The 54319-nt window shown below is 62.7% G+C and carries 45 protein-coding genes; 13 read left to right on the top strand and 32 right to left on the bottom strand.

From position 1 onward, the window contains the following. Positions 1-114: 114 nt before the first annotated feature. From ACIPOO_RS07300 to cbiE, 15 genes are all read right to left on the bottom strand, one after another. A complete protein-coding gene (locus tag ACIPOO_RS07300; protein WP_400605495.1) occupies positions 115-960 on the bottom strand; it encodes an urease accessory protein UreD in 846 nt (281 codons plus the stop codon). Between the two features lie 49 nt (positions 961-1009). After that, entirely contained in the window at positions 1010-1708 is a 699-nt protein-coding gene (gene urtE, locus ACIPOO_RS07295) for an urea ABC transporter ATP-binding subunit UrtE (RefSeq protein WP_400605492.1), read from the bottom strand. A 205-nt stretch (positions 1709-1913) separates the two neighbouring features. Beyond that, complete coding sequence (gene urtD / locus ACIPOO_RS07290; RefSeq protein WP_400605489.1) at positions 1914-2768, bottom strand: urea ABC transporter ATP-binding protein UrtD; 855 nt, start codon at positions 2766-2768, stop codon at positions 1914-1916. Further along, positions 2765-3844, bottom strand: a complete 1080-nt coding sequence (gene urtC, locus ACIPOO_RS07285) for an urea ABC transporter permease subunit UrtC (protein WP_400605487.1) — start codon at positions 3842-3844, stop codon at positions 2765-2767. The genes urtD and urtC overlap by 4 nt, the downstream gene beginning before the upstream one ends. Beyond that, a complete protein-coding gene (gene urtB / locus ACIPOO_RS07280) occupies positions 3844-5436 on the bottom strand; it encodes an urea ABC transporter permease subunit UrtB (RefSeq protein WP_400605484.1) in 1593 nt (530 codons plus the stop codon). The genes urtC and urtB overlap by 1 nt, the downstream gene beginning before the upstream one ends. Positions 5437-5599: 163 nt before the next feature. Further along, positions 5600-6865: an urea ABC transporter substrate-binding protein gene (gene urtA, locus ACIPOO_RS07275; protein ID WP_274136251.1), complete on the bottom strand. Its 1266-nt coding sequence runs from the start codon at positions 6863-6865 to the stop codon at positions 5600-5602. Between the two features lie 482 nt (positions 6866-7347). Next, positions 7348-8721, bottom strand: a complete 1374-nt coding sequence (locus ACIPOO_RS07270) for a PepSY-associated TM helix domain-containing protein (protein WP_400605481.1) — start codon at positions 8719-8721, stop codon at positions 7348-7350. Between the two features lie 86 nt (positions 8722-8807). Beyond that, positions 8808-9242, bottom strand: coding sequence for a DUF2946 domain-containing protein (locus tag ACIPOO_RS07265; protein WP_400606325.1), 435 nt, complete (start codon positions 9240-9242; stop codon positions 8808-8810). Positions 9243-9280: 38 nt separating this feature from the next. Beyond that, positions 9281-9754: a copper chaperone PCu(A)C gene (locus ACIPOO_RS07260; protein ID WP_274136253.1), complete on the bottom strand. Its 474-nt coding sequence runs from the start codon at positions 9752-9754 to the stop codon at positions 9281-9283. A 53-nt stretch (positions 9755-9807) separates the two neighbouring features. After that, positions 9808-10233, bottom strand: a complete 426-nt coding sequence (locus tag ACIPOO_RS07255; protein WP_400605479.1) for a DUF2946 domain-containing protein — start codon at positions 10231-10233, stop codon at positions 9808-9810. 57 nt (positions 10234-10290) lie between these two features. Then, positions 10291-10614, bottom strand: a complete 324-nt coding sequence (locus tag ACIPOO_RS07250) for a DNA-binding protein (RefSeq protein ID WP_400605477.1) — start codon at positions 10612-10614, stop codon at positions 10291-10293. After that, positions 10614-10949, bottom strand: a complete 336-nt coding sequence (locus ACIPOO_RS07245; protein WP_274136255.1) for a type II toxin-antitoxin system RelE/ParE family toxin — start codon at positions 10947-10949, stop codon at positions 10614-10616. The genes ACIPOO_RS07250 and ACIPOO_RS07245 overlap by 1 nt, the downstream gene beginning before the upstream one ends. Positions 10950-11042: 93 nt before the next feature. Beyond that, positions 11043-11774, bottom strand: a complete 732-nt coding sequence (locus tag ACIPOO_RS07240; protein WP_400605476.1) for a cobalt-precorrin-6A reductase — start codon at positions 11772-11774, stop codon at positions 11043-11045. After that, positions 11771-12868, bottom strand: coding sequence for a cobalt-precorrin-5B (C(1))-methyltransferase (locus ACIPOO_RS07235; protein WP_400605475.1), 1098 nt, complete (start codon positions 12866-12868; stop codon positions 11771-11773). Before ACIPOO_RS07235 ends, ACIPOO_RS07240 begins: the two co-directional genes overlap by 4 nt. Continuing rightward, on the bottom strand, positions 12868-14070 hold the full coding sequence (gene cbiE / locus ACIPOO_RS07230; protein ID WP_400605474.1) for a precorrin-6y C5,15-methyltransferase (decarboxylating) subunit CbiE: 1203 nt from the start codon (positions 14068-14070) through the stop codon (positions 12868-12870). Before cbiE ends, ACIPOO_RS07235 begins: the two co-directional genes overlap by 1 nt. 228 nt (positions 14071-14298) lie before the next feature. Between cbiE and ACIPOO_RS07225 the strand changes: the two genes are divergently transcribed. The 6 genes from ACIPOO_RS07225 to cobJ all read left to right on the top strand — a co-directional run bounded on the left by ACIPOO_RS07225 (position 14299) and on the right by cobJ (position 20150). After that, a complete protein-coding gene (locus ACIPOO_RS07225; protein WP_400605472.1) occupies positions 14299-15273 on the top strand; it encodes a hypothetical protein in 975 nt (324 codons plus the stop codon). Further along, positions 15266-15634 (top strand): hypothetical protein, encoded by a 369-nt coding sequence (locus ACIPOO_RS07220; protein WP_400605470.1) that lies wholly within the window; start codon positions 15266-15268, stop codon positions 15632-15634. The genes ACIPOO_RS07225 and ACIPOO_RS07220 overlap by 8 nt, the downstream gene beginning before the upstream one ends. Positions 15635-15735: 101 nt before the next feature. Then, the gene (cobG, locus tag ACIPOO_RS07215; protein ID WP_400605468.1) at positions 15736-17088 is read left to right on the top strand and encodes a precorrin-3B synthase; all 1353 of its coding nucleotides are present in this window, start codon (positions 15736-15738) and stop codon (positions 17086-17088) included. Next, the gene (locus ACIPOO_RS07210) at positions 17081-17707 is read left to right on the top strand and encodes a precorrin-8X methylmutase (protein WP_400605466.1); all 627 of its coding nucleotides are present in this window, start codon (positions 17081-17083) and stop codon (positions 17705-17707) included. The genes cobG and ACIPOO_RS07210 overlap by 8 nt, the downstream gene beginning before the upstream one ends. Further along, complete coding sequence (locus tag ACIPOO_RS07205; protein ID WP_400605464.1) at positions 17704-18438, top strand: precorrin-2 C(20)-methyltransferase; 735 nt, start codon at positions 17704-17706, stop codon at positions 18436-18438. The genes ACIPOO_RS07210 and ACIPOO_RS07205 overlap by 4 nt, the downstream gene beginning before the upstream one ends. Before the next feature lie 14 nt (positions 18439-18452). Continuing rightward, complete coding sequence (gene cobJ, locus ACIPOO_RS07200) at positions 18453-20150, top strand: precorrin-3B C(17)-methyltransferase (protein WP_400605462.1); 1698 nt, start codon at positions 18453-18455, stop codon at positions 20148-20150. Positions 20151-20152: 2 nt separating this feature from the next. Here the strand turns inward: cobJ and ACIPOO_RS07195 are convergent, their stop codons facing one another. The 13 genes from ACIPOO_RS07195 to ACIPOO_RS07135 form a co-directional block, all read right to left on the bottom strand. Next, positions 20153-20752, bottom strand: coding sequence for a MarC family protein (locus tag ACIPOO_RS07195; RefSeq protein WP_274134073.1), 600 nt, complete (start codon positions 20750-20752; stop codon positions 20153-20155). Positions 20753-20819: 67 nt separating this feature from the next. After that, the gene (locus ACIPOO_RS07190) at positions 20820-23615 is read right to left on the bottom strand and encodes a hybrid sensor histidine kinase/response regulator (protein ID WP_274134074.1); all 2796 of its coding nucleotides are present in this window, start codon (positions 23613-23615) and stop codon (positions 20820-20822) included. 91 nt (positions 23616-23706) lie between these two features. Continuing rightward, on the bottom strand, positions 23707-25002 hold the full coding sequence (purD, locus tag ACIPOO_RS07185; RefSeq protein ID WP_400605459.1) for a phosphoribosylamine--glycine ligase: 1296 nt from the start codon (positions 25000-25002) through the stop codon (positions 23707-23709). Between the two features lie 194 nt (positions 25003-25196). Further along, complete coding sequence (gene purH / locus ACIPOO_RS07180; RefSeq protein ID WP_400605457.1) at positions 25197-26804, bottom strand: bifunctional phosphoribosylaminoimidazolecarboxamide formyltransferase/IMP cyclohydrolase; 1608 nt, start codon at positions 26802-26804, stop codon at positions 25197-25199. Positions 26805-26876: 72 nt separating this feature from the next. After that, positions 26877-27197, bottom strand: a complete 321-nt coding sequence (gene fis / locus ACIPOO_RS07175; protein ID WP_007907419.1) for a DNA-binding transcriptional regulator Fis — start codon at positions 27195-27197, stop codon at positions 26877-26879. Further along, positions 27194-28207: a tRNA dihydrouridine synthase DusB gene (dusB, locus tag ACIPOO_RS07170; protein WP_400605454.1), complete on the bottom strand. Its 1014-nt coding sequence runs from the start codon at positions 28205-28207 to the stop codon at positions 27194-27196. The genes fis and dusB overlap by 4 nt, the downstream gene beginning before the upstream one ends. A 303-nt stretch (positions 28208-28510) precedes the next feature. Further along, positions 28511-29926, bottom strand: coding sequence for a DUF3426 domain-containing protein (locus tag ACIPOO_RS07165; protein ID WP_400605452.1), 1416 nt, complete (start codon positions 29924-29926; stop codon positions 28511-28513). A 42-nt stretch (positions 29927-29968) separates the two neighbouring features. Continuing rightward, a complete protein-coding gene (prmA, locus tag ACIPOO_RS07160; protein ID WP_400605450.1) occupies positions 29969-30847 on the bottom strand; it encodes a 50S ribosomal protein L11 methyltransferase in 879 nt (292 codons plus the stop codon). A 294-nt stretch (positions 30848-31141) separates the two neighbouring features. Continuing rightward, positions 31142-32506 (bottom strand): acetyl-CoA carboxylase biotin carboxylase subunit, encoded by a 1365-nt coding sequence (gene accC / locus ACIPOO_RS07155; protein WP_274134080.1) that lies wholly within the window; start codon positions 32504-32506, stop codon positions 31142-31144. Positions 32507-32523: 17 nt separating this feature from the next. Beyond that, a complete protein-coding gene (gene accB / locus ACIPOO_RS07150) occupies positions 32524-32985 on the bottom strand; it encodes an acetyl-CoA carboxylase biotin carboxyl carrier protein (RefSeq protein WP_274134081.1) in 462 nt (153 codons plus the stop codon). An 80-nt stretch (positions 32986-33065) separates the two neighbouring features. Next, complete coding sequence (gene aroQ / locus ACIPOO_RS07145) at positions 33066-33518, bottom strand: type II 3-dehydroquinate dehydratase (protein ID WP_274134136.1); 453 nt, start codon at positions 33516-33518, stop codon at positions 33066-33068. Between the two features lie 153 nt (positions 33519-33671). Further along, complete coding sequence (locus ACIPOO_RS07140; protein WP_400605446.1) at positions 33672-35456, bottom strand: protein-disulfide reductase DsbD; 1785 nt, start codon at positions 35454-35456, stop codon at positions 33672-33674. A gap of 114 nt (positions 35457-35570) precedes the next feature. Continuing rightward, positions 35571-37229, bottom strand: a complete 1659-nt coding sequence (locus ACIPOO_RS07135; protein ID WP_400605444.1) for a diguanylate cyclase — start codon at positions 37227-37229, stop codon at positions 35571-35573. 353 nt (positions 37230-37582) lie between these two features. Here ACIPOO_RS07135 and ACIPOO_RS07130 point away from each other — a divergent pair, with 353 nt between their 5' ends. The 5 genes from ACIPOO_RS07130 to ACIPOO_RS07110 all read left to right on the top strand — a co-directional run bounded on the left by ACIPOO_RS07130 (position 37583) and on the right by ACIPOO_RS07110 (position 43365). Next, a complete protein-coding gene (locus ACIPOO_RS07130; RefSeq protein WP_274134084.1) occupies positions 37583-38686 on the top strand; it encodes a DUF2333 family protein in 1104 nt (367 codons plus the stop codon). A gap of 3 nt (positions 38687-38689) precedes the next feature. Beyond that, positions 38690-39235 carry an NUDIX hydrolase gene (locus ACIPOO_RS07125; RefSeq protein ID WP_400605441.1) on the top strand — a complete coding sequence of 182 codons (546 nt, stop codon included), beginning with the start codon at positions 38690-38692 and terminating at the stop codon, positions 39233-39235. A gap of 163 nt (positions 39236-39398) precedes the next feature. Then, on the top strand, positions 39399-39770 hold the full coding sequence (locus ACIPOO_RS07120; RefSeq protein WP_274134086.1) for a translation initiation factor Sui1: 372 nt from the start codon (positions 39399-39401) through the stop codon (positions 39768-39770). A 194-nt stretch (positions 39771-39964) separates the two neighbouring features. After that, positions 39965-41878, top strand: coding sequence for an arginine decarboxylase (speA, locus tag ACIPOO_RS07115; RefSeq protein ID WP_274134087.1), 1914 nt, complete (start codon positions 39965-39967; stop codon positions 41876-41878). 290 nt (positions 41879-42168) lie between these two features. Then, the gene (locus ACIPOO_RS07110) at positions 42169-43365 is read left to right on the top strand and encodes a contractile injection system protein, VgrG/Pvc8 family (RefSeq protein WP_400605437.1); all 1197 of its coding nucleotides are present in this window, start codon (positions 42169-42171) and stop codon (positions 43363-43365) included. Here ACIPOO_RS07110 and ACIPOO_RS07105 read toward each other — a convergent pair. Then, a complete protein-coding gene (locus ACIPOO_RS07105; protein WP_400605434.1) occupies positions 43356-44699 on the bottom strand; it encodes an MATE family efflux transporter in 1344 nt (447 codons plus the stop codon). The genes ACIPOO_RS07110 and ACIPOO_RS07105 overlap by 10 nt on opposite strands. Before the next feature lie 284 nt (positions 44700-44983). Between ACIPOO_RS07105 and ACIPOO_RS07100 the strand changes: the two genes are divergently transcribed. Continuing rightward, positions 44984-49906 (top strand): alpha-2-macroglobulin family protein, encoded by a 4923-nt coding sequence (locus ACIPOO_RS07100; RefSeq protein WP_400605432.1) that lies wholly within the window; start codon positions 44984-44986, stop codon positions 49904-49906. A 208-nt stretch (positions 49907-50114) separates the two neighbouring features. On the opposite strand, the gene ACIPOO_RS07095 is transcribed toward ACIPOO_RS07100, so the two are convergent. Continuing rightward, on the bottom strand, positions 50115-50408 hold the full coding sequence (locus ACIPOO_RS07095) for a hypothetical protein (RefSeq protein ID WP_274134091.1): 294 nt from the start codon (positions 50406-50408) through the stop codon (positions 50115-50117). A gap of 98 nt (positions 50409-50506) precedes the next feature. On the opposite strand from ACIPOO_RS07095, the gene pbpC reads away from it, so the two are divergent. Next, a complete protein-coding gene (pbpC, locus tag ACIPOO_RS07090) occupies positions 50507-52831 on the top strand; it encodes a peptidoglycan glycosyltransferase PbpC (protein WP_400605430.1) in 2325 nt (774 codons plus the stop codon). A gap of 590 nt (positions 52832-53421) precedes the next feature. Here pbpC and ACIPOO_RS07085 read toward each other — a convergent pair. Both ACIPOO_RS07085 and ACIPOO_RS07080 read right to left on the bottom strand, forming a co-directional pair. Continuing rightward, positions 53422-53829: a response regulator gene (locus ACIPOO_RS07085; protein WP_274134093.1), complete on the bottom strand. Its 408-nt coding sequence runs from the start codon at positions 53827-53829 to the stop codon at positions 53422-53424. 49 nt (positions 53830-53878) lie between these two features. After that, positions 53879-54073 carry a Flp family type IVb pilin gene (locus tag ACIPOO_RS07080; RefSeq protein WP_274134094.1) on the bottom strand — a complete coding sequence of 65 codons (195 nt, stop codon included), beginning with the start codon at positions 54071-54073 and terminating at the stop codon, positions 53879-53881. Between the last annotated feature and the right edge of the window lie 246 nt (positions 54074-54319).

Here is a 54319-nt window from a genome sequence, read left to right as displayed (position 1 = left end):
CCCACCGCGGGTGGCGGGGGGCGCCCGCCGCTGCGCGCCCATGCCTGGTACTGAACCCCCCCCCCCCCCCCCCCCCCCCCCCCCCCCCCCGCTCCTACAACGGTTTGGCGGTGTTCATGTACTCCAGATTCTTGGAGCGACTGCCTCGCGGCCAAGCAGGGCCGGGCGCAGCAGCTTCCACAATTCAATCAACCAGGCCCGCGCATGCAGCGCTTCGTCGGCCAGGCAGCGGGCGACGATCAGCCCCGGCAACTGGCTCAGGTCGCCACGTACCGGAGAATGCTCAGCCCGTTCACGGCACCGCTCCAGCAGTTCTGCGTCAATTTCTCCGGTCACGATCAGCGTCGCGAACACCGGTTTGCCGTCCAGCCCGACTGGCGAATCCAGCAGCCCATCGCCCCCGGTAATGCGCTGGCGCTCATGCCACAACAGCCTGCCGTCGCGGCGAATGTCCAGGTGCGCCTGAAAGTGGCCCTGATCGAAACGCTCGCCACTGGCGGGCCGGCCGAGGGCCACCACGTCCCAGTAGACCAGCCGGGCATCGCCTTCAAGCTCGATGCGCGTGGTCAGTTCGGCCTTGGCCTGGCTGAAGACAATCGTCTCCTGCGGCAACCATTCCAGGGTTGCGCCTGCCGCGACCTTCAGCTCAAGTTGCTGATACGCAGGCCCCGCCGCGCGATACCACTTGGCCGCACCGGGGCTGGTCAGTTGCGCCCAGGCACCGGGGCCGACGCTGGCGCTGATGTCCAGACGGTCGCCCCCGGCAATACCGCCGGGCGGGTGCACGATGACGTGCTGGCACACCTCAGGCCCTTCGGCATACAGGTGTTTTTGCACCCGCAGCGGCCCCTTGTGGCGGCGCTCGACCGGCCGCGTGCTGTCGCCGAAACGGCCATAGCCCAGCGCCAGCTCGGCGTGCCAGCTGGGGGTGAACAGGGCGGTGTGGGCAGGAAGATTCATAGTCTCGATTATCGTTTTTCCAAGGCGTGTACCTTAGCCGATCGGCGCGTCAAATGGTCACCAGACCACGCACGCCTTCGGCTTCCATGTGCTCGCCACGGCCCTGCTGAATGATCTCGCCACGGGACATGACGATGTACTGGTCGGCCAGCTCGGCGGCAAAATCGTAGAACTGCTCGACCAGCAGAATCGCCATGTCGCCACGCTCGGCGAGCTTCTTGATGACGGCGCCGATTTCCTTGATGACCGACGGCTGAATACCTTCTGTAGGTTCATCGAGAATCAGCAGGCGAGGACGGCTGGCCAGTGCTCGGCCAATCGCCAGCTGTTGCTGCTGACCGCCGGAGAGGTCGCCGCCACGGCGGTGCTTCATCTGCAGCAGCACCGGGAACAGCTCGTAGATGAACGCGGGCACCTCCTTGGCTTCGGAGCCAGGGAAGCGGGACAGGCCCATTAGCAGGTTTTCCTCCACGGTCAGCCGCCCGAAAATCTCCCGTCCCTGTGGCACGTAGGCGATCCCCGATTGCACGCGCTGGTGAGGCTTGAAACCGGTGATCGGCTTGCCTTCCCACTGCACCGCACCTTCCTTGGCGGGCAGCAGGCCCATCAGGACCTTGAGCAAGGTGGTCTTGCCCACGCCGTTGCGACCCAGCAGGCAGGTGACTTCGCCGATTTTCACATCGAAAGACAGGCCGCGCAGGATGTGGCTGCCGCCGTAGAATTGATGAAGCTTTTCAACCTGGAGCATGGCTAATTACCCAGAAACTTGATTGGACCTGTAGGAGCGGGGGGGGGGGGGGGGGGGGGGGGGGGGGGGGGGGGGGATGGGGTGGGGGGCACACCACAACCGCGGGCGCCGCCCGCACCCCCCCCCGAACCCCCCCCCCTCCGCCCCCCCCCCCCCCCCCCCCCCCCCCCCCCCCCCCCCCCCCCCCCCCCACCAACAGCGACTGTCATCTGCCGAGATACACCTCGATCACCCGCTCATCGGCCTGCACTTCTTCCAGCGACCCTTCGGCCAGCACGCTGCCCTGGTGCAGCACGGTCACGTGGTCGGCGATGGTGCCGACGAAGCCCATGTCGTGCTCGACCACCATCAGCGAGTGCTTGCCCGCCAGGCTCTTGAACAGTTCGGCGGTGAATTCGGTTTCGGCGTCGGTCATGCCTGCCACCGGCTCGTCGAGGAGCAGCAATTGCGGGTCCTGGACCAGCAACATGCCGATCTCCAGAAACTGCTTCTGGCCGTGGGACAACAATCCCGCCGGACGCGAGCGCGAGATGCCCAGGCGGATCGTTTCCAGCACTTCGTCGATGCGGTCGCGCTGTTCGCCATTGAGCCGGGCCCGCAGGCTGGCCCACACCGATTTGTCGGTCTTCTGCGCCAGCTCCAGGTTCTCGAACACGCTCAAGGCTTCGAACACCGTGGGTTTCTGAAACTTGCGGCCGATGCCGGACTGGGCGATCTGCACCTCGCTCATGCGGGTCAGATCCAGCGTCTCGCCGAACCAGGCCTTGCCGTGGGAGGGGCGGGTCTTGCCGGTGATGACGTCCATCAGCGTGGTCTTGCCCGCGCCGTTGGGCCCGATGATGCAGCGCAGCTCGCCCACGCCGATGTACAGGTTCAGGTCGTTGAGCGCCTTGAAGCCGTCGAAGCTGACGCTGATGTCTTCCAGGGTCAGGATGGTGCCGTGCAGCGTGTTCAGGCCACGGCCTGCCGTCTGGCCAAGGCCGATGGCGTCGCGGCTGGTGCCGGCGTCGCTGTTGGGATCAAGCACCGGGTCGAAAGCCGGCGTTGGTGAACTCTTCATTGTTCTCCCCTTTTCTTGAGCAGGCCGATCACGCCCTTGGGCAGGTACAGCGTCACCACAATGAACAGCGCGCCGAGGAAGAACAGCCAGTATTCCGGGAAGGCCACGGTGAACCAGCTCTTCATGCCGTTGACCAGGCCTGCGCCCAGCAGCGGGCCAATCAGCGTGCCGCGCCCGCCCAAGGCGACCCACACGGCGGCTTCAATGGAGTTGGTCGGCGACATTTCGCTGGGGTTGATGATGCCCACTTGCGGCACGTACAGCGCACCCGCCAGGCCGCACAAGACAGCGCTCAGCACCCACACGAACAGCTTGAAGCCTCGCGGATCGTACCCGCAGAACATCAGGCGGTTCTCTGCATCACGCACGGCGGTCAGCACCCGGCCGAACTTGCTGCGCGCCAGGCGCCAGCCGACGAACAGGCTGCCGACCAGCAGGGCCACCGTGAGCAGAAACAGCACCGCCCGCGTGCCTTGGGAAGTGATGCTGAAGCCCAGGATGCTGCGGAAGTTGGTAAAGCCGTTGTTACCGCCAAAGCCGGTTTCGTTGCGGAAAAACAGCAACATACCGGCGAAGGTCAGGGCCTGGGTCATGATCGAGAAATACACGCCCTTGATCCGCGAGCGAAAGGCGAAGAAGCCGAACACCAGCGCCAGCAATCCCGGCGCCAGCACCACCAGGCACAGGGCCCAGAGGAAGTGCTGGGTGCCGACCCAGTACCAAGGCAGCTCGGTCCACGACAGGAAGGTCATGAAGGCCGGCAGGCTGTCGCCTGAGGCTTCGCGCATCAGGTACATGCCCATCGCGTAACCGCCCAGGGCGAAGAACAGGCCGTGGCCCAGCGACAGCAGGCCTGCGTAACCCCACACCAGGTCCAGCGCCAGGGCGACGATGGCGTAGCAGAGAATCTTGCCTACCAGCGTCAGGGTGTAGGCCGACACTTGCAGGCTATTGCCTTCGGGCAGCAGCGACAGCAGCGGCAGGGCGATCAGCAGGGCGAGGATGACCACGCCCACCGAGATCGTGACTTTGGTGCCAGCGCGTTGCGCGGCGGTAACCATCAATGGCTGGTTCATCAGTCGATCACCCGTCCTTTGAGCGCGAACAGCCCTTGCGGACGTTTCTGGATAAACAGAATGATCAGCGCCAGGATCAGGATCTTGCCCAGCACTGCGCCGATTTGCGGTTCGAGAATCTTGTTGGCGATGCCAAGGCCGAAGGCCGCCATCACGCTGCCGGCCAGTTGCCCGACACCGCCGAGCACCACCACCAGGAACGAGTCGATGATGTAGCTCTGGCCCAGGTCAGGGCCGACGTTGCCGATCTGGCTCAGGGCCACGCCACCCAGCCCGGCGATACCGGAGCCGAGCCCGAAGGCCATCATGTCGATACGCCCGGTGGGCACGCCGCAGCAGGCGGCCATGTTGCGGTTCTGGGTCACGGCGCGCACGTTCAGGCCCAGACGGGTCTTGTTCAGCAGCAGCCAGGTCAGCACCACCACGAACAGCGCGAAGCCAATGATGATGATCCGGTTGTACGGCAGCACCAGGTTCGGCAGCACCTGAATGCCACCGGACAGCCATTCGGGGTTGGCCACTTCGACGTTCTGCGCGCCGAACACCACGCGGATCAACTGGATCAGCATCAGGCTGATGCCCCAGGTGGCGAGCAGGGTTTCCAGCGGGCGGCCGTACAGGTGACGAATCACCGTGCGCTCCAGCGCCATGCCGATGCAGGCCGTTACGAAGAACGCCACCGGCAGCGCCACCAGCGGATACAGCTCCAGCGCACCCGGCGCGTAACGTTGAAACATCAGTTGCACGACATAGGTGGCGTAGGCGCCGAGCATCAGCATCTCGCCGTGGGCCATGTTGATGACGCCCAGCAGGCCAAAGGTGATCGCCAGCCCCAATGCTGCCAGCAGCAGGATCGAGCCCAGCGAAACGCCGCTGAACACCTGGCCCATCACCTCGCCGATCATCAGCTTGCGTTTGACCTGCGCCAGGCTGGTCTCGGCCGCGAGGCGCACGGTGGAGTCGGTTTCGACGTTGGGTTCGAGCAGGTTTTCAAGACGCGTGCGGGCCAGCGGGTCGCCGGTTTCACCCAGCAGACGCACGGCGGCCAGGCGCACGGTCGGACTGGTGTCGACCAGTTGCAGGTTGGCCAGCGCAAGGCTCAGAGCCGAGTGCACAGCATCGTCTTTTTCAGCGGCGACCTGCTGCATCAGTAGTTGCAGTTGGGCAGGGCGAGCGCTTTTTTGCAGGGTTTGGGCGGCGGCCAGACGCAGTCTGGCGTCGGCGGCGAGCAGTTGGTGACTGGCCAGCGCGGTTTCCACCAGACCGCGCAGGCGGTTGTTCAGGCTGATCGCTTGCGGCTCGTCAGGATTGGGCGCGTCGGCCAGTGCCGGGGCGGCTGGATCGACGGCGGTGAAGCTGTCGTCGCTGTTCTGGATGAAGGCGCGGTTGCTGCTGTCGGCGGCCACGCGGCCTTCCTGCAGGGCAACCAGCAGTTCAACGCGCGCCGGGTCGGGCTTGGCGGCCCAGGCTTCCAGCAGTTCAGCACGTTGAGAGGATTCGGCGGCGACAAAGTCACCGGCATCGCTGGCATGGGCTGCGAAAGGCAGCAGCAGGCACAGGGTAAGGATGAGGTGGTGGAGAGATCTGGGCATATCGTTTGGCCTTGGTGTCGGCGTCCTGTAGGAGCGCGCTTGCCCGCGACGGGGTGTGTCAGGCGACATCGATGACACAGACCCACCGCCGTCGCGGGCAAGCGCGCTCCTACAAGGGAATTGCGTCGAGTCGAGGGCGTGCCCCGACCCGACAGCGCGTTGCTTAGTTACTCTTCACCGCATAATCCGGCTTCTTGTCGTTACCCGGAATGAACGGGCTCCAAGGCTGGGCGCGCAGTGGCTCCTTGGTTTTCCAGACCACGTTGAACTGACCGTCGGCCTTGATCTCGCCGATCATCACCGGCTTGTGCAGGTGATGGTTGGTCTTGTCCATTTCCAGGGTGAAGCCCGACGGCGCGGCGAAAGTCTGGCCGGCCATGGCTTCGCGGACTTTATCCACATCGGTGGACTTGGCTTTCTCGACCGCCTGGGCCCACATGTGGATGCCCACGTAGGTGGCTTCCATCGGATCGTTGGTCACCGCCTTGTCGGCGTTCGGCAGGTTGTGCGCCTTGGCGTAGGCTTTCCAATCGGCGACGAACTTGGTGTTCACCGGATTCTTGACCGACTCGAAGTAGTTCCAGGCCGCCAGGTTGCCCACCAGCGGCTTGGTGTCGACGCCGCGCAGTTCTTCCTCGCCCACCGAGAAGGCCACCACCGGTACGTCGGTGGCTTTCAGGCCCTGGTTGCCCAGTTCCTTGTAGAAAGGCACGTTGGAATCGCCGTTGACGGTGGAGATCACAGCGGTCTTGCCGCCTGCCGAGAACTTCTTGATGTTGGCCACGATGGTCTGGTAATCGCTGTGGCCGAACGGGGTGTAGACCTCTTCGATGTCGCTGTCCTTCACGCCTTTGGAGTGCAGGAACGAGCGCAGAATCTTGTTGGTGGTGCGCGGGTAGACGTAGTCGGTGCCCAGCAGGAAGAAGCGCTTGGCCGCGCCGCCGTCTTCGCTCATCAGGTACTCGACCGCGGGAATCGCCTGCTGGTTAGGCGCAGCGCCGGTGTAGAACACGTTTGGCGACATTTCTTCGCCTTCGTATTGCACCGGGTAGAACAGCAGGCCGTTCAGCTCTTCGAAGACCGGCAATACCGATTTGCGCGACACCGAGGTCCAGCAACCGAACACCACCGAGACCTTGTCCTGGGTCAGCAACTGACGGGCCTTCTCGGCGAACAGCGGCCAGTTGGACGCAGGGTCTACCACCACCGCTTCCAGCTTCTTGCCATTGACGCCGCCCTTGGCGTTGATTTCGTCGATGGTCATCAGCGCCATGTCCTTGAGCGACGTCTCGGAGATGGCCATGGTGCCGGACAAAGAATGCAGAATGCCGACCTTGATGGTCTCGGCGGCCTGAACGGTCCAGGTCATGCCCATGGCGGCGATCGATGCGGACAAGGTGAACGCTTTAAGCAAACTGCGACGCTTCATTGGCTAGCTCCATTCTTCGATTTTTTGAAATGACGGCGGTTGGCGGTGCCGGGAGTTGAGGCTGAAGAGCTCATAGCAAAGGCTGGGCCAAGGCAGAAAATGCCGAAAAATCAAAGGGATTCGAAACCTTCAGGAGGCGGTTTGCACCAATGTGGGATCAGCAGGGGGCCGTGGTGCGCAGGTTGCGCCGATGTGGTGCGGGGAAGTTGACGAGGTCGACAGGATTTCGGCTGCACCACGGACCTGTAGGAGCGTGGCTTGTCCCGCGAACGGCGACGAAGTCGTCGCAATTCGGTTGATGCGGTGCGTCGGACGGAGTGCGGCGTCAGGTTTTACTGCCGGTACCCGGCAGGTCGCGGGCAAGCGCGCTCCTACAGGTCGTACACGCGGAGGTAAAAACAAGGGCGGGGCCTGAAACCGGAAATGAGGAGGAATTCATCACTAAACCACTCAAAAAGGTTCCAGGCCCCGCAGGACGCAATCTAAGCTGTTGCCGCCGTTTTGGCAAAGCGCGAAAGGGCTATCCGATCGAGCAGCCACACAGCCAGCATGGAAATCCCGACGAGCGGGAAGGCAACGCCCAAGACAATCATCACGATAGTCGCAATTTTCCAGCGTGGCAGATCATGACGCAGCGGCGGGACGCCAAAGCCGTTTTGCGGGCGGCGTTTCCACCAGATCACGATCCCGCTCACCGAGCTGAGCAGCACCATCAGGCAGATGAACAGGATGACCAACTGGTTGAACCAGCCAAACATCTTGCCCTCGTGCAGCATCACACCCAGCTCGGTGGCCCTGGATACCGTGCTGTAATCCTGATAGCGCACGTCGGCCAGCACCTTGCCGCTGTATTGGTCGATGTGCAGGGTGGCGTCGTTGCGCGGATCGTCGGCGAACACCGACACCGTGAATACACCGTCGGCGGTTTTCGGCGCGCTGATGCTGTAGCCGGGCTCGATCTTGCGTTCACTGGCGATGTCCACCACCCGTTGCAGGGTGACGACAGGGGCCGCCGGTGCGCTGGACATGCCGCCATGGTTCATGTGCTCGGCGTGATCACCCGAAGACACCGGCATCGGCGTGTTTTCCATGGCCCAGGGTACGGTCTGCACGGCGGCAGTGTTCAGATCGCCCGCCTGCCTGTCGGACTTGGGCACATCGTTCCACATCGCCGCCGGAAAGGTGTTCCAGACATCGGCGTAGACCTTGCCCCACATGCCGGTCCAGGTCATGCCACTGAGCAGCATGAACAGCAACGCCACCGAGCCCCAGAAACCGGTCACCGCATGCAGGTCACGCCACAGCACCCGTCCGCGCGCTGTAATGCGAGGCCACAATACGCCAGCCGGCGAGCGCCCCCGCGGCCACCACAGGTACAGGCCCGACACCACCAGCACGATGCCCCAGCCGGCTGCCAGCTCGACCAGCCGATCGCCAACCGTGCCGATCATCAGCTCGCCATGAATTTCACGGGCCATGGCCTGCAGGTTGTTCTTGGCATCCTGGGTGCCGAGGATCTTGCCGCTGTAGGGGTCGATGAACAGGTTGGTTTCGCGACCGTCCTGCTTGATCACGAACTGCGCGCTGCTTTCGGCGTTAATGGGCGGCAGGTATTTGCTGATCGGTGCCTGTGGATAAGCCGCGAGCACACGCTGTTGTTGCTCGTCGGCGCTGAGCATGTGATGCGCCGGCTTGACGGTGAGAAGATCGCTGTACATCAGCGAATCGAGCTGGGGCTTGAACAGGTACACCATGCCGGTCAGCGACAGCATGATCATGAAAGGGGCGACGAACAGGCCGGCATAGAAATGCCAGCGCCACGCCAGGTTATAGAACGACACGTTTGGTTTGGACATGATGCAACGCTCCCGTCAGGGAAGAACACGGCGCAGCGCGCGGGCACACGCAAGTGGCCAGCGGATACGGAATCTTTTTTCAGGGTTCAGGCGACGGATGCGAGTGGCGGGGCGCGGGTACGGGCGTTGGGAAAAATGTTGCGCTGGGCGTGGCCCTGTTGTGGGGCCGCGTTATAGAAATCGGCGGGTTTGGGCGGGATGGGGGCCGCCACTGCCAGGGTCTGGGTCAGCGCCGGGCAACTGAACAACAGGGTGCAATAACCGCACTTGGCCCAGATCACGTGGTCTGGGGCTGCAACATCAGGGGTGGTGGCGTGGTGCCCGCCGTGGTCTGCCGAGGCGACCTTCATTGGCGCAGCCATGTCCATGCCCGCCGACATCGACATCCCCGTGTGATGCTCCATCGGCATCGACTGGGAAATCAGCGGGCCGATGAAGATCATCAGCATGGCGAACAGGCTCAGCCAGGCCGCCGGCGTGTTGCGGGATGCTGGGGCGGACTGGGCGCGGATCGCGGGCACGGGTTTCATGGCGCTTCAGCTTCGACGGTCAAAAGCCATCAATGAACGTGGGCCGGAGCTGCGTCTGGTGCCTGTTTCTGCACCATGACATCGACGGTCACGTCGCCGGTTTTCTCGAAGTGCAGGGTCAGCGGGAATTTCTGCCCATCAACGAGCTTCGAGCGGTCCTTCAGATCCAGCAGCATGACGTGGTAAGCCATGGGCGCGAATGTCACCGCGCCGCCGGCCGGGATGTCCACCGTCTCGACTTGCTGCATCTTCATCAGGCCGTCTCTGTTCACGTGCTCGTGCAATTGAGCGGTGCCGGCAATGGGGCTGTCGACACCGGTCAGGCGATCGGCGTCGGGACCTGCATTGCTGATCACGAAATACGCCGCAACCGTGGGCGCATTCGGCGGCAGCTCCATCGACCAAGGGTGGGCGATAGCTAGATGGCCTTTTGCATACTCATGAGCATCAACATAGCAGGCCGGCATCAGCAGCGCTGCCAGCAACAGGAATTTTTTCAGCATGGGTGACCTCTCTCAATCCATTCAGATACGCGAAGTACGGCGTGAACGAACGATCAGACGCGAGGAGAGGCTCTGGGACTGAGGCTGGGCCACAGAATGCGGGGAGGCGCGTGGAAAACCACCAGCACATCCGGCAGACGAACGGGCTGCACGAAGGTCAGGAAACCGAGCTGGTTACCGGCCGGAACCGCCACCATCGTCAAGGCCCCGGAACAACACGGGCAATGCTGCATCACCCCGTGATCGGAACGGTCCGGCGCCTGCTGGTCGGCCGGCGCAATGTTCGTTGCCACCAGGCGCGGGCCATTGCTCGTACAGAAACTGCCCCACAACACCTGCTCACCCTGCGTACGCGGCATGGTCGGCGTCATGGGCATCGCCAACATCCCGAACAGGAGCGCAAAGCACGCAATCCAGGCAAAGGCCCGGCGCCGCTTGAAGCTCTGTAGGGATTGTTGTTGTGTGTTCATGTCGGCCATTTAGCCTGAATGATGGGGAGATGTAAAAAGACTGAGTGCGGCGTTATGTCGCGGGGGTTAGTGGGCTGGAACAGCATGCACCTGTATTTCGACCTTCAGCCATGATCCCATTGCTGCAAAAATGGCGGCGAGATTGTCCATGTTCGGGTTTCCACTGGAGGACAGCATGCGATGAAGACTCTTGCTCGGTTTGTCAGTCTCCCGGGCCAGCGCTTCAAAGCCCAGTGTTGCATTGACCAGATCACGGAGAATGATTCGGGCGACTTCCGGTTCGCCGTTGAGGAAAAGGGTGGCCGCCTCATCCAGAAGCCCCTGAGCAAATATGGGGTCCTGTTTGATTCTTTCGTTGATTGTCTCTTTGTAACTGCGGGTTAGGGCCATTAGACGCCTCGCTCCTGTCTTCGCTTTTCGGCTTTGTAGTCAGCTATCAGCAATCTGGCGCGCTTGATGTCGGTGGTCTGTCCCGACTTCGTGCCCCCGCCAAACAGGATGATCAGCCGCTTGCCTTCCTGAATCAGATAGATCCGGTACCCGGGTCCCCAATTGATTCGAAACTCCCCCAACCCATCGAACCATTTGATGTTTGAGGTATTGCCCGATTCGATCCGCGTCAACGCCGTGGCTATCTTGAGCGCTGCAGCCGGTGGCAGAGTAGAGAACCAATCCCGGAAAGGGCTTTTTTGATCTTTGGATAAGTATTCTTGAACAATGATCATTGGTGTAATGGTAACTCTTGCGTTACCTTTTCCGCCATCAGCTTTTTGGAAACAGATTGTCTCGCCGATCAGATCACGTCGTGCACTACATAGTTATCGCATTGCATATACAGCGTTGATCGCTTGCAATACCTCCCCAACACTCCTAAATTTCCGATCCACCCCCACCAACACCGGTCGCTTCAGCACCAGCACCGGCACTCCACGCTCCCGCGCGACGTCCAGTTTGGGTTCGGTGGCGCTGCTGCCGCTGTTCTTGCTGATCAGCACGTCTATATCGCGACGTTCGAACAACTCGCGCTCGTCCTCGATCCGGAAGGGTCCTCGCGCGCCGATGACTTCGCACCGCTCGTTGCCGGGGTAGGCGTCGAGGGCGCGCAGGGTCCAGAACTGGTGTTCGGGGATTTCGTGCAGGTGTTCCAGCGGCTCGCGGCCCAGGGTGAACAGGGGGCGTTTGAAGGGGGCGAGGGCGGAGATGAGTTCGGCCCAGTTGGCCACTTCACGCCAGTCGTCATCCGGGCCTGCCTGCCACGCGGGGCGACGCAAGGCCCAGCAGGGAATACCCGTGAGTTTTGCGGCAGTCGCTGCGTTGAAGCTGATCTGCGCGGCGTAGGGATGAGTCGCGTCGAGGATCAGACTGATCCCTTCGTCATGTACGAATTGCGCCAAGCCTTCGGCGCCGCCATACCCGCCGACCCGCACCTGGCATTGCAGATCAGACGGCACCCGGCCTACACCTGCCAGGCTGTAGACGTGTTCAGGCCCCAGGGTTCGGGCGATGGCGAGCGCTTCGGTCACGCCGCCCAGCAACAAGATGCGTTTCATGTGAAGGCTCCTGCGTGGCCGACGATGCCGCCCTGACGGTCGATGGCGAAGACTTCCACCTGCACTTGGGCGGGCACCACGCTGCGGGCGAAATCCAGCGCATGCCGGCACACCGCATCCCCTAGCGGCACGCCGGCCTTCGAGGCCATGGCCAGCGCCTGTTGGCTCGTGTTGGCTTCTCGAATGTCTTGTTGCAGCCCGGCATCCGCGCCTACATCTGCCGCCCATTGCGCCAATTGTTCAAGGTCGATGCTGGAGTGGCGGCTGTGCAGGTCCATGTGGCCGGCGGCCAGTTTGCTGATCTTGCCGAAGCCGCCGCACAGGCTGAGTTTATCCACAGGCACTTTGCGCAGGTGCTTTAGCACGGCGCCGACAAAGTCGCCCATCTCGATCAGGGCGATGTCGGGGAACTGGTAGACCCGGCGCATGGTGTCTTCGCTGGCGTTGCCGGTGCAGGCGGCGATGTGCTGGTAGCCGTTGGTCCTGGCCACATCGATGCCCTGGTGAATCGAGGCGATGTAGGCCGCGCAGGAGAAGGGCCGCACGATGCCGCTGGTGCCGAGAATCGACAGCCCGCCAAGAATGCCAAGGCGCGGGTTCATGGTCTTGAGCGCCAGCTCGCCGCCGTTGTCCACGCAGACCGTCACTTCGAAGCCACCTGCATAGCCTCGTTCGGTGGCAAGTGCCGTCAGGTGTTCGGTCATCATTCGCCGAGGCACCGGGTTGATCGCCGGTTCCCCCACGCCCAGCACCAGGCCTGGCCGGGTTACGGTGCCCACGCCCGGGCCTGCGACAAAACGCACGCCGGGTTCGGATATCAAGCGCACCTGGGAATACAGCAGCGCGCCGTGGGTGACGTCCGGGTCATCGCCGGCATCCTTGATCGTGCCGGCCTCGGCGCCGCTCGGCAGTGGGCGGCAGAACTCCAGGCGCATCGTCACCTGCTTGCCCTTGGGCAGGGTGATCTCGATGGCATCGTTGGTCTCGTCCGCCAGCAACAGGCGCGCCGCAGCCAGCGAGGTCGCCGTGGCGCAACTGCCTGTGGTCAGCCCGCTGCGCAGGGGCGCGGGTTGTTCGGCGGTTTCTTCGCGCATCAAGGTTTGATCGCTTCGAGCAGGGTGATGGGCAGCGCCTGACGCCAGGTGTCGAACTTGCCCAGTGGCTTGGAATGCGCAAGGTGCACGCGGGTCAGTTCACCGCCATGGGCTTCGCGCCAGTTGACCAGCATCGCTTCGCTTTGCAGGGTGACGGCGTTGGCCACCAGCCGCCCGCCCGGGCGCAACTGTTGCCAGCAAGTGTCCAGCACGCCAGCGCGGGTCACGCCGCCGCCGATGAAAATCGCATCCGGGTGCTCCAGCCCTTCAAGGGCATCTGGCGCCCGACCGCGCACCAGTTGCAGGCCGGGCACGCCCAGCGCGTCGCGGTTGAATTCGATCAGTTGCTGACGCTCTTCATTGGCCTCGATGGCCACGGCGCGGCAGGTCGGGTGAGCGCGCATCCACTCGATGCCGATGGAACCGCAACCCGCACCGACATCCCACAGCAACTGTCCGGGAACCGGAGCGAGGCGGGCCAGCGTAATTGCGCGTACATCGCGTTTGGTCAACTGGCCGTCATGGCGAAAGGCGTCATCCGGCAGGCCGCCCAGGGGCGACAGGCGCAGGGTGTCGGGCGCGGCGCGGCAGTCGATGGCGACCAGGTTCAGCGCCGCAATCTCCGGGTTCGACCATTCCTTGGCGATGCCCTCGATACGCCGCTCGGACGGGCCTCCGAGGTGCTCCAGCACCGTCATATGACTGGGGCCGAATCCGCGATTACGCAGCAGGGCGGCAATCGCAGCGGGGCTCGTGCCGTCATTGCTCAACACCAGAAGGCGCAAGCCGTGATGCAGTTGCGCATTCAGCGCCGCCAACGGGCGAGCCACCACAGACAACGTCACCACATCCTGCAACGCCCAGCCCAACCGCGCGGCGGCCAGGGAATAGGAAGAGGGCGCAGGAATCACCCGCATCTGCTCCACCGGGACCTGGCGCGACAGACTCACGCCTACGCCGTAGAGCATTGGGTCGCCGCTGGCGATCACACAGACCGGCTGCCCCCGCAGCTCCAGCACGGAGTGCAGGGAAAACGGACTCGGCCACTGGTGCCGCTCGGCCTGAATACAAGGCGGCAGCAGCTCCAGCTGGCGCGAACTGCCAAACACCTGCCGGGCCTGCAACAACGCATGCCGGGCATTCCTGCCCAACCCCTTGAAGCCGTCCTCACCGATTCCCACGACTGTCAGCCACGGCGACATGTATTGCCCTCAACCTGAATCTGCCACAGGCCGGTCTGGGTGGCCTGTGGATAAGGTCGGCATGATACCGCGCCAAAGGCCCCGTTTTGTAAGGCTTTATGAAGCAGCTTGTGGGGCGTTTCCGAAAGTTGCGTAAGCGCGCCGTTTTAAGCCCTCTGTGTAATGACAGGCTCTAAACCATGAATCTATCGTCCGGTCATTCGTGCCGACGATCAGGTTGATCCTTCCATGTTTGGACCTTATGCCTTCATCAATGACCGCTCGCAAAACCTGTCCGGCTACAGGGACAGCGTGCTGCTCAGAGGTCACGCCCGGACCAAGTTCGATCAGCTCAACGCCCATCTGGGCCTAGGGCTCAATGTTCTGCCGGGGGAGCTGATTATCTTGGGGGACGAATCGACCAGCATGTGCACGCCCCACGAGCAACAGTTGATGTCCTACGCCCGGGATGTGCGCCAGACGTTAATGCCGAGCAATGCCGCCAGTTCCCGTGTCGCGGTCCAGAACTATGACTTTTTGCAGAACATCATGACCTACGGCTCTATAGGCGTTGGCAGCGTGACCTCGGGATGGGCGACGCACCTGAACGCTGTTCAGGACACGTTGAAAGAGATCAACGGGACCTACCAGAAGTGGCGCTCCGGCGTTTTCACCAAGGATCAGTTCGTGGCCCATCGGCAGAAGCTGTTCACGGTACTCGATGGGCAACTGCGGGGCATCGGACGCTGGGGTACTGGACTGAGAAACAACTCGACGATCAAGAAGATGCTCGGGATTTCCAGCAAGCGCTACTGGGCGAACGGAGAACTTCGCGATTACGCCGAGAATCTTAAGCGCATTAATAACGTTGCGCGCAACTTGAGCGCAGGAACGTTGGTCGGGGTCACGCTGGATCTGGGCGCAGGTGCAATGGAAATCTCCGAGGCGTGTTCCTCCGGGCGTGAGCAGGAATGCACGAGGGCCAAGTTTGTGGAGGTGGGGAAGATGATGGTGGGCATACCAGCGTCGATGGCCGGTGGCAGGATTGGTGAAAGAGCCTTTGCACAACTGTGTCTACGGCTAGCGGGGCCCAGTCGTGGGGCAAGTATCGCTGTATGCGGGATCGCTGGCGCGGCAGTTGGTGGGTGGGGCAGCGGAAGCGCAGGCTCTTCAAGCGGAGGCATGATGGGGACAATGCTCTATGAGCTGTTGGGAGATGAATAAAGACTTCCTGCGCTGGATACTTTTTGGAGACACGCTGTTGTTACTGTTCAGTTGTGCGGTGTCGTTGTACGTTCAGTGGAAAGTCCTTCCCAAAGTCGAGCAGCAACTTGAAAACTGCAGGATTGTGACGGACGCCAAAGCGTTCTGGGGGACAGGACTACATGGTTGGAGCCATCGGTATGTCATGGTCAATCTGGCGCTTACATCCACTCGTTTGCTTGAAAGGAAGGGGCTGATCGACATCAATGAGGTCAACAACATTTCCAAAGCTCATCGGCGATGGATCTGCATACCTATGCGAGTAGACGGAGTTACCCTCGCCGTGCTGTTGTTCCTCTATTCTCTAGACAAATTCTGCTGATAGCCACACGTAGACGGCCACCCGACCAACCGCCTTTTCATGCCCGGCGTCAAAGCAGGCATAATATGGCGCTTTCCAGCCCGTCCCTGTCAGGTGATCCCTTGTCCGAGCCGTTGTCCGCTCGCCCGTCTGCTACGCCTCTGCGCCCTTCGGCTTGTCCGGGGTTGTTGCGTATCGTGCCGGCGCTGGATGGCGGGATCTGCCGGATCAAGTTGCCGGGCGGTGTGATCACGGCCAAGCAGGCGTTGGCGGTGGCCGATGCTGCCGAGGGTTTTGCCGGCGGTGTGATCGAGGCGACCAATCGGGGCAATCTGCAGATTCGGGGTATCGGGGCCGATCATGACGGCTTGATCGCAGCCCTGCTCGATGCGGGCCTGGGGCCGAAAAATCCTGCCAGCGACGACGTGCGCAACCTGATGTTCAGCCCTGCCGCCGGCGTTGATCCGCAGCAGTTGTTCGATGCTCGGCCGCTTGCTGCGCAGATTCTGCACTCGCTGGAAAATCACCCCCGGTTCCACGAGCTGTCGCCCAAGTTCGCCCTGTCGCTGGACGCAGGCGAGGGCCTGGCGATGCTCGAACACCCGCACGATTTGTGGCTGTCTGCATTACAGGTCGAGGGCAATACGCTATTGGGCTTCGGCTTGGCCGGTTGTCCTGCCAGGGGGGCGCCGCTGGCGGCAGTGCCGGTTGCGGCAGGCCATGAGCTGGTGGTCGCTGTGCTTGAGCTGTTCCTTGACCGTGCCCGGCCCGATCAGGCGCGGGTGCGGCATCTGTTGCAGGAAATGCCCGTCGCGCAGTTGCTTGCGGATCTGGCATCGCGGCTGTCTGTGCCGCTGATGACCGGCCCTGCCATCACCACCCGCAAGCGAGTGCGCAACAAGGCGAACGCTCACATCGGCGTTTACCCTCAAGTGCAGGCCCGTCTGACCTGTGTCGGCGGTGTCGTGCCTTTAGGGCGCCTGACGCCGTCCATGTTGCGCAGTGCCGCAAGGCTTGCCGAGGAACTGGGCGATGGCGCGCTGGTGATGACCCCTTGGCAGAGTCTGATACTGCGCAATGTGCCCATGGATCGCGCCGCACTTGCGCTGGAAGGTTTGGATCGCGCAGGCCTGTTGGTCGATGCCGGCCAGGCCCTGGCGCAGGTGATCGCCTGTACCGGTTCCGCTGCGTGCGCAAAGGGCCTGGCCGACACCAAGGCCGACGCGCTGCAACTGGCCGACTGTCTGCAACGACATTCGGTGGTCCGGGCTGTACACCTTTCCGGTTGCGAGCGCTCCTGCGCCGCTGCCCATACCGCGTCGATCACCCTGCTTGCGGTGAGCGCCGGGCGTTACGACCTTTATTTTCACCACGCAGACGCGCCGGGTTTCGGCCAGTTGCGTGGGCGAGACCTCACTATTGAAGCAGTCGGTGCGTTGTTGACCGCCGACTCACGGAGCAACACCGATGATTGATTACATCCGCGACGGCCAGGAGATCTATCGCAACTCCTTCGCGATCATTCGCGCCGAAGCCAACCTCGACAGGATCCCGGCCGATCTGGAAAAGCTCGCCGTGCGGGTGATTCACGCCTGCGGCATGGTCGATGCGGTCGACGGCTTGCGGTTCTCCCTTGGCGCAGGCACGGCGGGGCGCAACGCGCTGGCCGCCGGCGCGCCGATCCTGTGTGACGCGCACATGGTTGCCGAGGGCGTGACCCGGGCACGGCTGCCGGCCAACAATCAGGTGATCTGCACCCTCAAGAACGAAGGCGTGCCGGCGCTCGCCCAGAAGCTGGGCAACACCCGTTCGGCGGCGGCGCTGGAGCTGTGGCGCCCGCATCTGGAAGGTGCGGTGGTAGTGATCGGCAACGCGCCGACGGCGCTGTTCTACCTGCTGGAAATGATCGACGCCGGTGCGCCCAAGCCCGCGCTGATTCTGGGCTTCCCAGTGGGCTTTGTCGGCGCGGCCGAGTCCAAGGACATGCTCGCTGCCGACAGCCGTGGCGTGCCGTACGTCATCATGCAGGGCCGTCGCGGCGGCAGCGCGATGGCGGCTGCGGCGGTCAACGCACTGGCCACGGAGGTCGAATGATGCAGGCTCGTGGTCGTCTGATCGGGTTGGGCGTCGGGCCCGGGGATCCGGAACTCATTACCGTCAAGGCGCTGCGCCTGTTGCGCGAGTCGCCGGTGGTGGCCTACTTCGTCGCCAAGGGCAAGAAAGGCAACGCCTTCGGCATCATCGAAGGACACTTGCAGGACGCGCAAACCCTGATGCCGCTGGTGTACCCGGTCACCACCGAGGTGTTGCCCGAGCCCATGTCCTACGAGCAGATCATCAGTGATTTCTACGACACCGCCAGCCTGGACGTGGCCGCGCACCTGGATGCCGGGCGCGACGTGGCGGTGATCTGCGAAGGCGATCCGTTCTTCTACGGCTCCTACATGTACCTGCATGATCGCCTCGCCGAGCGCTACGAGGCCCAGGTGATTCCGGGCGTCTGCTCGATGCTGGGTGGCGCTTCGGTGCTCGGAGCGCCGCTGGTGTATCGCAACCAGAGCCTGTCGGTGCTGTCTGGCGTGCTCTCGGCTGACGAACTCAAGCGCAAGCTGGTGGACGCCGATGCTGCGGTCATCATGAAGCTGGGGCGCAACCTGCCCAAGGTGCGTCAGGTGCTGGTGGAAACCGGCCTTGCCGAGCGCGCGCTGTACGTGGAACGCGCGACCATGAGCAATCAGAAGATCGTGCCGCTGGCCGAGGTCGATCCGACGTCTTCGCCCTACTTCTCGCTGATCATCGTTCCCGGTGAAAGGTGGCAGGGCTGATGGGGGCTTCGAACATGAGAGCGCCGGCTATCGTCATTCTGGGCAAGGGCGCGCTGGCGACGGCGCGACGGATTCAGCAGATCTACCCACAGGCGTTGATTCACGGCCTCGCCGAACGCGTCGAAGGGGCGGATCGCAGTTATGCCGATTTCGGTGCAACCCTGCGCCAGTTGTACCAGCAGGACACGCCGATCATCGCCCTGTGCGCGGCGGGCATCGTCATTCGTACCCTGGCGCCGGTGTTGCTGGAGAAGGGCGCCGAGCCGCCGGTGCTGGCCGTGGCCGAAGATGGTAGCGCCGTGGTGCCGCTGCTCGGCGGGCTGGGCGGGGTCAATGTCATGGCCCGGGAAATCGGCGCAGGGCTGGATACTGCGCCAGCCATTACCACCAGCGGAGAGTTGCGCTTTGGCACCTGCCTGCTCAACCCTCCGGCCGGCTACGCGCTGGGCGATCTGGAACTGGGCAAGCGCTTCGTTTCCGATCTGCTGTCTGGCGAGAGCGTGCGCATCGAAGGTGCTGCACCGTGGCTGGCCCAGGCGCAACTGCCTGAAAGCGATCAGGCGCAACTGGCGATTCACGTGGGCTACGCCGAGCGCGAGCCCTCAGCCCATGAGCTGCTGATCTACCCGCGCAATGTGCTGGTGGCGGTGGACGGCACGCTGGAGAACCTGGCGCAGGTGGTCCGGGCCACCCTGCACGATTCACGCATCGCCGTGCAGGCGCTCGCCTGCCTGCTGGCGAGCGAGCAGCACATGGCCGACCCGGCATTGCGCGCTGCGGCTGAAGACTTGGGCGTGCCTGTGCGCTTCACCGCTGCGGCATCGGCGAGCGAGATGGCGCAGCAAGCTTTGCCGCAGTTGCTGTTGCCGATCACGCCGGTCGAAGGCATTGCGATTGCCGTCGCGCAACAGCCGCTGGACATCGAGCGGATCGGACGCCCTCGTGGGCGACTGGCCGTTATCGGCCTGGGCCCGGGTGCTACCGAGTTCATGATTCCTGCGGTCAAGGCTGAACTGGCCCGCGCCAATGACGTACTGGGTTACGAAACCTATGTGCGCATGGCCGGACCTTTCCGCCCGGACCAGGTGCTGCATTGCACCGACAACCGCGAAGAGATGCAGCGCGCCCGGCACGCCTTCGAACTGGCTGCCCAAGGTCGTTCGGTGGTGGTGGTATCGTCCGGGGACCCCGGGGTATTCGCCATGGCCGCTGCAGTGCTCGAAGCGCTGCATGAATCAGACAACCCGCAATGGCACACAGTGGATCTGGAGATATTGCCCGGCGTTTCAGCATCGCTGGCAACGGCCGCTCAGGCGGGCGCACCGCTGGGGCACGACTTCTGCGTGATGTCGCTCTCGGACAATCTCAAGCCCTGGGACATCATCGAAAAACGTCTGGACCTGGCCTGTCAGGCTGACCTGGCGCTGGCCTTCTACAACCCGATTTCCCGCTCTCGCCCTTGGCAACTGGGCCGTGCGCTGGAAATCGTGCGTCAGCATCGCTCCCCTGAAACACCCGTGACGCTGGGGCGTGACATCGGTCGTCCGGGCCAGACGCTACGGGTCGTCACCCTGGGTGAGCTCACGCCGGAGATGGTCGACATGCGCACCATGGTCTTGGTGGGGTCCTCGCTGACCTGCGTGTTCCCCCGCGCCAACGGCACTGCGTGGGTCTACACGCCAAGGTGGTACGGCGTCAAGCCTGCGAAGTGATGTCAGCCCGGCAGCAGGTAGCCCTTGATGCCGGTAAAGATGATCTGCGCGGCCAGGGCACAGACGAACAGCCCCATCAATCGGCTGACGATCTGCAGGCCCTGGTCGCCCAGGATTCGCTCGATGCTGTTGGACAGGTACAGCACCACGCCAACGGTGAAGCTGGCCAGGGCAATGCTGACGATCGCCGTGAGCTTGTCATCCCAGTGCGGCTGGCTGACACCCATGACCAGCAAGGCGCCGATGGTGCCGGGGCCGACAGTGATCGGGATGGTCAGGGGGACGATGGCGACATCCTGTTGCACATTGTCGGTCTGAACTCCTGATTTGCCCTGGGCCATGCCCAGCGCCGAAATGAACAGCACACTGCCCGCGCCGATGCGGAAGGCATCAGCGGTGATGCCGAACACGCCGAAGATCACTCGCCCGAACAGGTACAGCAGCACGCTGGACACCAGCGTCGCGAAGGCGATCTTCCAGGCCAGGTACCGGCGTTCCTTGCGCGAATAACCGCGGCTCAGGCTGATGAAGCAGGAGAGGACGAAGAACGGGCTATAGAGCACCAGCATCTTCAGGTAAACGCTGAACAGCACATGCAGCATGGTATCGGCTCTTGGCGGCAGACTCGGGACGGGGCAAGTCTATCAGGCGCCGCGCTTGAGGGCGGTGTCAGTTTTGCTGGTAGCGGTCCTGGTCATCCGAGGCGATGCCTGCCTGCTGCAGGGCTCGCTGCTCGACCCAGTATTCGACCAGCTCGCGCAGTTGCGACAGTTCGACCGGTTTGGACATGTGCCCATCCATGCCTGACTGACGGGCGCGATCCTTGTGCTCGGCCAGGATGTGCGCGGTCAACGCCACCACCGGCGTGCGCACCCGCTGGTTGCCCATCTCCCAGGCGCGCAGCTGCTGGGTCGCCGAGAAGCCGTCGAGGATCGGCATTTCGCAGTCCATCAGCACCAGGTCATAGCGCTGGGCCTTCATGGCGCGCAAGGCTTCCTCGCCATTGCTGGCGGTGTCGGGTTGCAGGTTGAGCTTGCCCAGCATGCCGCGAATCACCTTGGTGGAGATGCTGTTGTCTTCGGCCACCAGAATGCGGAAGTCGCTGGGCACGTCGATTTCGGGGATCAGGTTCGGTGCCGGCGGAAACGGCGCCTGGCCTTTGTTGCGCTGGTTCAGTTCGTCGGCCAGGGTGGTCTTGAGGGTGTAGCCCGCCACCGGTTTGGCCAGGATCCGCTTGACCCCGGCGTTGCGCGCGATGACCTTGCTCGGCGCATTGCTGATGCCGGTGAGCATGATCAGCAGGATGTCATGATTAAGGCTCGGGTCTTCCTTGATCTTGGCGGCCAGCTGCATGCCGGTCATGCCGGGCATGTTCTGGTCGAGCAGGACAATGTCGAAGTAGTCACGCAGGTGCGCCTTGGTGCGCAACAGCGCCAGCGCTTCTTTGCCCGATGGCACGGCGCTGACGTTCAGACCCCAGGCGCTGCACTGCTGCACGAGCACCTTGCGACAGGTGTCGTTGTCGTCGACCACCAGCACCCGCGCGCCCTTGAGCGGGCTGTCCAGATCCGACGGCGGCTGTTCGAGGCGCTCCGGGTCCAGCGGCAGGCTCAGCCACAGGGTGCTGCCCTGATTGCTGCCGCTCTGGATGCCGAACTCGCCATTCATCAACAGGATCAACTGGCGGGCGATCACCAGGCCCAGGTGTCCGCCCACCTTGCTGGCAGCCAGGAAATTCTTGCTGTGCAGTTCGGCGTGCAGCAGCGCATCGCGTTCCTTGGGCGTCAGCGGCGTGCCGCTGTCCTGCACGGCGATGCGCAGCCGGGGTTTGCCGCCCCGCGAGTCGAGCGCCACCACCAGCAGGATTTCGCCCTCGTCGGTCTTCTTCAGGGCGTTTTCCAGAAGACTCAGCAGCGTCTGGCGCAGGCGCGTAGGGTCGCCGCTGATGACCCGAGGTACCTGCGGCTGGATGAAACTGATCAGCTCCACGCTCTGCTGCTCGGCCTTGGCGCGAAAGATGTTCAGGCAGTCTTCGATCATCGCGTTGAGGTCGAACTGTACGTCGTCCAGTTCGATCTGCCCGGATTCGAGCTTGGTGATGTCGAGAATTTCGTTGATCAGCGTCAGCAGTTCATTGCCGGCGCTGTGAATGGTCTGCACATAGTCGCGCTGCTTGACCGACAACGGGGTGCCCAGCAGCAGCTCGGTCATGCCCAGCACCCCGTTCATGGGGGTGCGGATTTCGTGGCTGATCTTGGCCAGGAACTCGGCCTTGGCGTTGATCTCGGCGGTGCTGGCGGCAAGCTCGCGGCTGATGCTGAAGTTGTCTTCGGTGATGCTGCGATGCCGTTCGCTCAGGGCGATGCTCATCAGCAGCCCGCACAGGCAGAACATGCCCAGCACCGCGATGATGAGGGTCTGCGCGGCAATGGTGGTCAGCCAGAGCATGGCGGGCAGGATCACCAGATTGCCCATGTTGAAGACGATCATGGCGATGACGAACGGACGCGCCGGCGCATAGCCTTTTTGCAGGTGGTAAATCGACACCAGCGTGATGGTCAGCGTCGTCAGGGCCACCAGCAGGAACGTCAGGATGTTCAGCGGCAGGGTGTTGACGAACAGCACCAGCAGCCCGCCAAAGCCGACCACCAGCAGCACGCTCATCAGCAATCGGTTGAGCGACTCGACCCCCCGCTGAATGAAGAAACAGTAGGTGTAGATCAGGCCCGTGGCGGCCGCGAGCAACAGAGCCAGGTGCGCGCTCGGGGTTTGTGCCAGGTGCCAGTGGGGCAGCCAGGGCGCCTGCAGGTTAAGCAGCAACAGCGCGCTGAGGCCAAGAAACGCTTCGCAGGCGGCAAGCCACAGGCTGCTGACCGAGCGTGACTGGGCGTAGCGGGTGATGTTCTGCACGATCAGCATGATCAGCGAACCGAAGAACAACCCCAGCAAAAGCGGGCGACGCTCATCGGCGGCAACATCCACGGCTGCTTCCAGCGAGATGTTGGGGCGCAGTTCCTGTTCGGACTTGAGCCGCAGATACAGATCCAGCGGCCGCTCGCTCTGGGGCACGGGCAGCAGGAAGTCGATGGAAGGCAAGGGTTGCGCGGCGCGCGGGACCTTGTTGCCGGAGCGCGAATGGTCGACGAGGTTTTCGCCGTCCAGCACGTACATGTCCACCGTGGCCAGGTCAGGGGCGAAGATGCGCACCAGTTGTTCGTGGTCGGTGGGGGCGAGGCGGTAATGCAGCCACAACGCGGAGTCGCGATTGATGGCGCGAACCTGGTCGAGTTCGACCGGGCTGAACTGGGAATCGTAATGGGGGGAGCGAATGTCGCTGAGCTGAAGGTTGGCCTGATCGTCGACAAGCGTCGACCAGCCTGCACTGACCTCGGCGTTTGCCGTGGGTACACAGAGCAGTGTCATCATCGTGATGATCAAACAAGTGGCAATCCTGAGCCAGCGCACGGCGAAATCCCTTCGTGAATGAAGCCAGTTTACTCTGGGGCGGCACAGGATGATCGGGCAGCCATCCAGTGGATGACTGCCCGGCCTGGACTTACTCCAGATGTTCGCCGCGTTCCCGGGCAATGGCACGGTAGCCAATGTCCTTGCGGTAGAAACAGCCTTGCCAGTCAATTTTTGCAGCCAGTTCGTACGCGTGTTTCTGTGCATCGCCTACGCTGTCGCCCAGCGCGGTCGCACAGAGCACACGACCACCGGAAGTGACCACCTGGCCATCTTTCAGTGCGGTACCGGCGTGGAACACCTTGCCCGGCAGGCTCGCTGCTGCGTCCAGGCCGTCGATAGCCGCGCCCTTGGCGTAGTCGCCAGGGTAACCGCCGGCGGCCAGCACGATGCCCAGGCTCGGACGCGGATCCCACTGGGCTTCCACTTTATCCAGAGCTTGCGCCAATGCAGCCTCGACCAGCAAGACCAGGCTCGATTGCAGGCGCAGCATCACCGGTTGGGTTTCCGGATCGCCGAAGCGGCAGTTGAACTCGATGACCTTCGGGTTCCCGGCCTTGTCGATCATCAGACCAGCATAGAGGAAACCGGTATAAACGTTACCTTCCTCGGCCATGCCCCGGACAGTCGGCCAGATGACCTGGTCCATCACGCGCTGGTGCACGTCGGCAGTGACTACTGGCGCCGGGGAGTAGGCACCCATGCCGCCGGTGTTCGGGCCGCTGTCGCCGTCGCCGACGCGCTTGTGGTCCTGGCTGGTGGCCATTGGCAGTACGTTCTTGCCGTCGACCATGACAATGAAGCTGGCTTCTTCGCCGTCGAGGAACTCCTCGATGACCACGCGCGAACCGGCATCACCGAAGGCGTTGCCAGCGAGCATGTCGCGCACGGCTTCTTCGGCTTCGGCCAGGGTCATGGCGACGATCACGCCTTTACCGGCAGCCAGGCCGTCGGCCTTGATGACGATCGGTGCGCCTTTCTCTTGCAGGTAGGCCAGGGCCGGCTCGATCTCGGTGAAGTTCTGGTAGTCGGCAGTCGGGATCTTGTGACGCGCCAGGAAGTCCTTGGTGAAGGCTTTCGAACCTTCCAGCTGTGCAGCGCCCTTGGTCGGACCGAAGCAGTCCAGGCCACGGGAGCGGAACAGGTCGACCACGCCCGCCACCAGCGGCACTTCGGGGCCGACGATGGTCAGCGAAACGTTCTTCTCGGCGAAGTCGGCCAGTTGCTCAAGGGCCAGCACGTCGATGGCGACGTTCTCGCACTTGGCTTCGATCGCGGTGCCGGCGTTGCCAGGCGCGACGAAAACCTTCTGCACGCGAGGATCCTGCGCGACCTTCCAGGCCAGCGCGTGTTCACGGCCACCGCTGCCGATGATGAGTACGTTCATGTCTAAAACCTCGATGACGCTAATTCTGTATGCAGCATCAAAGCTGCTTTTCTGTGGGAGCGAGCTTGCTCGCGAAGGCGGTGTGTCAGGCGACGTTGATATCAATCGCAGATCGCATTCGCGAGCAAGCTCGCTCCCACAGGGTATTTCGGTCGAATCAATCGGCCGCGTGTAATCACGCGGCTGACGTCGTATCAGTGCCTGAAATGGCGCATGCCGGTGAACACCATTGCAATCCCCGCTTCGTCAGCGGCAGCAATGACTTCCGCATCACGCATCGAACCACCTGGCTGGATCACCGCAGTGATACCGACCTTGGCCGCGTTGTCCAGGCCGTCGCGGAACGGGAAGAACGCGTCCGATGCCATCACCGAACCTGCCACTTGCAGGCCAGCATGCTCGGCCTTGATTGCAGCGATGCGTGCGGAGTTCACGCGGCTCATCTGGCCGGCGCCGACACCGATGGTCTGGCGGTTCTTGGCGTAGACGATGGCGTTGGACTTGACGTACTTGGCCACTTTCCAGGCGAAGATCAGGTCGTTGATTTCCTGTTCGGTCGGGGCGCGCTTGGTCACGACTTTCAGGTCATCGGCGCTGATCATGCCGATATCGCGGCTCTGTACCAGCAGGCCGCCGTTGACACGCTTGTAGTCCCACGCCAGGGCGCGGTCGGCAGCCCACTGGCCGCTGGTCAGCAAGCGCACGTTGGCCTTGGCGGCAACGATGGCCTGGGCTTCGGCGCTGACGCTTGGGGCGATGATGACTTCGACGAACTGGCGCTCGACGATGGCTTTCGCCGTCTCGGCGTCCAGCTCGCGGTTGAAGGCGATGATGCCGCCAAATGCCGATTCGCTGTCAGTGGCGTAGGCCAGCTCGTAGGCCTGGCGAATGCCGCCTTCGGCGTCCGGGCTTACGGCCACGCCGCACGGGTTGGCGTGCTTGACGATGACGCAGGCTGGCTTGACGAAGCTCTTCACGCATTCCAGCGCGGCGTCGGTGTCGGCCACGTTGTTGTAGGACAGCTCTTTACCCTGCAGTTGGGTCGCGGTGGCGATGCCGACTTCGGCAGGCTTGGCTTCCACGTAGAACGCCGCGCTCTGGTGCGGGTTCTCGCCGTAGCGCATTTCCTGGGCCTTGATGAACTGGGTGTTGAAGGTGCGCGGGAACTCGCTGCGGCCTTCGGTGGACAAGGTCTCGGCGCTCTGGTCGACGCTGCCCAGGTAGTTGGCGATCATGCCGTCGTAGGCGGCAGTGTGCTCGAACGCCTTGAGCATCAGGTCAAAGCGCTGGGCGTAGGTCAGGCCGCCGGCTTTCAGGCTTTCCAGCACCTGGCCGTAGTCGCTGGCGTTGACCACGATGGCCACGTCCTTATGGTTTTTCGCTGCCGAACGGACCATGGTCGGGCCGCCGATGTCGATGTTTTCGATGGCGGTCGGCAGGTCGCAACCTGGCTTGGAGACGGTGGCTTCGAACGGGTAGAGGTTCACCGCAACCAAGTCGATCGGCTTGATGCCGTGCTCGGCCATGATGGCGTCGTCGGTGCCGCGACGGCCCAGGATGCCGCCGTGGATTTTCGGGTGCAGGGTCTTGACCCGGCCGTCCATCATTTCTGCGAAGCCTGTGTAGTCCGCGACTTCTACCGCTGCAACGCCGTTGTCCTTGAGCAGCTTGAAGGTGCCGCCAGTGGACAGGATCTCGACGCCCAGGGCTTCGAGTTCACGGGCGAATTCAAGGATGCCGGTCTTGTCGGAAACGCTGATCAAGGCGCGGCGGATCGGCAGGCGGGTAGTCTGGTCGGTCATCTCAACTTCCATTATCAATTCAGCAAAAAAAACGACCGCAGGGAATGAGGTCGCTTTTTGTGTTTTGGATGCTTACAGCAGGTCGTACTGCTTGAGTTTCTTGCGCAAGGTGCCACGGTTCAGGCCCAGCAGCTCGGACGCCTTCGTCTGGTTGCCCTTGACGTAGTTCATCACGCACTCGAGCAACGGGGCTTCGACTTCCGAGAGCACCAGGTTGTAGACATCGGTGACGGCAGCACCTTCAAGGTGAGCGAAATAATTGTGCAGCGCCTTTTCGACGCTTCCGCGCAGGGTCTGACCCTCTTCGCTCGGCGTGTTGAGGTGCTGTTTCAAATTGACGTTGTCGCTCACGGGTGTTGTTCCACTCACTAAAGTCTCTGTCATCATCGTCATGCGGCCACCTCTTGTTCGGTCCCTGACTGCGGGCTTTTTATGCGTTCGGCAAAGAATTCCCGAACGTTGGCGCACTGTGCTTCCGTATCTTCCAAACGATTGAAAAGGGCGCGAAACTCCCTGGCGCCCGGCAAGGTTGCGAGATACCAGCCGACGTGCTTGCGGGCGATTCGCACGCCCATCACGTCGCCATAGAACGTATGAAGTGCTGCCAGATGCTCTAGCAGAATGCGTTCCACTTCATGCAGCGCAAGCGCAGGGAGTTTTTCCCCGGTGCGCAGGTAGTGTTCTATCTCGCGAAAAATCCATGGGCGCCCTTGGGCAGCCCGGCCAATCAACAGTCCGTCGGCGCCGGTCGCGTGCAGCACGTGCCGGGCTTTCTCGGGTGAATCGATATCGCCATTGGCGAACACCGGGATCGACACCGCCTGCTTGATCGCAGCGATGGTGTCGTACTCGGCTTCACCGGTGTAGAGGTCCGCACGGGTCCGTCCGTGAACCGCCAGCGCCTGGATGCCGGCTTGTTCGGCGATACGGGCGACTGTCAGACCATTCTTGTTCGCCCGGTCCCAGCCGGTGCGAATCTTCAAGGTGACCGGTACCTCGACTGCCGCGACCACCGCGTGCAGGATTTCGGTCACCAGCTGTTCATCTTTCAACAGCGCTGACCCCGCGGCCTTGTTACAGACCTTCTTTGCCGGACAGCCCATGTTGATGTCGATGATCTGCGCGCCAAGTTCGACGTTGGCACGTGCTGCATCCGCAAGCATCTGCGGATCTCCACCGGCGATCTGTACCGAGCGCGGCTCGGGATCACCTTCGTGGATCATGCGCAGCCGCGACTTGCGGCTGTTCCACAGGCTCATGTCACTGGTGACCATTTCCGACACCACCAGGCCGGCGCCGAGTTGGCGGCACAGCTGGCGGAAAGGCTGGTCGGTGACGCCCGCCATGGGGGCGAGGATCAAGCCGTTCTGCAATGTATATGGGCCGATGCGTACCGCCGACATAGGGTGACCTGTTGTGGGGCCGTATCACGAGGTCGGGTCCGAATAGTGCTTGCCCATCAGGTATGGCACTTTTCAGACAGGACCCGGAGTATGAAAAAGGGTTGGCATGATACCCGCTCTCGATGACCGGATAAAGGCTGAATTGGATAAAATCTGAACAGTTGCTTTCTTATCGCGAACGGTAAGGTGCAGGTTCGCGCTGTCATTAAACTGTCGTCGGATTATCGACCGCTCTGTGCCGCATATCAGTGCATTTGCAATGCTGCTGCGGGGAGGGCGGTTCAGCCGGGTCCGTTCTGGAGTTTACTCCGGAGAGCGGAAACTCAAACTGTAATTCACAGCCTTGGGACCCGGGTCCAGAATGTCCAGCGCGATGTGAATAGGCGTCTGGGGCGGCATTTCGTCCTTGCCGGCCAGTTCTCCGGAGAGATATTCGCCAGGCTTGAACCGACGACTGGCAATCAACTGACCGCCGGTGTCGGCAAAGCGCAATTCCAGCAACGGGAAAGGTTGGGAAAACGACGCGCGGTTGTAGATGATCGCATCCACCACCAGCGCCCCCTGGAATTCAGGATGGGTGCGGACCACCAGGTTGCTGCTTTTCAGCAGCTTGATGTCCACGCGGGAGGGGACTTTGCACCCCACTTGTGGGCACAGTTCCTGGAACCAGGGGCGGTACTGGTCCTGGCGGGCCAGTTCGTCGAAGTGATACCAGACGTACTGGCCGACCAATGCGCCCAGAGCGATCAGCACCAGCAACAGCCAGAGCATCCGGCGGCCCCAGCGTGGCTTGGGCTTCTGCCAGGACAGTTGCAGCGGGTCGTCCATCAGATCATGCAGGGCCGGGTCGCGCAGGGCAGGTTCGCTGCGAGCGCGCTTGCCGTGATTGTGGCGGCGGTCGTCCTCGTCATCGTCGTCCAGGTCGTCGTGATCGCGATGGCGCTGATCCTCGTCGCCGTCGAGCGCCGAAAACCGCTCGCCGTGTTCGTGATCGTGATGCGCGTGGTGCTCGTGATGCTCCTCGTCGTGGCGCGAATCGGCGCTCAGGCGTTGCCCGTGCGCCGGCTCGTCGTCCAGATCCACCGGTGCCATCGACAGCGAAGGCTCGGTGCGGTGGTCATCGTCGTGATCGACATCCTCGTTCGCCGTCTCGGTCAGCAGCGCCGGCTCGTCCCGTTCGTCGCTGCCCTCGTAGGTGGCTTCGGCCCGCAACTCGGGCAACTGGCTGACATCGTCGTCGCTCAGGCCGTGGTCCCACTTCTCACCGCTGACTTGCGGTTCGTCCCGGCTGGCGCTGAATGACTCGACCCGCTCGTGCTCATGCTCGGTGGGGTGACCTGCGCGGCCGAAGGATTCAGGCAGTTGAATCTCCCGCTGCTCCAGGCGCGCCAGTTCCACGTCAAGATCGTCCAGATCCAGGCTGTCGAGATCGACGGGGGCCTTCTCCCGTTTCACAGGTGCAGGCACCGGTACGGGTAACTGCTCGTGCGGGGCGACAGTTGGCGCGGACTCCGCCGGAAGCTCGATGACCCTTGGCGCTGCCTCGGGCAACTGTGCGGCGATTTCCTCGGCACGCTGCTCCAGCAGCTGTTTTGCCGCGTTGAACACTTGCAGGCAGGAGCCACAGCGAACCATGCCGCGGGCCACGCTCAGTTGAGCGTGACTGACGCGGAAGCTGGTCTGGCAGTGGGGGCACTGGGTGACGAAACTGTCGGTCATTCGGGTATCCGGAGAGTAGAGCGCCTGAAAACTGGGGGAGTGTCAGCGACGACGGCCGGTGATCCGCACCCAGCCGTCGCGGTTGGCGATCGGGTCCAGGTCGAATGTGTCGGCGTAGGCAGCGGCCACTTCATCGCCTTGCTCGGCAAGAATGCCGGACAACGCCAGGCGTCCACCGGGTTTGACCAGGCTTGCGAGCACAGGTGCCAGCGAAACCAGTGGTCCTGCCAGAATATTAGCCACCAATACGTCGGCCGGCTCTTTTGGCAGATCTTCGGGCAGGTAGAGCGGGAATTTCTCGGCCGGCACATTGTTGCGCCCGGCGTTGTCGCGGGAGGCTTCCAGGGCCTGTACGTCGATGTCGGTGCCCACGGCGTGTTTTGCGCCCAGCAGCAACGCGGCGATGGCCAGGATGCCCGAGCCGCAGCCGAAGTCCAGGACGTTGGCGTCGTTCAGGTCCTGGCCGTCGAGCCATTCCAGGCACAGGGCGGTAGTGGGGTGGGTACCGGTGCCGAAAGCCAGGCCCGGGTCGAGCAGCAGGTTGACCGCATCAGGCTGTGGCGCTGCGTGCCAGCTCGGCACGATCCACAGGCGCTGGCCAAAGCGCATTGGCTGGAAGTTGTCCATCCAGCTGCGTTCCCAATCCTGGTCTTCGATCACTTCGTGGGAGTGCTCCGGCAGCTCGGCGCCGGTCAGAAGCTTGAGGTGATTGAGCGCCATGTCGGCGTCGGTGTCGGCTTCGAACAGGGCCAGCAGGTGGGTGTGCGACCACAGCGGCGTGGTGTTGAGTTCCGGCTCGAAGATGGGCTGGTCTTCAGCGTCCATGAACGTCACGGACACGGCGCCGACTTCAAGAAGCGCGTCTTCGTAGGTTTCGGCTTGTTCTGGGCTGATGGCGAGACGGACTTGCAGCCAAGGCATGGCGGATTACCTTCGAATAGAAAAAATGACAGGCGGCGCAAATGCCGCGAAAGACCGGCAAGTTTACGGGGTTCGGGGGGAAACAACAAAGAGCAGGCGCAGTGTCCCGTTGTAGGAGCGCGCTTGCCCGCGACCGTGGGGTGTCTGACACCGATGATGGTGGGTGTGCCGGCGCTGTCGCGGGCAAGCGCGCTCCTACAGGTGCATGCGCGCTCCTACAGGAGTCACCTGGACGCCAGAAACAACAAAGCCGCTCGAAAGCGGCTTTGTTGGTCTGCAACATTTACTGACGGATCAGTGTTTCTCACCAGCCAGCTTGTGTTCCAGGTAGTGAATGTTGACGCCGCCTTTGCAGAAGCTTTCGTCGCGGGTCAGTTCACGGTGCAGCGGGATGTTGGTCTTGATGCCATCGACCACGATTTCGTCCAGGGCGTTGCGCATGCGAGCCATGGCTTCATCGCGGGTTGCGCCCCAGGTGATCAGCTTGCCGATCAGCGAGTCGTAGTTCGGTGGAACCGCATAACCGCTGTACAGGTGCGAATCGACGCGAACGCCGTTGCCGCCTGGTGCGTGGAAATGCTTGACCGTGCCAGGGCTTGGCATGAAGGTCTTCGGGTCTTCGGCGTTGATACGGCATTCCAACGCGTGACCGTGGATCTTCACGTCGTCCTGGGTGAACGACAATTTGTTGCCAGCGGCGATGCTCAGCATCTCCTTGACGATGTCGATACCGGTGACCATTTCCGAAACCGGGTGCTCGACCTGAACGCGGGTGTTCATTTCGATGAAATAGAACGCGCCGTTTTCGTACAGGAATTCGAACGTACCGGCACCGCGGTAACCGATGTCGATGCACGCCTTGACGCAGCGAGCCAGCACTTCCTGGCGCGCTTTTTCGTCGATGCCAGGCGCCGGCGCTTCTTCAAGCACCTTCTGGTGACGGCGTTGCAGAGAGCAGTCACGGTCGCCCAGATGGATCGCCTGGCCCTGGCCGTCGGACAGCACCTGAACTTCCACGTGACGCGGGTTGGTCAGGAACTTCTCCAGGTAGACCATCGGGTTGCCGAAGGCTGCACCGGCTTCCGAACGGGTCAGCTTGGCCGACGAGATCAGGTCTTCTTCCTTGTGCACCACGCGCATGCCGCGACCACCGCCGCCGCCAGCGGCCTTGATGATCACCGGGTAACCGACTTCGCGGCCAATGCGCAGGGCTTCTTCTTCGTCTTCAGGCAGCGGGCCGTCAGAACCTGGAACGGTTGGCACGCCTGCCTTGATCATGGCGTCCTTGGCCGACACCTTGTCGCCCATCAGGCGAATGGTCTCGGCGTTCGGGCCGATGAAGGCAAAGCCGGATTTCTCGACCTGTTCGGCGAAGTCGGCGTTTTCGGCCAGGAAGCCGTAGCCAGGGTGGATCGCCGTGGCGCCGGTGACTTCCGCTGCCGCGATGATCGCCGGGATGTGCAGGTAGGACTGCGCAGCCGATGCCGGACCGATGCAAACGGATTCGTCAGCCAGGCCCAGGTGCATCAGTTCTTTGTCGGCCTTGGAGTAGACGGCGACAGTCTTGATGTCCAGTTCCTTGCAAGCGCGCAGGATTCGCAGAGCGATTTCACCGCGGTTGGCGATCAGGACTTTTTCCAGCTTCGCAGGTTTCAACATCATTGGCTCCTCGCGGTTCAAACGATGGTGAACAGCGGCTGGTCGAATTCAACCGGCTGGCCATCTTCAACGAGGATGGACTCGATCACACCGCTGGTTTCAGCTTCGATGTGGTTCATCATTTTCATCGCTTCGACGATGCACAGGGTGTCGCCTTTCTTCACGGTCTGGCCAACTTCAACGAAGGCTGGCGAGGTAGGCGAAGCCTTGCGGTAGAAGGTACCGACCATTGGCGAGCGGGCAACGGTGCCGTTCAGTTTTGGCGCGGAAGCTTCTGCCGGGGCAGCTGCTGCAGGCGCGGCGGCTGGAGCAGGGGCTGCGGCCGGAGCGGCCATTGGAGCTGGCGCGTAGTACTGCTGTGCCGGGGTCTTGCTGTGGCGGCTGATCCGTACGGATTCTTCGCCTTCTTTGATTTCCAGTTCGTCAATGCCGGACTCTTCCAGCAGTTCGATCAGTTTCTTGACTTTACGGATATCCATTAATCATCAACTCCCAGGGGACGGTCAGGGGTATTGGGTAGCCGGTTCGGGCTATGTGGCTCAGTGCGAAACTGCGCCGTTCATGCCTTCGAACGGGTGGCCAGTTGTTCCAGGGCAGCCTCCAGGGCCAGTCGGTATCCGCTGGCGCCAAGGCCGCAGATCACTCCTACAGCGACATCTGAAAAGTAGGAGTGATGGCGGAAAGGTTCGCGCTTGTGCACGTTCGACAGGTGCACTTCGATGAATGGGATGCTCACTCCAAGCAGCGCGTCACGTATTGCGACACTTGTGTGAGTGAAAGCAGCCGGATTGATCAGGATGAAGTCCACGCCTTCGTCGCGTGCTGCGTGAATGCGGTCGATCAACTCGTACTCGGCATTGCTCTGCAGATACATCAGATGGTGACCGGCTTCGCGCGCACGCTTTTCCAGGTCCTGGTTGATATCGGCCAACGTGACCGCGCCGTAGATGCCCGGCTCGCGGGTGCCCAGCAGGTTCAGGTTAGGTCCGTGGAGAACCAGAAAAGTCGCCATCGTGTGTCCTTGGTTAGGTGCGTTGTCGACGCTCATACACAGGTATGAGCCGTTGATGCGCAGCGACTATGCCGGAAAGCGCAATGGACTGTCCAGTTACCGACAATACCTAGCACGATGACCGATGTTCGCGCAAAGTTTGTGACTATGCAGCTAAATTTGGTCATTTGCTCTAGTTATGTGCTCAGAGAAGCCCTCAACGTCGATTTCGCCGACGACACGCGCATTTGTCAGCTCGTTCCCGTCTTTTCCGAAGAACAGCAGCGCCGGGGGACCGAACAATTTGTAGCGATCGAGCAAGGCGCGCTGTTCGGCGCCGCTGGCCGTCATGTCGAAACGAATCAACCGGAACCCCTTGAGTTGGCTGACAATTTTCGGATCGGGCAGAACCTGGTGCTCGATCACCTTGCAGCTGATGCACCAGTCGGCATACCAGTCGACGAGCACCGGTTGGCCTGTGTTGCCCGATGTTTCCAGAATCCGGTCCAGCTCGCTGGCATCGGTCACGGTTTGCCAGGCAGATGCCTCGCTACCGCCTTGCCGGGCCAGTTGCGCGTTTTGCGAGCCGCCCAGTGGCCGTAGCGGATCGGTCTGCCCGCCGAGGCCGCCGAACCAGCAGCACAGAGCGTAGACCAACAACAGAATGCCGAGCAGTTGATTGAGCCGCCCGCGAGTGGATTTCTCGACGAACTCCAGCGCGCCGAGAAACAGCGCAACGCCGGCCCAGAGCGCGCCGATCAGCATCAGGGTGAATTGCCCGGGAATCACCCGGCTCAACAGGCCGATGGCCAGGGCCAGCAGCAACACGCCGATGATGTTCTTCACCGTCACCAGCCAAGGGCCGCTTTTCGGCAGCCAGGCCGCGCCGCCCGTTGCCACCAGCACCAGGGGCGCACCCATGCCCAGTCCGAGCACGAACAGCTTCATGGCGCCGCCCAATGCATCGCCGCTGGCACTTATATAAAGCAAGGCACCGGCCAGCGGCGCAGACACGCAGGGCGACACCACCAGGCTGGAAACGGCGCCCAGCACCGCAGCGCCCCACAACGAGCCGCCCTGGGTATTGCCGGCAATGCGTTCGAGCCGGTCGTTGAGCGCCCGAGGCAGGCGCAGCTCGAAGACGCCGAACATGGCGATGGCGAACACCACGAAGAACAGCGAAAACGGCACCAGCACCCAGGCCGATTGCAACCGTGCCTGCAAATTCAGGCTGGCGCCGAACATACCCATCAGCGCACCGAGCAGGGCGAAGCAGATCGCCATGGGCAGCACGTAGGCCAGTGACAGCGAGAAGCCACGCATACCCCCCACTTGCCCGCGCAGAACCACGCCGGAGAGGATTGGCAGCATCGGCAGCACGCAAGGCGTGAAGGTCAGGCCGACGCCTGCGAGGAAGAACAGCGCCAGTTGTTTCCAGCTGAAAGCGGCTTTGGTGACGCCGGGTTCGCCTGTGGCCGTGGCGCCTGGGGCGCCGCCATCGATCTTCAACCGCTCGGTTTCTGGCGGGTAGCACAGGCCCTTGTCGGCGCAGCCCTGGTAGGTCACGACCAGGGTGAAGGCGCGATTATCGCCTGCCTTGCGCGGCAGGGTGACGTCGAGAATGCCGTGGTACACCTCGACGTCGCCGAAGTACTCGTCGTGCTTCTTTTCCCCATCAGGCAATTGCGCGGCGCCGAGGCCGATATCGGCAGGCTCGGTGCGAAATTGAAAGCGGTGGCGATAGAGGTAATAGCCTTCGGTGGCGACGAATTGCACCTTGATCGCCTCGGGCGTCGAGTCGATCAGGTTGAGCTGGAAGGCCTGGCGAACCGGCAGGAAATCCTTGCTGTTATCGACTGCGGCACTGCCCAGCCCGCCGGCGGGGCGATTGTCCAGCAGGCTGGCGCTGAAGGCGGGCAGGGCAAAGGTCAGCAGTATCAGAAAAAGCAGGCGGCGCATGGCGATCTCGCATCTCGAACATGCGCGCATCATAACGGACGCGACACCATCCGTAGCAGTCCGGCTTGCCGGCGGGGGCGATCATGAGTACGCCCCCGCCGGCAAGCCGTGCTGCTACGGGATGGTTGCCATCGTCTCCATCTTCGCTTTCGCGATCTCATCGCGCGCTGAATGCACCTGATTGCGTCCGGCCTTCTTCGCGCGGTACAGCGCGTCGTCCGCGTGGGAGGCCATGAGCAGTGCGTCGTCGTGTTCACCCAGTTCGACCACGCCTGCGCTGAAGGTACAGAACAGGTCAGCGGGCTGGGCGGGGTAGTGGATTTCAGCGAAGCGCCGGCGGATTTCTTCGAGCACGCTGTGGGCCGCGGCCAGGTCGGTGTCAGGCATGACCACCGCAAACTCTTCGCCGCCGTAACGGCCGATGTAGTCGGTCTTGCGCAGGCGTTGCTTGAGAAACAGCGCCAGGCTCTTGATGACGCGGTCGCCCATGGGGTGGCCGTGGGTATCGTTGACCTTCTTGAAGTGGTCGATGTCGAGCATGACGAAACTGAGCGGCTTGTTCTCGCGGCGTGCGCGGAAGCTGCAGTCTTCGAGCAGTTGCAGGATGTGGGTGTGGTTGTACAGCCCGGTCAGGCTGTCGCGCACCATCCGCGCCTTGAGGTTGCGCGCCCGGGCCGCGCGGTTGCGCACGGTAGTGATCAGGTGCCGAGGCTTGATCGGTTTGGTCAGGAAGTCATCGCCGCCTTCGCTCATCGCATCCAGCTGTTTATCCAGATCGTCCTCGGCAGACAGGTAAATGATCGGCACGCTGACGTAGCGGTCGTTGTGGCGGATTACCTTCGCCAGCTCCGTACCGGTGCAGCCGGGCATGTACATGTCGAGGATGATCAGGTCGGGCTGGAATTCGGCCAGTTCGGACATGGTCTTGATGGGGTCGAATAACGTGCGTGTGACGATCCCGGCGCTATTGAGCAGCCGCTCGGTGTGGGTGGCTTGGGCGCGGGAGTCATCGATGATGAGCACCTTGTAGGGTTCGTACTGCGCAACCCGGGTCAGGATCTCGATCTTTTCCAGCAGGCTCGACGCTTCAAGGGTGCCCGTGAGGAATTCCTCGCCACCGGCACGCACCGCCGCCAGGCGGGTGGGCGTATCGGTTTCGTGATGGCTGAAGAACAGCAGCGGCAGCTTCTGCTCCAGGCCTTCCTGCATCTTGGCCGCCAGTTTCAGCCCTTCGCCGATCCCGCCGAAGTCCACGTCCATCACCACCGCCGCCGGCAGGCGCTCGGCCAGGGTCGCGTGGAAGGCCTGGACCGTGTTCAGCGCCTGGGCGCTCAGTCCAAAGAACTCAAGCTGCTTGGCCAGCCGCTCGCCGCGATCGTGATCCTGCAGCATCACGTAGATGGGCTTGCGCAGGGGCGGCAGGGAGGTGTGTTCCAGACGGTCGCCGTGGCGCAGGCCGGTACGTGACAGGCGCTGCATCAAGCGGTTGAGGTCGGTAATCAGGGCGCTGCTCAGTCGGCCACGGTTGGCGTGGACCTCTTCCAGCGAGCGGTTGATGCCGCGCGCCAGTTGCGCATGCTCGGCCTGTTCGAAGCGTTCGGCAAAACGCAGCAGGCGCTGGTTGGCGTCGCTGAGTTCTTCCATGTCCGCAACCGACCATTCGCTTTGCTGCAAGCGCTGCCACACCTCCAGAATCTGCCTGGCCTGGTGGATGACGCGTTGGGCGAAGTGGTGTTTGAGACGGTCTGGGCTCGAATCTTCTGGCTCGGTCATGTCCTGACTACTTATCGGGGAAACCCTGATACAAATGCTGGCGCTATGCTAGCACTACTTTTATGACGCAAGTGCGCCGCAAGTCATTTAGTTGTCATTTTTTCAGGGTTTTTTTGCGTCAAATTTTCACCGCTCAAGCGTGTTGAGGCGATGGATTTTCAGTGGCCAAAGATTCACGTCGCGACCGGCCAGTCAGGGTTTTCCCGATGCATGCACAGGGCATGGTGCCGAAGGATGGCGCAGACGGACCACTGGATTACGCAAATGGACCATCCCTCGCGTTCCTGCCAAACGCACCTTGCTGTAAGGTTGCGGTCCTAAGCACTGAATTCCGTGATTGAAAGGACAAGGCCATGCTGGATTGGAAGAAGCGCTCGGACACTGCGGGCGGGGGCGAGCGCGTAGACGGGAAACCTGTGGGCAAGGCACCTCGTGCCGCGCGCGGGTATTGGAGCGGGCTGCTGTTCAGCCGGGCGGTGGGCGCGGTTGTGGCGATCTACCTGCTGGTGACCGTCGTCCTGGGCATCTGGTGGAGCAGCGAGCCGGCCTTGTTTCCGGTCCAGCAGCAGGCCCAGGCGGCCGCCGAGCGTGACGGCAAGCCGATGGTGATTGGCTACACCACCGTCGAGACCCTCAAGACTGTCGTCTCGACCCTGCTCGACAAGCCGGGCGGCTACATTTCCAACGACCGCTTCCCGCCAGGCCTCTGGATGGACAACATGCCGAGCTGGGAATACGGCGTGCTGGTCCAGGTGCGTGACCTGACCCGCGCCCTGCGCAAGGACTTCGCCCGCTCCCAGTCGCAGTCGGCCGAAGACGGCGATCTGGGCCGCGCCGAGCCGCTGTTCAACTTCGACAACAAGAGCTGGATCCTGCCGTCGAGCGAATCCCAGTACCGCGACGGTATCGCTGCCCTGACCCGTTATCAGGCGCGTCTGTCCGATCCGAACCAGCGCGGCGCGCTGTTCTACACCCGTGCCGACAACCTGAACAACTGGCTGGGTGACGTCGGGACCCGCCTGGGCTCGCTGTCGCAACGCCTGTCGGCCAGCGTCGGCCGGGTCAAGCTCAACAGCACCCTGAAGACCGAAGCCCAGTCCACCGTGACCGTGAAGCCGGGTGAAGTGCCGCAGGTAGACGAAGAAATCGTCGAAACCCCGTGGATGCAGATCGACAACGTGTTCTATGAAGCGCGCGGCCAGGCCTGGGCGCTGTCCCTGCTGCTGCGGGCCATCGAAGTCGATTTCGCCGATGTACTGGCCAAGAAGAACGCCACCGTCAGCGTGCGTCAGATCATCCGTGAGCTGGAGGCCTCGCAGGAACCGATGTGGAGCCCGTTGATCCTCAACGGCAGCCCATATGGCGTGTTCGCCAACCACTCGCTGGTCATGGCCAACTACCTGTCCCGCGCCAACGCCGCAGTCATCGACCTGCGCCAGTTGTTGTCGCAGGGTTGATCGGTGGCCGTCTCTGAAAACGAAGTCGCGCATCGCGCGGCTTCCGATGCCGAGCAGATCGCCTGGGTCGATCGTCAGGATCAACTGCTGGGTTCGATGCCGCGGGCCGAATTGCGCGAGCGCGGCCTGATCGGGCGGGGCACCTATATCCTGCTGTTCAACTCCGCCGGTGAGCTGTGTGTGCATCGGCGCACCCTGAGCAAGGCCATCTACCCGGGCTACTGGGACGTGGCGGCGGGCGGCATGGTCCAGGCCGACGAAAGCTATGAACTGTCGGCGGCCCGGGAGCTTGCAGAGGAACTGGGTGTGGCCGGCGTCGAGCTGACTGCCCATGAGCAGTTTTTCTTCGATCAGCCGGACAACCGCCTGTGGTGCGCAGTCTTCTCCGCCGTCTGGGACGGGCCGTTGAAACTGCAACCTGAAGAGGTGCTCGAAGCGCGTTTCATCAGCATCGATCAGGTCCTGCGCGAAACCGTCGAGAAGCCTTATTGCCCGGACTCTCTGGCTGCGTTGAAGCGCTATCTGGGCGACGTCGCAAAACGCCCGTAAATTGGCGCATATTTGCACTTAGCAGCAGCGCTTTTTGCCGTTACACTGCGCGACTTTTCAAGCCGGACTGTCTTCACGGTCCGGTAGCGCTGCCCCTGCCTGAGTGGGGCTTCGCGGTCGGCTCCCGTCGGCTAGACTTTGGTCCTCAAGAAGAGGATTGCCCGTGGCCAAAAAAGCCGCATCCTTCGCTGCCCTCGGCGGCCTGGTATTTTCCACCGACGCAGGACGGCACTGTCCCGAATGCCGTCAGCCTGTCGATGCCTGCATCTGCAAGAAATCGGTTATCCCCGAAGGTGATGGCATTGCCCGCGTTCGTCGCGAGAGCAAGGGCCGTGGCGGCAAGACCGTCACCACTATCACCGGCGTGCCGCTGCCTGAAGATGCACTCAAGGAACTGGCGACTACGCTCAAACGTCGTTGCGGAACCGGTGGTGCGCTCAAGGATGGCGTGATCGAGATTCAGGGCGATCACGTCGAGACGCTGCTGGCAGAACTGGTCAAGCAGGGCTTCAAGGCGAAAAAGTCCGGCGGCTGAGTCGCCACTTTTCGCTCTTGGGCTCATGCCTGGCATTGCCCCTTCGGTCTGGCATTCACGTTCAAAACAAACTCCGGTCTGCACGTTGGGTCTATTACCCACAGCAGGCGGGTGCCAAACCGTCATTTGCACTCTATACACTGCGCCCAGCCGGTCAGGCCGGGGCTTTATTGACTTTTATACAGGGGACTTCGATGTCCGTACGACGCACACGCAAAGACGATGGTAGCCAATGGACCGTGGCGGACAGCCGCAGTGTCTACGGGATTCGCCATTGGGGGGCTGGTTATTTTGCAATCAACGAAGCCGGCCGTGTTGAAGTTCGCCCCAACGGGCCAGGCAGTTCGCCCATCGATCTCTACGAGCAGGTAGAAGAGCTGCGCAAGAGCGGCCTTTCCCTGCCATTGCTGGTGCGTTTCCCCGATATCCTGCAAGACCGTGTGCGTCAGCTGACCGGTGCGTTCGACGCCAACATCGCGCGTCTGGAATACCAGAGTAAGTACACCGCGCTGTACCCGATCAAGGTCAACCAGCAGGAAGCGGTGGTGGAAAACATCATCGCCACGCAGAACGTTTCCATCGGCCTTGAGGCTGGTTCCAAGCCCGAGCTGATGGCCGTGCTGGCACTGGCGCCGAAGGGCGGCACCATCGTCTGCAACGGTTACAAGGATCGTGAGTTCATCCGTCTGGCGCTGATGGGCCAGAAGCTGGGCCACAACGTCTTTATCGTCATCGAGAAAGAATCCGAAGTCGAACTGGTGATCGAAGAGGCCGCCGAGCTGAAAGTCGCGCCACAGGTGGGCCTGCGGGTTCGTCTGTCTTCGCTGGCGTCGAGCAAGTGGGCGGACACCGGTGGCGAGAAGTCCAAGTTCGGTCTGTCTGCCGCGCAACTGCTGTCGGTGGTCGAGCGCTTCACCAAGGCGGGGCTGGACCAGGGCATTCGCCTGCTGCACTTCCACATGGGCTCGCAGATCGCCAACCTGGCCGACTACCAGCACGGTTTCAAGGAAGCCATCCGTTACTACGGCGAGCTGCGCAACCTGGGCCTGCCGGTCGATCACATCGACGTCGGCGGTGGTCTGGGTGTTGACTACGACGGCACCCATTCGCGTAATGCCAGTTCGATCAACTACGACATGGACGATTACGCCGGTGTCGTGGTCGGCATGCTCAAGGAGTTCTGCGACGCCCAGGGCCTGCCGCATCCGCACATTTTCTCCGAGAGCGGCCGCTCGCTGACCGCGCACCACGCGATGCTGGTGATCCAGGTCACCGACGTGGAACGTCACAACGACGAAGTGCCGGAAATCGAGGACAAGGAAAGCCTGCCCGAAACCCTGCAATGGCTGGTCGATCTTCTCGGCCCGACCGACATCGAGATGGTCACCGAGACCTACTGGCGTGCCACCCACTACATGAGCGACCTGGCCGCGCAGTATTCGGACGGCAAGCTGACCCTGGCGCAAAAAGCGCTGGGCGAGCAGTGCTACTTCGCCGTGTGCCGTCGCCTGCACAACTCGTTGAAGGCCCGTCAGCGCTCGCACCGTCAGGTGCTGGACGAACTCAACGACAAGCTGGCCGACAAGTACATCTGCAACTTCTCGGTGTTCCAGAGCCTGCCGGACACCTGGGCGATCGATCAGGTATTGCCGATCATCCCGCTGCACCGCCTGAACGAAGAGCCGAACCGTCGCGCCGTGCTGCAGGACTTGACTTGTGACTCGGATGGCAAGATCAACCAGTACGTCGACGAGCAAAGCATCGAGACCAGCCTGCCGGTTCACGGGCTGAACGAGGGTGAGGATTACCTGCTGGGCGTGTTCCTGGTGGGCGCGTACCAGGAAATCCTGGGCGACATGCACAACCTGTTCGGCGACACCGATTCGGTGAACATCTACCAGAACGCCGACGGCAGCGTTTACCACGCAGGCATCGAAACCCACGACACCATCGAAGACATGCTGCGCTATGTGCACCTGTCGCCGGAGGAGTTGATGACGCACTACCGCGACAAGGTGGCCAGCGCGCGGATTTCCCCACGTGAGCGCACCCAGTACCTGGACGCGTTGCGCCTGGGGCTGACACGGTCTTCGTACCTGTCTTCGTGATGACGGCCTGACTTGCCGGCGATGGCGCCCCCGACGACGCCCCCGCCGGCAAGCCGTGCTGCTACGGGATGAGGGCGCGCCCGCTCTTCGTAGCAGCCGGGCTTGCCCGCGGGAGCGATCTTGCGGGCACCGTGCGGCCCTGCTGGCACGCGCCTCTCCTACAATTCGCCACAACCTGCCGCCCACGGTTGTAGGCTATTTCCTGTTCTGCTTTTACCCCCTCTACTTGGCGGATCTTCTGCCCCAGAATCGCTGGCCTCTCGCAACTACCCGTAGAGGTCATCCGCTTTATGCTTCAGTTCGCCGACTCAAAGCCCCTGCGTCTGGAAACCGGTCGCCCCAAGCGCTCGTTCGAAGTGCTGACATGCACGGGGGGCGAGGTCTTCAATCAGCCCTATTCCTATGAACTGGAAATCGTCCATCCCGGCGGCGATCTGGACGCCCATGAATTACTGTTCAGCGGCGCCTACTTACATACCCATGACCTGGCCTGGGGCATCCACGGGCATATCCAGAGTATCGTGCGCAGCACTACGGAGCCTGCGCCCAGCAACCTGGCGCAGATGCGGCCCACGCGTTTCATCATCACCCTGGGCCCCCGGCTGGGGTTGATGGCCTTCCGGCACAACCAACGCATCTTCCAGGGGATGAGCGCCGACCAGATCATCAACCAGGTGCTGAGCGAGCACGGGATCGACGACGCGGGCTACGTCTGGCAACGCAGCCAGCCGTGCGTGGAGCGTGACTTCTGCGCCCAGTACCGCGAGAGCGATCTGTCCCTGCTGCAACGCCTGTGTGACGAGGAAGGCATGCACTATTACTTCCTGCACACCCGCAAGCGGCATGTCGTGGTGTTCACCGACCAGTCGCCACAGGCGCGTGAAGCCTCTGTCGCCCAGGCGACGCAACTCCCCAGCGAGCCGCGCAAGATCGATCCGGCAAAGGACGCGCCCATGAACATGCAGCGCGCCTGTGTGGTGGGCGGGCTGTTCGAGCCGGTGAAGCTGGATGCAAGGGGCCGGCTGAAGGTGCGCTTCGAATGGGGGCACCAGGGTGACGGCGCACGGTTCAACGACTGCTGGGTGCCCATCGATCCTGCGCTCATCAACGGCAAGAACCCATGGTGGGGCGGTATGGAGGTGGTGGTGAACTTCCGTGACGGTAACCCCAGCTATCCCTACGTCAGCCACCGGTTGTGGGATCCGGACATCAACCCGCGCGCCAAGCCCGACCCGGCAGTGGTTCCGCGCAGGGTGATCACCACCCGCATCGACAAGGAACTGTTTCTGGACGAGTCCCGGCAGTTCTCCGTTGACGACAAGCTGATCGTGCGCCTGGCCCGCAACAACGAGCTGCATTTCAGGGTGGGCGCGAGCCTGGTGACCATCGATTCACGGACCCTGTCACTGAGCGGCCTGAAGGTCATGCTCTCGTCCATTGCCAGGGCCGAGGCGCAAGCGCAACCAGGCGAGCCCGATCAGCCGTGAAACCAGCCATCGCTGCGGTTCAGGCGCCTGGCGATCACGCCCAGCGTCACGGCCCGCAGCGCCATGAACAGCAAGAACACCCACCACAGGGCGTGGTTGCCCAAGCCGCCCGCCAGCCAGGCGAAGGGTGCTGTGAGCAATGCGGTGACAACCATCGCATTGCGCATCTCTCGGGCCCGGGTGGCGCCGATGAACAGGCCGTCGAGCAGGTAGCTCCAGACGGCCACCAGCGGCAGTACGGCGAGATAAGGCAGATAGATGAAGGCGATTTCCCGCACCTGAACGATGTCGGTCTGCATGGCGATGAACAGGTGCCCGCACAGCAGGAACAGCGCGGCGAACCCCAGACTGCAGATCAGCGACCAGCCCCCGGCCACGTTCAACGAACGGCGCAGGGCGTTGCGATCCCGCGCACCGATGGCGTGGCCGCAGAGGGCTTCCACCGCATGGGCCAGGCCATCCAGCGCGTTGGCGGTCAGCAGCAGGCCATTGAGCAGCAGCGCGTTGGCCGCCACCGTGGCATCGCCCAGCCGCGCGCCCTGGGTGGTGATAAGAAAGAACACCGATTGCAGCACCAGGCTGCGTATGAAGATATCGCGGTTGACCATCAACAGCGGTCGCCAGCTTTGCCAGCGCTTGAGAGCGGCCAAAGCCAGGTGTCCGGGGTAATCGCGCAGGCCTTTGTGGGTCAGCGCCAGGCCCAGCAGCGCGCCAATCCACTCGGCCACCACCGACGCCCGGGCACTGCCGACCACACCCCAGTCCAGGCCGAGCACGAACCACAGGTTCAGGGCGATATTGACCAGGTTGGTGGTCAGCAGAATCGCCAGCGGCGCCCGCGCGTTTTGCAGGCCCAAGAACCAGCCGACCAAGGCATAACTGGCAAGCGCTGCGGGCAAGCCAAACAGCCGGGTATGAAAGAAATCCTGGGTGAGTTCGTTGAGGTCCGGCGAGGGCTGCATCAGTTGCAACGCCAGATGCTGGAAGGGCAGCCCGATCAGCCCCAGCAGCAGCACCGCGAAGCCCATGGCCAGCAGCAGGCCTTGCAGCAGCACCTGACGCAGCGCCGCACCGTCCTTGCGCCCGGCCGCCTGAGCGGCGAAGCCGGTGGTGCCCATGCGCAGGAAACTCATCGCCCAGGCCAGAAAACTGTACAAGGTGCCACCCACGGCCACCGCGCCCAATTGGTGGGCGTGGGGCAGATGGCCGATCACGCTGCTGTCGACCAGAGTCACCAGCGGCACGGAGATGTTGGACAGAATCATCGGCGCAGCCAGCGCCCACACCTGCCGGTGGGTGGCACGCTGACGCCAGTCTGCGAAAAAGTTGGACATAAGGCTCCCGGGGAAGGGCGGCATTGTAGCGGGTACCGGGCACCTGTAGGAGTGAGCTTGCTCGCGATGGCGTTTGGTCTGTCGCAGCAGAGTTGTCTGGCACGCCGCTATCGCGAGCAAGCTCACTCCTACAGGTTTTGTGTGCATTCGTGGACCGTGTGCAACGCCACGCCGCTGCGAACAAACCCACAAACCCAAGGTCTATTCCCGCGCTGCGCTGTACGTTCAGCGTTGCGATGCTATAACTGCTGCTTCTCATCACAACTGCCGCCAATGAGTGCCTCATGCTTAACAAAGGATTGTTCCTGGCCTGTGCGCTGGTACTGCTCAGTGCCTGCGATTCCTCTACCTCCGACAAACCCGCGCCTGCCCCCGCGCAGCCTGCAGCGCCGCAAGCTGCTGCCGTGGAGACGGCCAAGCCCAAGCCTGCGGTGGACATTCCCGCGCTGAGCAAGCGCTATGCAGGGCGTGAATTGACGGTGGTGGATGTCTCGGAAATCCAGCTCGACGGCGCCAGCACCTTGTCCTTGAGTTTCTCGGTGCCGTTGAGCCCCGACCAGAAATTCGCCGAGAAAGTGCATCTGGTGGACAGCGTCAACGGCAAGGTCGATGGCGCGTGGGAGCTGTCGGACAACCTCATGGAGTTGCGCCTGCGTCATCTGGAGCCCAAGCGCAAACTGGTGCTGACGATCGATCCGGGCCTGGCGGCCGTGAACAACAACACCCTGGCGGCCGAGTATTCCGCGCGCCTGGAAACCTCGGATCTTCAGGCCACGGTAGGCTTCGCCAGCCGTGGCAGCCTGCTGCCGACCCGCTTGGCGGAAGGCTTGCCGGTGATTGCGCTGAACGTCGATAAGGTCGATGTCGAATTCTTCCGCATCAAGCCTGACTCGCTCCCTGCATTTCTCAGTTCCTGGGAGGGTTCGTCGAGCCTGCAAAGCTACGAATCCAAAGAGCTGCTGCCCATGGCCGATCTGGTCTACGGCGGTCGGTTCGACCTGAACCCTGCACGTAACACCCGGGAAACCGTGCTGCTGCCCATCGCCGGGCTCAAGCAGTTGCAGCAGCCGGGCGTGTACCTGGCAGTGATGCGCGCCTCGGGCACCTACAACTATTCCCAGCCTGCAACGCTGTTCACCTTGAGCGACATCGGCCTGTCGGTGCACCGCTACGCCAACCGCCTCGACGTGTTCACCCAGGCGCTGGAGGGGGGCAAGGCGCTCAACGGCATCGATCTCGAACTCTACGACGACAAGGGCCGCATGGTCGGTCAGGGCAAGACCGACAACGCCGGTCACGCCGAACTGCCGCTGCCTGCCAAGGCCGAGGTGCTGCTGGCCAAACAGGCCGAACAGACCAGCCTGCTGCGCCTGAACAGCGCCGCCCTGGACCTGGCCGAATTCGACATCACCGGGCCCCAGGCCCACCCGTTGCAGTTCTTCATCTTCGGCCCTCGCGACCTGTATCGCCCCGGTGAAGTGGTGCTGCTCAACGGCCTGCTGCGCGACAACGACGGCAAGCGTGTGAAAGCTCAACCCATCACCGTGGAAGTGCGTAGGCCAGACGATCAGGTCAGTCGCAAGTTTGTGTGGGATGCCGATGCAAGCGGCCTGTATCAATACCAACTGCAACTGTCGGACGAAGCCCCAACCGGGCGCTGGCAACTGGTGTTCGACCTGGGCGATGGCAAACCGCAGCTGTATGAATTTCAGGTCGAGGACTTCCTGCCTGAACGCATGGCGCTGGAACTCAAGGGCAGCGACACGCCCATCGCCCCCGATGCGCCGCTGGATGTGTCCATCAACGGTCGTTACCTCTATGGCGCCCCCGCTTCGGGCAACCGCCTGACCGGCCAGCTGTACGTGCGTCCGCTGCGTGAAGCGGTGCCGGGCCTGCCGGGTTATCAGTTCGGTTCGATTACCGAAGAAGACCTTAAGCAGGATCTGGAAGTCGAAGACAGCGTGCTGGACGCCAACGGTGAACTGGACCTGAGCATCGACAGCCAGTGGGGCAAGGCCAGGTCGCCGCTGCAACTGGTGTTGCAGGCCAGCTTGCAGGAGTCGGGCGGGCGGCCGATCACCCGTCGCCTGACCCAGCCGGTGTGGCCGGCGGAAAAACTTCCCGGCCTGCGCGGCCTGTTCGACGGTGAAGCCACCGATGGCGATGGCCCGGTGGAATTCGAAGTGCTGATGGCCGATGCCGAAGGTCACAAACTGGCGGCCGAGAATCTCAAGGTCCGGTTGATTCGCGAGCGCCGCGACTACTACTGGAACTACTCCGACAGCGACGGCTGGAGCTATCACTACAACGAGAAGTTTCTGAACCTGTCCGAAGAAACCCTCAGCGTGAAGAAGGATTCCACGGCCAAGGTCAGCTTCCCGGTGGAGTGGGGTCCTTACCGCGTCGAGGTCGAGGATCCGGAAACCGGTCTGATCAGCAGCGTGCGTTTCTGGGCCGGTTACCGCTGGCAGGACAACGCCGAAGGCGGCGCGGTGCGTCCCGATCAGGTCAAGCTGGCGCTGGACAAACCGGCCTATGCCGATGGCGACACGGCCAAGGTCACCGTCACCCCGCCGAGCGCAGGCAAGGGCTACCTGCTGGTGGAATCCAGCGAAGGCCCGCTGTGGTGGCAGGAGATCGACGTGCCGGCCGAGGGCAAGACCTTCGACGTGCCTGTGGATAAAAAGTGGGCGCGGCATGACCTGTACGTTAGCGCGCTGGTGATCCGCCCCGGCGAGCGCAAGGCCAATGTAACCCCCAAGCGCGCAGTAGGCGTGCTGCACCTGCCGCTGGATCGCTCGGAACGCAAACTGGCGCTGACGGTGACTGCGCCTGAGAAGATGCGGCCCAAGCAGCCGCTCAAGCTCAAGGTCAACGCGAAGAACGCCGACGGTTCGATCCCCAAAGACGTGCACGTGCTGGTTGCGGCGGTGGACGTCGGGATCCTCAACATCACCGAATACGCCACCCCCGATCCGTTCGCCAGCCTGTTCGGGCGCAAGGAATACGGTGCCGACCAGCTCGACATCTATGGCCAGTTGATCGAGGCCGGGCGCAATCGCCTGGCCAGCCTGGCATTTGGTGGTGACGCAGCCCTGGCCAAGGGCGGCAAGCGTCCGGAAACCAGTGTCACCATCGTCGCCCTGCAGAGCGCGCCGGTTACCCTGAACGAGCAGGGCGATGCAGAAGTCAGCGTCGATATCCCCGACTTCAACGGTGAGCTGCGGATCATGGCCCAGGCCTGGACCGACGAGCGCTACGGCATGGCCGAGGCCAAGACCGTGGTGGCCGCGCCGCTGATTGCAGAGTTGTCGGCGCCGCGCTTTCTGGCCGGTGGTGACCAGACCAGCGTGGCGCTGGATGTGTCGAACCTCTCGGGGCAGGCGCAGAAACTCAACGTTCAGGTCAGTGCCGAGGGCCAGTTGAACCTGGCGCAGCCGGAGGCTGGCAAGGCGATCAGTCTGACCCAGGGTCAGCGCACCACCTTGCAGATTCCGGTGAAGGCACAGGGCGGTTTCGGTCAGGGCACGATCAAGGTCACGGTCAATGGCCTGGAGTTGCCGGGCGAGAATCTGCCAGCATTCAGCCGCGAGTGGACCATCGGCGTGCGCCCGGCCTATCCGGCCATGCTCAGGCAGTATCGCGCGGTGCTCAAGGATCAGGCCTGGAGCCTGCCCGAAGGAGCGCTGGACGCCTTCGAACCTGCAGGACGCGAGGCGATGCTGTCGGTGTCGAGCCGGCCTCCGCTGAACCTGGGCGAGCAGATTCGCGCGCTCAAGGCTTACCCCTACGGCTGCCTGGAACAGACCACCAGCGGCCTGTATCCGTCGCTCTACGCTGACGCCGCAACCCTCAAGCGCCTGGGGCTGGAAGGCGAGGCCGACGCGGTGCGCAAGCGCAAGATCGAGGTGGGCATCGAGCGCCTGCTGGGCATGCAGCGCTACAACGGCAGCTTCGGCCTGTGGGGCGCGGACGGCGATGAGGAGTACTGGCTGACCGCCTACGTCACCGACTTCCTGCTGCGTGCCCGCGACCAGGGCTACGCTGTGCCGCCGGACGCGCTGAAGAGGGCCAGCGAACGCCTGTTGCGCTACTTGCAGGAGCGCAACCAGATCGAGGTCAACTACAGCGAAAACGCCGACCACACCCGCTTCGCCGTGCAGGCCTACGCGGGGCTGGTGTTGTCCCGCAGCCAGCAGGCGCCGCTGGGTGCGCTGCGCAGCCTGTTCGACCGTCGCAGCGATGCGCGCTCCGGTTTGCCGCTGGTGCAACTGTCCATCGCGCTGGAGAAAATGGGCGACAAGCCGCGTGCCGATCAAGCGTTGCTGGCCGGGCTTGCTGCAGGTCGCAAGGCCAATGACTGGCTGGCCGACTATGGCAGCCCGCTGCGCGACCAGGCGTTGATCCTGTCGCTGCTTGAAGAAAACAAACTGGCCCAGGACAAGGTCGAGGAGCGGCTGTTTGCGCTGTCCGATCAGGTGGCGGCCAGCCGCTATCTGTCGACTCAGGAGCGCAACTCGCTGTTCCTCGCCGGGCGTGATCTGCTGGGCAAACCCGAGGCCAAGTGGGCGGCGACGCTGTCCAGCGGTAGCAACAATCGCGAACTGAGCAACGACCAGCCAGGCGTGAAGCTCGACAGTTCGGTGCTGGCTTCACCGCTGACGGTGCAGAGCAGCGGTGGCGAAACCCTCTACCAGCAGATGACCATTTCGGGCTATCCGTCGCAGCCGCCGGTGGCAGGTGGCGAGAACCTGAGCATTCGTCGCGAGTACTTGGGCATGGACGGCGAGGCGCTGAACCTCAATGCCTTGAAGAGCGGCGAGCTGGTGCTGGTGCATCTTGAACTCAAGTCCAAGGAGCGCGTGCCGGATGCGCTGGTGGTGGACCTGTTGCCTGCCGGGCTCGAGATCGAGAACCAGAACCTGGCCCAGAGCGCGGCCAGCCTGGAAGACGCCAGCGAGTCGGTGAAACAGTGGCGCGAATCGATGGAGAACGCCGGGCTCAAGCATCAGGAATTCCGTGGCGACCGCTACGTGGCGGCGGTGGACCTGCAAGGGTTCAACACCGTGCACCTGCTGTACCTGGCTCGCGCCGTGACCCCAGGCACCTACCGCGTACCGCCGCCGCAGGTCGAGTCGATGTACCGCCCGAACTGGCAAGCCCTGGGCGACGCGCCTGCGCAATTGGTCGTGAAAGCGAAGAAGTAGGCAGCTTGTAGGAGCGCGCTTGCCCGCGATGGCGGTGGGTCAGACACCCTCATGGGCACAGACACACCGCCATCGTCCGGATGCGGCCCAGACCAAGCGCGCTCCTACGGAATGTATGAAGGTTCAGCGTGCGCCGCGCCCCCGTAGCAGCACGGCTTGCCGGCGGGAGCGATCTTGAGGGCGCCCGTTAAGGCGGATTCACCCCGGATCAATGAATAATCCAGCTCAACAACCACAACCCCAGAAACAACCAGATAATGCCGATGATGATCGAGCCGCGCATGAACGCGCGGATCGCCGAGTACAGCAGCATCAGCCCTACGATCAGCCCGGCGATGCTGACAATCGAGGTGTTCATGCCCAGCGTGCGCGCCAGTCCGTCGACAAAGTTGCCACCCGCATGAGTGAACATGTTGAACAACCAGCTCAAACCGTCGACGACGAAACGAATCACTGCGCCGATGACCTGGCCGAGCCATTCGAAAACGCTTTCTACCTGCATATGTTTTTCCTGATGACGGGCATTGAATGGAGAGGGGATTGTTCACTTGGGCTATCACAGGCCAGAGCGAGTTCCCTGACCGGTAGAGGCAGTCTGGCATGAAACGGCTCGTTCGCTGGATCGCTGCCAGCATTTTGCTCCTGTGCCTGGCGCTCTGGCTGGCTGACCGCATCTGGCCGCTGCCTTTGCCCAAGGATGATCTGGCCCGGGTGGTGCTGGCCGAAGATGGCACGCCGTTGTGGCGTTTTGCCGATGCCAACGGCGTGTGGCGCTATCCGGTGACGGTCGATCAGGTGTCGCCCTATTACCTCGAAGCGCTGCTGACCTACGAGGACCGCTGGTTCTATCAGCATCCGGGGGTGAACCCCATGGCGCTGGTGCGCGCGACCTGGCAGAACCTGAGTGGCGGCCATGTGGTGTCCGGCGGCAGCACGTTGTCGATGCAGGTGGCGCGGCTGCTCGATCCACATTCGCGCACGCTGGGGGGCAAACTGCGCCAGCTCTGGCGCACGGCGCAACTGGAATGGCATCTGTCCAAGCCCGAGATCCTCGGGCTTTACCTGAACCGTGCTCCCTTCGGCGGCACCCTGCAAGGCGTCGCGGCGGCCAGTTGGGCGTATCTTGGCAAATCGCCGCAGCAGCTGACCCGCGCCGATGCAGCGCTCTTGACGGTGTTGCCCCAGGCACCGAGCCGCTTGCGCCCCGACCGCCACCCACAGCGAGCCCAGGCCGCACGGGACAAGGTGCTCAAGCGCCTGGCCGAGTTTGACGTCTGGCCGCAGCAGGCCGTAACCGAAGCGCTGGAAGAACCGTTGTTGCTGGCGCCGCGACAGGAGCCCAGCCTGGCCCCGCTGCTGGCCCGTCGCCTGAACCGGCCCGACAGCCCGCCGCTGATCCGCACCACGCTGGACGCCAGCCTGCAACGTCGTCTTGAAGACCTGCTGCTGGGCTGGAGAGCGCGTCTGCCGGAGCGCACCTCGGCGGCGATTCTGGTGGTCGAGGCGCAGAACATGGCGGTGCGGGCGTACGTCGGCTCAGTGGACATCGGCGACGCCAAACGCTTCGGGCACGTGGACATGGTCAGCGCGATGCGCTCCCCGGGTTCGACCCTCAAACCGTTTTTGTACGGCAAGGCGCTGGACGCCGGGCTGATTCACTCCGAATCGCTGCTACAGGACGTGCCGCGTCGTTATGGCGATTACCGTCCGGGGAATTTTTCATCGGGTTTCAATGGCGCGGTGGCGGCCAGCTCGGCGCTGTCGATGTCGCTCAACCTGCCGGCGGTGCAACTGCTCGAAGCCTACGGCCCGAAACGCTTCGCCGCCGAACTGCGCAACGGCGGGGTGCCGCTGACCTTGCCGCCACTGGCCCAGCCGAACCTGGCGTTGATTCTGGGTGGGGCGGGCAGTCGCCTGGAGGATCTGGTGGGTGGTTACGCCGCGTTTGCCCGAGGCGGACGCAGCGCCGATATTCGCCTGCAACCCGATGACCGCCTGCGCGACCGGCCGATGATGTCGCCGGGGGCGGCGTGGATCATCCGGCGCATCCTGAGCGGCCAGTCGCGGCCTGATCTGGACCCTCACGCCGAACTGGTGCAGCGCCCGCAACTGGCCTGGAAGACTGGCACCAGTTATGGCTTTCGCGATGCCTGGTCGATTGGCGTGGGGCCGCGTTTCCTGATCGGGGTGTGGATTGGCCGTCCCGATGGCACGCCGGTGCCGGGACAGTTCGGCCTGGCCTCTGCCGCACCGCTGATGATTCAGGTGCATGACCTGCTGGTGAACCGCGACGCCCAGCGCAACATCCTGCCGCCGGTGTTGCCGGTGCCGCTGAATGTGGGCGTAGCGGCCATCTGCTGGCCGCTGGGTCAGCCGATGAGCAAGAGCGACCCCAACTGCCGCCGCCAGCGCTTTGCCTGGACGCTGGATGGCACCACGCCGCCGACCTTGCAGGCCACCGACCAGCCGCTGGGGTTGGGGCTGCTGGAGAAAATCTGGGTCAACGACAAGGGATTGCGCGTCGATGCCACGTGTCCGCAGGCGCAGGCCCGTGAGATAGCGCTCTGGCCGGCACCGCTCGAACCCTGGCTGCCGAAGGCCGAACGACGAGAAGCGCGCCTGCCCGCCATCGACCCCGGTTGTGCGCCACAAGGCTTGAGCCTCGCGGCGCCGATTTCAATCGTCGGCGTGCGCGACGGCGATCAGTTGCGTTTGCCTGCGGGCAGCCAGCAGCAACTGCGGCTGCAATTGTCGGCACTGGGCGGTAACGGACGCCGCTGGTGGTTCATCGACGGCGCGCCGCTGGGGGACACGGGCAATCAGGAAATCTGGAGCCACACCTTCAGCCGCCTTGGGCGCTATCAGTTGAGCGTGCTCGACGAAAGCGGCCAGACCGCGCGCGTGGAGTTCAGTGTGGTGGATTGAGGTCGCCGTAAAAACGCCGATTCAGTGTGCGCTAGTCAATTGCGACTATATAACTTTCGTCTGGCTTGTCGGCTTGGTGAAGTTTAGTCGTTGATATATATGGGATTTATTCGTTCGGTCGGGGCCGGATCGCTCAGTTATCCAAGGGGTTAATACCAAGTTACGGCTTGCCCCATTCCTTCCAAGGGCGTGTCATGCAGCCATGAGGCACATCCACCGGTGGTATCGGTGGGTTGCTCAACGGGGTAACAGGCGTGTTGGGCGGTGGTTTGAATGGAGTGGCAGCGAACCGCAGGCATGCAGTGCCGGGCAGTGTGAGAACTATCGCAAGCAAGTGGTCTGCGATGCAGTGTTCTTTCTCCGGCGTGCCTTGGTCGCGGCTTTTCATTCAACGCCTGCGCCTGTTCAGACAGGGGAATCGGATGATCCCCTGTCTTTTTTTTGCCTGGGCAATGCCGCTGCGCCAGGACGCCGGCAAGCCGGATTGCTACGGATCGGGGATAAGCGAAGAAGGTGCGCACGCCCGATATCCCGTAGCAGCACGGCTTGCCGGCGGGGGTGTTCTGAAGGCAAACGAGGGAAGGTCGGGACTACTGCCCGACCTTGTACACCTTCGGCTCTGGAAACAGATTGTTGAGCGTTTCCAGCAGCCGTACGTGGTAGATGGGTTTGCGGAATAGATCCAGCACCTGCAGGCGAAGCAAATCGCTGACATCCTCCATGTCGGCGTGGCCTGAGGTGACGATCACCGGCAGGTGCTGGCGTGACGTGTGCTCGCGCAGGCGCTTGATCAGCGAGATGCCGCTTTCTTCGGGCATGCGCAGATCCGTGATCACCAGTGCGATATCCGGGTGCTCGGTCAGAATCTTCAGCGCCACCTTGACCGACGGCGCGGTAAAGCAGCAGAAACCCTCACCTTCGAGCAATTCGGCGAGTTCTTCGTTGGCGTCCTCTTCGTCGTCAACGAGCAGCAGTTGTTGGCGTGTAGGAGCGGGCATTTTCACGGCCTTGGCTGATTGAACAAAAGAATTGCCAACTCGCGCTGAGTCACGTTGCTGCCGTGCCTCCAAGGGCCACAATGATTTCGTTGAACCGGGCTCTGATGGCAGTGCCCATGGGCGTGATCATCGCAAACAGCACCAGGGCGACCATCGCCACGATCACGGCATATTCGATGGCCGATGCGGCTTCCTCGTTCTTGACGAAGCGACGTAACAGGGCCGACAGGTAGGTTAGGTACATCTGACTTCTCCTCAGCGCCCTAGAGCGCTACTACGCGTTTGCAGCGTTGAACAATCCTTCGTACCCACAGCATTGACCCCAAACCCGTACTCCACAATCACAAGAAAGCATTAGTCGGAAAGTAGTAGTGGCAGACGCATGGGCCGCTCTGCACCCTGACACCCGAACGGAGTGAATGCGCGGAAATTTCCGACAACTGATGGCGTTTTGGATGACCTCGACTACCTTCTAATAGCGAAAAGGATG

The organism is Pseudomonas sp. NPDC090201, from assembly GCF_044746825.1.
Classification (GTDB): domain Bacteria; phylum Pseudomonadota; class Gammaproteobacteria; order Pseudomonadales; family Pseudomonadaceae; genus Aquipseudomonas; species Aquipseudomonas putida_AD.
Note: the sequence above shows the minus strand (reverse complement) of the source record. Positions and strands in the feature narration are given on the sequence as shown.

Excerpts from the sequence above, each read along its gene's own strand:
- ACIPOO_RS07220 (WP_400605470.1), top strand. The coding sequence starts at position 15,266 with ATGAATAAAGACTTCCTGCGCTGGATACTTTTTGGAGACACGCTGTTG.
- ACIPOO_RS07130 (WP_274134084.1), top strand. The coding sequence starts at position 37,583 with ATGCTGGATTGGAAGAAGCGCTCGGACACTGCGGGCGGGGGCGAGCGC.
- ACIPOO_RS07110 (WP_400605437.1), top strand. The coding sequence starts at position 42,169 with ATGCTTCAGTTCGCCGACTCAAAGCCCCTGCGTCTGGAAACCGGTCGC.
- purD (WP_400605459.1), bottom strand. The coding sequence starts at position 25,002 with ATGAACGTACTCATCATCGGCAGCGGTGGCCGTGAACACGCGCTGGCC.
- ACIPOO_RS07255 (WP_400605479.1), bottom strand. The coding sequence starts at position 10,233 with ATGGCCGACATGAACACACAACAACAATCCCTACAGAGCTTCAAGCGG.
- ACIPOO_RS07250 (WP_400605477.1), bottom strand. The coding sequence starts at position 10,614 with ATGGCCCTAACCCGCAGTTACAAAGAGACAATCAACGAAAGAATCAAA.
- ACIPOO_RS07080 (WP_274134094.1), bottom strand. The coding sequence starts at position 54,073 with ATGTACCTAACCTACCTGTCGGCCCTGTTACGTCGCTTCGTCAAGAAC.
- urtE (WP_400605492.1), bottom strand. The coding sequence starts at position 1,708 with ATGCTCCAGGTTGAAAAGCTTCATCAATTCTACGGCGGCAGCCACATC.
- ACIPOO_RS07140 (WP_400605446.1), bottom strand. The coding sequence starts at position 35,456 with ATGCGCCGCCTGCTTTTTCTGATACTGCTGACCTTTGCCCTGCCCGCC.
- ACIPOO_RS07245 (WP_274136255.1), bottom strand. The coding sequence starts at position 10,949 with ATGATCATTGTTCAAGAATACTTATCCAAAGATCAAAAAAGCCCTTTC.
- accB (WP_274134081.1), bottom strand. The coding sequence starts at position 32,985 with ATGGATATCCGTAAAGTCAAGAAACTGATCGAACTGCTGGAAGAGTCC.
- ACIPOO_RS07165 (WP_400605452.1), bottom strand. The coding sequence starts at position 29,926 with ATGACCGACAGTTTCGTCACCCAGTGCCCCCACTGCCAGACCAGCTTC.
- prmA (WP_400605450.1), bottom strand. The coding sequence starts at position 30,847 with ATGCCTTGGCTGCAAGTCCGTCTCGCCATCAGCCCAGAACAAGCCGAA.
- ACIPOO_RS07095 (WP_274134091.1), bottom strand. The coding sequence starts at position 50,408 with ATGCAGGTAGAAAGCGTTTTCGAATGGCTCGGCCAGGTCATCGGCGCA.
- speA (WP_274134087.1), top strand. The coding sequence starts at position 39,965 with ATGTCCGTACGACGCACACGCAAAGACGATGGTAGCCAATGGACCGTG.
- fis (WP_007907419.1), bottom strand. The coding sequence starts at position 27,197 with ATGACGATGATGACAGAGACTTTAGTGAGTGGAACAACACCCGTGAGC.
- ACIPOO_RS07235 (WP_400605475.1), bottom strand. The coding sequence starts at position 12,868 with ATGCGCGAAGAAACCGCCGAACAACCCGCGCCCCTGCGCAGCGGGCTG.
- ACIPOO_RS07300 (WP_400605495.1), bottom strand. The coding sequence starts at position 960 with ATGAATCTTCCTGCCCACACCGCCCTGTTCACCCCCAGCTGGCACGCC.
- ACIPOO_RS07205 (WP_400605464.1), top strand. The coding sequence starts at position 17,704 with ATGATGCAGGCTCGTGGTCGTCTGATCGGGTTGGGCGTCGGGCCCGGG.
- cbiE (WP_400605474.1), bottom strand. The coding sequence starts at position 14,070 with ATGTCGCCGTGGCTGACAGTCGTGGGAATCGGTGAGGACGGCTTCAAG.
- pbpC (WP_400605430.1), top strand. The coding sequence starts at position 50,507 with ATGAAACGGCTCGTTCGCTGGATCGCTGCCAGCATTTTGCTCCTGTGC.
- urtB (WP_400605484.1), bottom strand. The coding sequence starts at position 5,436 with ATGCCCAGATCTCTCCACCACCTCATCCTTACCCTGTGCCTGCTGCTG.
- aroQ (WP_274134136.1), bottom strand. The coding sequence starts at position 33,518 with ATGGCGACTTTTCTGGTTCTCCACGGACCTAACCTGAACCTGCTGGGC.
- ACIPOO_RS07195 (WP_274134073.1), bottom strand. The coding sequence starts at position 20,752 with ATGCTGCATGTGCTGTTCAGCGTTTACCTGAAGATGCTGGTGCTCTAT.
- urtD (WP_400605489.1), bottom strand. The coding sequence starts at position 2,768 with ATGAAGAGTTCACCAACGCCGGCTTTCGACCCGGTGCTTGATCCCAAC.
- ACIPOO_RS07210 (WP_400605466.1), top strand. The coding sequence starts at position 17,081 with ATGATTGATTACATCCGCGACGGCCAGGAGATCTATCGCAACTCCTTC.
- dusB (WP_400605454.1), bottom strand. The coding sequence starts at position 28,207 with ATGTCGGCGGTACGCATCGGCCCATATACATTGCAGAACGGCTTGATC.
- accC (WP_274134080.1), bottom strand. The coding sequence starts at position 32,506 with ATGTTGAAACCTGCGAAGCTGGAAAAAGTCCTGATCGCCAACCGCGGT.
- ACIPOO_RS07240 (WP_400605476.1), bottom strand. The coding sequence starts at position 11,774 with ATGAAACGCATCTTGTTGCTGGGCGGCGTGACCGAAGCGCTCGCCATC.
- ACIPOO_RS07225 (WP_400605472.1), top strand. The coding sequence starts at position 14,299 with ATGTTTGGACCTTATGCCTTCATCAATGACCGCTCGCAAAACCTGTCC.
- ACIPOO_RS07260 (WP_274136253.1), bottom strand. The coding sequence starts at position 9,754 with ATGCTGAAAAAATTCCTGTTGCTGGCAGCGCTGCTGATGCCGGCCTGC.
- ACIPOO_RS07270 (WP_400605481.1), bottom strand. The coding sequence starts at position 8,721 with ATGTCCAAACCAAACGTGTCGTTCTATAACCTGGCGTGGCGCTGGCAT.
- ACIPOO_RS07100 (WP_400605432.1), top strand. The coding sequence starts at position 44,984 with ATGCTTAACAAAGGATTGTTCCTGGCCTGTGCGCTGGTACTGCTCAGT.
- ACIPOO_RS07135 (WP_400605444.1), bottom strand. The coding sequence starts at position 37,229 with ATGACCGAGCCAGAAGATTCGAGCCCAGACCGTCTCAAACACCACTTC.
- ACIPOO_RS07085 (WP_274134093.1), bottom strand. The coding sequence starts at position 53,829 with ATGCCCGCTCCTACACGCCAACAACTGCTGCTCGTTGACGACGAAGAG.
- urtA (WP_274136251.1), bottom strand. The coding sequence starts at position 6,865 with ATGAAGCGTCGCAGTTTGCTTAAAGCGTTCACCTTGTCCGCATCGATC.
- ACIPOO_RS07105 (WP_400605434.1), bottom strand. The coding sequence starts at position 44,699 with ATGTCCAACTTTTTCGCAGACTGGCGTCAGCGTGCCACCCACCGGCAG.
- urtC (WP_400605487.1), bottom strand. The coding sequence starts at position 3,844 with ATGAACCAGCCATTGATGGTTACCGCCGCGCAACGCGCTGGCACCAAA.
- cobJ (WP_400605462.1), top strand. The coding sequence starts at position 18,453 with ATGAGAGCGCCGGCTATCGTCATTCTGGGCAAGGGCGCGCTGGCGACG.
- purH (WP_400605457.1), bottom strand. The coding sequence starts at position 26,804 with ATGACCGACCAGACTACCCGCCTGCCGATCCGCCGCGCCTTGATCAGC.